Source organism: Haloarcula sp. CBA1127 (assembly GCF_001485575.1).
Taxonomy (GTDB): domain Archaea; phylum Halobacteriota; class Halobacteria; order Halobacteriales; family Haloarculaceae; genus Haloarcula.
In genome coordinates this window covers 115,343-173,013 of record NZ_BCNB01000001.1, presented here as the reverse complement: position 1 = coordinate 173,013, position 57,671 = coordinate 115,343, and the positions used below count along the sequence as shown (strand labels likewise).

Here is a 57,671-nt window from a genome sequence, read left to right as displayed (position 1 = left end):
GTCGTTCCGGACGATGCGTGGATCCGGGCGACGTCTTCATCGTCTACGGCGAACAGGCCGTCGGGGTACTCGTCGCGGAAATCCTCTTTCGTCGTCATCGGCAGTTTCGTGATGTCGTCGATACTTTGGATGTCTTCGGGCGAGACGCCCGCCTCGTCGAGCTTCTCCCGGTAAAACGGGACGTTCTCGTAGGCGTGCGAAACAATCCCCTGTAATCGGTCGGTTTGTAACGCACGCAGCTCTGCGCGGTCGGCCGTCTCCAGTTGCTTGTACACCATCGTCAATGATAGAGTTGAATGTTAATGATAAAATGGTTTGGGATTGGTCACTGCGGCGCCAGTTGCACACTTGGCCGGGGGCTGTGAGCAAACGATGCAAAGCTATTTTTCAGTACCCTCAGAGTTCCATGTATGCGGGACGCGTATCTCATCGGCGCAGGGCAAACGCCGTTTGGCTCGATGCCCGAAGAGAGCTACAGATCACTGTTTGACCACGCAGTCAGCGAAGCCTTCGACAGTGTCGACCACGGTATCGACACGGAAGCGATAGACGAAGCGGTTGTTGGCTCACTCGGCGTGGGCGGTCGACAGCTCGGTCTCTCGGGACCGGCAGCAACTGAACACGCCGGGCTGCACGGCGTCCCCAGCGTGCGCGTTGAAAACGCCTGTGCCGCGTCGGGCTATGCCGTCCGACAGGCCGTGCAGGCAGTCAAAAGCGGGATGGCCGACGTGGCGCTGGCTGGCGGCGTCGAAGTCATGACGGACATGAGCAGCGATGTGACGAAGTACTGGCTCGGCGTCTCCGGCGAAACAGAGTGGGAACGGCTGACCGGGACGACATTTTCTGGCGTTTACGCACAGATGGCAAGCGCGTATCTACGTGAGTACGAGGCCAGTGAGGAGCACCTCTCGATGGTCGCGGTCAAGAACCATCGGAACGGCGCAAAGAACTCGAAAGCGCATCTGGGCTTCGAGTGTTCCCTCGAAGACGCCGTCGACGCACCCGTTGTCGCGGACCCGCTGAACCTCTATCATTGCTGCCCGACCTCTGACGGTGCAGCGGTCGCGCTCATCGCGAGCGAGGAGGTCGTCGAAGAGTATACCGACGACCCGGTCCGGGTCGCCGGGGTCGGCGCGGCCAGCGACCGGGTCGGTCTCTTCCAGCGCGACAGCTACACTTCGATTTCTGCCTCGGAAATGGCCGCAGACACAGCCTATGACCGTGCCGGGGTTGGCCCTGACGACCTCGATTTCGCAGAGGTCCACGATTGCTTCACGATCGCCGAACTGCTTGCATACGAGGACCTCGGGTTCTGTAACCGCGGCGAGGCACCGCAATTGCTCGAAGCGGGAACGACCGACGCTGATGGAGCGATGCCGGTCAATCTCTCCGGCGGGCTGAAATCGAAGGGCCACCCCATCGGCGCAACCGGTGCCGGACAGCTTGTTGAGGCGTTCAAACAACTCACCGGCAGCGCCGCGGACCGGCAGCTGTCGGCCCCGAAATACGGGCTGACTCACAATGTGGGTGGGAGCGGCGGCAGCGCAGTTGTCCACATTCTTGAACGGGAGGCGGCACGATGACTGCCGCAGGGCTTGCGGCCATCGGCGCGTACGCACCTCGCCTGCGGATCGACGCCGCGGAGTTCGAAGCCGCCTGGGGTCGGTTCGATGCAGCGGGGGTCGACGAGAAGGCGGTCCCCGACGCCGACGAAGACGCAGTCACGATGGGTGTCGAAGCAGCACGCCGTGCGTTAGCTGCGGCCGACGCGTCCGGCGCGGCCGTTGCGCATCTGGTCTTCGCGACGACGACACCGCCGATGGCCGAAGAGGACCTTCCAGCGAGACTCTGCAGCATTCTCAACGTCCCGGACGATGCCAAAACGCAGACGATGACCGGCTCCACAGACGCCGGTGCCCAGGCACTGGACGCTACCATGGACGGTGGGCCGTCCGGGGACGATATCGGCCTCGTCATCATCAGTGACTGTCCGCGGGGCGACCCTGACAGCGGGGTTGAGCACGCCGCCGGTGCTGGGAGTGTCGCGCTCGTCGTCGACGATGACGGTCCCGGAACCGTCATTGAGCGAGCGTCACACACGGAGGCGTACCCCGGGACGCGTTTCAGAACGGGCGGGGACGACCGGACGACCGGTCTGGGCGTTACGCAGTATGACCGCGAGGCGTTCACGACCACGCTCGGCAGCGCGGCGGATAGGCTGGACGTGCCGATGGAGACAGTCGATGCGGCGGCGGTTCAGTCCCCGGACGGAAAGCTCCCGTATCGGGCAACAGGTGCGCTCGGGGTTGATGCAGAGACTATCGCCGCCGCGGACACAGTCAGTACGCTCGGGGACACCGGCGCGGCAAGCGCATTTCTTGGGGCGGCAACAGCGTTTGCAGACGACGCCGAACGCGTGCTGATCGCCGCGTACGGAAGCGGCGCGAGTGCGACGCTGTTCGTCGCCACTGGTCCCGTTCCGGTCAACACTGCGCTGGACGGTGCTGTCTCCCTGTCCTACGCCGAGTACCTCAGGCGGCGTGGTGAGATTACGCGCGGCGAACCCGAAGGTGGCGGAGCGTACGTCAGTGTCCCGTCCTGGCAGCGGACGATTCCGCAACGCCACCGACTCGTCGCCCGTCGGTGTTCCGCGTGTGGATCGTTGAACTTCCCGCCGACCGGGGCCTGTACGGACTGTCACGAGCGCACCAGTGATTTCGAGGCTGTCGACCTACCCGGGACAGGGACGGTCGAGGCAGTGACGACTATTGAACAGGGCGGTGCGCCACCGGAGTTCGTCGCCCAGCAGTCCAAAAGCGGCCAGTTCGATAGTGCTATCGTCGCACTCGATAGTCCATCGGGCGAGCAGACCGTGAGCGTCCCTGCACAGGTGCTTCAGGCGACGGACGAAGTCACGATAGGCACACCCGTCGTGCTGACGACGCGGCGCATCTACACGCAAGAGGGCGTCATCAGATACGGCTTCAAAGCACAGGTCGCCAGTCAGCGCCGGTAGCCACCAGTATCAGGGACGCTCGAACACAACTGCGACACCCTGACCGAAACCGACGCACATCGTCGCCAGTCCATGCGTCGCGTCCTGCCGTCGCATCTCGTGCAGTAACGTTGTCGTGATTCGTGCCCCCGAACAGCCAAGCGGATGGCCGAGCGCGATAGCCCCACCGTTGACGTTGAGCCGTTCGGCCGGAATCCCCAGTTCGCGCTTACAGTGGAGACTCTGTGCGGCAAAGGCTTCGTTGAGTTCCACGAGGTCGATATCGTCGATTGTCAGGCCGGCGTCGTCCAGTGCAGCACGCGTCGCCGGAATCGGCCCTCGCCCCATTACCAACGGATCGACACCGGCGACGGCCCGCGTCTCGATCCGGCCGAGGACATCGAGATCATGTTGGTCTGCATACGCCGCTGAGGTGACGAGCATCCCAGCAGCCCCGTCGGTCAGCGGTGACGCGTTCCCCGGCGTGACTGTCGCCGCCTCGTCGTCGCGGAACACCGTTGGGAGTTCGCTCAACTGTTCGACTGATGTGTCTTCCCGTGGTGTTTTGTCGGCCCCTATCGCTGCCTCGTCGGTGTTGACTGGCACGGTCTCTGCATCGAACCGCCCGCCGTCCATGGCAGCGACCGCCCGCTCGTGTGACCGCAGCGCGAACTCGTCCTGGGCGTTACGGCTGATATCGTGGTTTCGTGCGATGGTTTCGGCCGTCTGTCCCATCGGGAGCCTGTCGGGGTCGTACCGCTGTTCGATAGCGGGATGCAGCCAGTCGGAAAACGGGACAGTACTCATGTGTTCGACCCCGGCGACCGGGTACACCGCCCCGTCGCCCGCCTCGATGGCGCGAGCGGCGTCAACAAGCGTCGTCAGCGAAGAGCCACACAGGCGGGTCGTTGTCGCTCCGGGCACCGTCTCGGGGAACCCGCCAGCGAGTATCGACTGCCTGGCGAGGTTTCGGCCCTGCTCTGCCTCCTGGTTTGCACACCCGAGCCGGAAGTCGTCCCACTCGACGGCCGGGACACCGGTCCGGTCAACGAGTGCAGCGAGCACAGTGGAGACGAGGTCTTCGGGATGCGTCTCGGCCAGTGCGCCATCCTTCGGTACCTGTGGCGTTCGTACGGCATCGACAACAACGGCTTGCGAGTCGGAAGCAGTCATCCTCACCGACTCCTATCGTGGCCGCCGTATTAAATACAGGTCACACCGGGGGTGAGACGCAAGCAACGTTTTTATCCTTTGCTACTGTGCTGAGAAATGATGCACGTAGCTATCCTAGGCGCCGGTACCATGGGCCACGGTATCGCTCAAGTATCTGCAATGGCCGGTCACGACGTCTCTCTCCGTGATATCGATGCGGATATCGTCGATGACGGCCTGGCCGCCATCGAGTCAAATCTCCAAGAGGGTATCGCCCGGGAGAAAGTATCAGAATCCACGGCCGAGGCAACCCTGGACCGCCTGACTGGAACGACATCGCTAGAAGAGGCCGTGACTGGGGCAGACCTCGTTGTGGAAGCAGTCCCCGAAGAGATGGCGATTAAACACGAGACGCTCACCGCGGTCGAATCCCACGTCGACTCGGCAACGCTTATTGCTTCAAACACCTCCTCGCTGTCACTGACTGAGATTGCGAGCGTCCTCGACTATCCCGAGCGAGCTATCGGCCTTCACTTCTTCAACCCGGTGCACATTATGGCACTCGTCGAGATTGTCGTTGCGGAACAGACGAGTGCCGAGACGGTCGCGCGTGCCCGAGAGTTCGTGAACGGGATCGACAAGACACCGGTGGAGGTGGCCGATGCGCCGGGTTTTGCCTCCTCCCGTCTTGGCGTCTCGCTGGGCGTCGAAGCGATGCGGATGGTGCAGGAGGGCGTTGCAACACCACAGGACATCGACACCGCGATGGAACTCGGCTACAATCACCCGATGGGACCTATCGAACTCGGCGACGTCGTCGGTCTCGATGTCCGACTCGACATCCTCGAATACCTGCGTGCGGAACTCGGTGAACGGTTCCGTCCGCCACAGATTCTGAAACGGAAGGTCCGTGCGGGCAAACTTGGCAAGAAATCCGGTGAGGGGTTCTACGTCTGGGAGGACGGTGACATCGTCGGCACCAGCGGCGAGTGGGGGGACGCATGACGGACCTCGCTGACGCTGCGGCGGACTGTGAAACGGTCTCGGTGAGCGTCGGGGACCGCGTGGAAAATGTCGCTACCGTCGAGTTGCACCGCCCAGAGGCCCGAAACGCGCTCAACGCCCAGTTGCGGTCGGAGTTCAAACAGGTCTTCGACGCAATCCCGGACAGCGATGTTCGTGCTGTCGTGTTGACTGGCGCGGCAGACACCGGCGCATTCGTTGCGGGTGCGGACGTGACGGAACTCCGCGAGCGGGATATGCTAGAGCAACGGGAGGCGAGCAAGCGACCTCGCGTCTACGAGTACGTCGACGAGTGCCCGATGCCGGTCATCGCCCGTATCAACGGGCACGCCCTCGGCGGCGGCTGTGAGCTGATTCAGGCGGCTGATATCCGGATCGCCCATACGGATGCGAAATTCGGCCAGCCCGAAATCAACCTCGGCATCATGCCTGGCGGTGGCGGCACACAGCGACTGCCGCGTCTGGTGGGCGAGGGCCACGCAATGCGGCTGATCCTCACCGGCGAACTTATCGATGCGACGGAGGCCGCCGATATCGGCCTCGTTGACGAGGTCCACGATGACGATTCCTTCGATGAGCGGGTGTACGACATAGCGTCGTCGATTGCAGAAAAAAGCCCAGCGGCGCTCGAACTCGCGAAGAAAGCCGTCCGCGCCAGTTCCCGAATGGACCTCGAAGCCGGCATCGAGTACGAAGCCGAACTGTTCGCGCAACTGTTCGCCACTGGCGACAAGGACGAAGGGATCGACGCGTTCCTCGAAGACAGAGAGCCGGAGTGGACCAGCGAGTGAGCGCGCCCCGATCCCAGAACGAGGTACCCAGCTTGGCTGCTACCGCGCACAGAGAAGAACAGTCCAAAAACAGCCAGTTGCCCCGCTAGAACTACGCTGGTGGCCTCATGGATGGGCCATATTGATCCCGATTTCGTTGACAACGCCCAGTAGCAGCGTCGGCAGTTCGTCCCGGAGAATGGGGCCTTCAAGCCGACTTGCCGGGCCGGAGACACTGATCGCCCCGATGGCAACGTCGTTTTCGTCCGTAATGGGGGCCCCGACCGCGTGCAGTCCCTCCACAGATTCCTGAAAGTTGAACGCGTAGCCGCAGTCACGTATCGTTTCGATTTCCTCCCAGAGTTCGTCCCTGTCGGTGATCGTCTGTGGCGTCCGGCCGGGCAGGCCATGCCTGTCGATGGTCTCTGTGATCTGGCTATCCGGAAGGTACGCGAGTATGGCCTTCCCCGCGGCGTGCTGGTGGAGATAGTTCCGATGGCCGACCCGGGCGTACGTCTGCACCGAGTGTTTGCCCTGTGCGCCGTAGATGTGGACGCTCCGGCCGTGTTCTTCAACTGCACACCAGATCTTCTCCTCGGTCTCCTCCGCGAGTTCGTCGACTCTCGGCTTCGCCTCGTCGTAGAGCCGATATTTGTTTCGTGCCACTTCGCCGTAGTCCAGAAAGCGGATCCCGAGCTGATACTCGTTGCCGTCCTCGACGAGGAGACTGTTGGCCGCGAGCGTCTTCATGTACCTGTGCGTCGTACTCTTCGCACAGTCGAGGTGGGCTGTCATCTCCGACACTGTGGCCGTGTCGTTCTCCTTGAGATACTCCATGATCTCGATTGCTCTCTCGATCGTTCCGACCGGCCTGTTGACAGCGGGCGGGGTTGCCATACGTACACACATGACTAATCGGCTTACAAGTGTTTTGTTCGAGTAGCTTGAATCAGTAGCGGCCCTGTCAGATCGGTAAGTAAAAGCCACTCCGAGACGACACCGGGAACGCATGACAAAAATCGTCGACTTGCTCGTCCGGAGAGATGGCTACACCCACGAGGAGTTCGCTGACCGATGGCAAGGCGACCATTCGGACATGGCGAAGGATCTGCCGGGACTGCAACGCTACGTGACGTCTGTGCCGACAGACCCGGAGCGAGCAGCGTACGACGGCGTGCTTGAGTTGTATTTCGAGGATATGGATGCACTCAGTGAGGCGTTCGATTCCGACCTCGCCGAGCGTGTTCAGGCCGACGCGGATGAGTTTATCGACCTGGAGGCCGGCCCCCGACTTATTGTCGAGGAAACGGTCCAGCTCGACGAAAGAGACGACTGAGGCATTCAGGTTCTGCCGGATAGCTCGACCTGGAAACCCCGGTGGCGACCGGCGTTTTGTGTCACTCACATCCGCGGGGCGAGGGTAGATGTGCTATGCCGCAACGTTGTGCTCTCGACCCCGATGGTAATAGCGAGCCACCCTGTCCCAGCGAAGGCTGCCGGGTCTGTGACAACGTGATATCCGGATAGTCTCGATATATTGCGTTACTAATTGTGCCCCTCACCGGGGCACCCCTCACAGCTGCATAGTGTAAATAAAAAAGAAATAGTAAGGTTCTAATATTTCTGTTACACAGATAATGACACGCATGGCAACCGAAATCAGCGAACAGGTTGGTCACCCACTTGATCCGCTCACCCCGGATGAAATTGAACTGGCAGGTACCCTCCTATCCAGCACGAATGAGTTCACTGACGGAGCACGCATCGTCAAGATTGAGCTGGATGAGCCGTCGAAAGACGCTATCACTGCCTACGAAAAACGCGGGCAAGCGATCGAACGGCAGGCGTTCGCGGTCATTCGGGATAGCCCGGAACGGAAGACATACGAAGCAACTGTGTCACTCGAAGACGAGGCAGTCAGCTCGGTCAGGCATATTGAGGGAGCACAGCCCTCCATCGCTATCGAGGAATTCATCGAGTGTGAACAGACGGTGAAAGCAAACAAGGAGTGGCAGACCGCTCTCAGAAACCGCGGTGTCGAGAACACCGGGCGAGCGATGGTCGACCCGTGGTCGGTCGGGTACGATTTCATTCCCGAGCACATTGACCGTGACCGCCGGCTCGCACATGGCCTGACGTACGTACGGCCGAGTGCGGAAGATGGGGATGAGGGCTATGCCAAGCCGGTGACTGGTCTGCACGTCTACGTCGACCTGGACGAGATGTCCGTCGTTGAGGTCGTAGACAATGGGCCTCCAGACGAGGCGCACCCGCTGCCACCCGAGGAGATGGAATATCGTGCAGCGGATGTCGATCTCCGGGAAGACCTGAAACCGTACGACGTTGTGCAGCCAGACGGGCCGTCGTTCGATGTTTCTGGTCACAGCGTCGAGTGGCAAAACTGGGAGTTCCGCGTCGGGTGGACTCAGCGCGAGGGGCTTGTCTTGCACAACATCGGGTACAACGATGACGGGGAGTTCCGCAAAATCCTGCACCGCGCATCACTTGCCGAAATGTCGGTTCCATACGGGACACCAGACCAGAACGACCGGTTCAAGAACGCCATGGACGCCGGCGAGTACAACATCGGTCGGATGGCGAAGTCCTTGGAGAAACGGTGTGACTGCCTGGGCTATATGCATTACTTCGATGCGGTGCTGAACACGATGGACGGTGAGGCCAACGTTCTTCCGAACGCTATCTGTATGCACGAAGAAGACTACGGCCTGCTGTGGGAACGGTCCGACTGGCGCACCGAGAGCGCCGAATCCCGCCGTAACCGTCGCCTTGTCGTCTCGTTCATCGCCGCTGTTGGTAACTACGACTACGGTTTCTACTGGTATTTCTATCAGGACGGCTCCGTGCAGGTGCAGGTCCGCCTGACTGGCATCGATAACGTCTCTGCAGCACCGAAAAACAAGGACGTAAAAGGCTATTCCGAGCTGGTCGCACCCCAACTGAAAGCCCCGATACATCAGCACTTTTTCAACTTCCGACTGGACTTCGACCTCGATGGGACCGGGAACAACGTCTACGAAGTCGAGAACCAGACAGTCCCGACTGGTCCGCAGGGCTTCAGTCCACACGCGGACCCATCGGCGGAAACACCCAATCCGGGTGGTAACGCCTTCTATGCGGCGGAGCGCCAACTGGAGAGTGAACAGGAGGCACAGCGACTCATTAACCCACTTGAGGGGCGCTACTGGAAGGTCACGAACCCAGGCGAAACAAATCGCCTGGGCAACGAGGTCGGCTACCGTATCGAGCCCCACGAGAACGTCAAAGCCGCCCAGCAAGACGACAGTAGCGTCATGCGGCGCTCTGGCTTCGTCAAGAACCACCTCTGGGTTACCCCGCATGATGAGAACGAGATGTTCCCGGCTGGTGACTATCCGAATCAGGCCGAGGGTCCCGAAGGGCTTCCAGTCTGGACGGAAGCGGACCGCGACCTCACCGATGAAGACCTCGTCGTCTGGTACACGCTTGGGAAAAACCACGTTACACGACCGGAGGACTGGCCAGTGTTGCCGGTGCAGATGGCAAATCTCAAGCTAACTCCTGACAACTTCTTCGACCAGTCGGAAGCCCTTGACGTGCCGCCTGAGCACGTTATTAACGAGGGCCACACTGTCCCCTCACGCGACGAGTTCGACGACGAGACGCCGGAAAGCATGGGCGACACTGCCGACGACGACTAATACCCCGCTTCCTGATTTTACCGACCGACGCGTTTTCCCAGAGCGAACCGCTGCAGAGATCACCCGTCAAGTCGGCTGCCATCGACGTAGAGCTTCTCGGCAGGCGGCCGCTCAGCGTCGTAGCTATCGTGATACTCAAACAATTGAAAGAGCGCCCCGGTCGGGTTCGATGGTGGCACAAACGCCTCTGTCCAATCCTGATACTCGCGGTACTCAACGACGCTGTACCCGTTGCGCTCCAGTACCGCTTTCACTGCGTCGACAGCAGCCACTTCGAGCGTGACGTGATGTAGTCCCGGACCGTGGGCCTCGAGATACGACGTGAGGAACGTGTCCGGTGCCTCCGGTGCGATGAGTTCCAGCCGTGACGCGTCCCGATCGAAATCGTACTGTGCCCAACGAAACCGCCCCTCGACGGATTCTTCGATGAGTTTCCGACAGCCGAGTGCGAACAGGAACGGTTCGGCGTCGCCGATGTCCTCGACAGCGATTCCGATGTGGTCGACACGGATCGGCGTCTCCTGCGACATGGCGAGGACTGCGTCAGGCTCCCAATTATATGCTTGGGTCGGACAGTAAGTGTCGATCTCAGTGGGAGGATGCCTTGCCTCCCTGCTTTAATACATCCCTGAACCACCGGTACCGGACCTGAACAGACACACTCGGCTCCGCCCGAAATGTTCCCAAATATTTATTAAATATCCAGACTGTCAACTACGGGATGCCAGCACAGCACCAGCAGTCGTGGCAGCACCTCTCGCGACGATCGCTTCTGAAGACAGGCGCAGCGGTTACCGGCATGACCGGTATCGGAGCCGTGGAGACGGAGTTAGCGTACGCACAGGAAGATGACGCGACGGTCACGATACGACGAGATGACTACGGCGTCCCACACATCTACGCCCGTGACGCTGACAGCCGCGCGCCGGTGTTCTACGGGTTCGGATACGCAACCGCGGCAGACCGACTCTATCAGTTAGAACTGTACCGGCGGTACTACCATGGGACTGTCGCGGCGGTCCTCGGTGCAGGCGATGAGGATACTGACTGGGTCCAGTTCGATATCGAGGCGCGACGCAACACCGCCGGCGAGCCGTCACTTGACGAGCAGGCCGCTGAACAGTTGACCGCGGACCAGCGAGCGGTCCTGCAGGCGTTTACCGACGGTATCAACCGGTATATTACTGAGGTCCACGAGAGCGAGGAACTGGAATTCCATCAGGCGTTTCAGGAACACGGGTTCGAGCCTGAGGAATTTACCACGACGGACGCCGCCGGGATGTTCGTCGCCAGTATGGCGTATTTCAGCGGCTTCCAGCTTGAGACGCTCAGTGCGACTGTTCTCGGCGCACTCACGCAGGAAACCGGGAGCGAACAGCGTGCCATGGCGCTGTTCGAGGACCTGCAGTGGGGTGACGACCCTGGCTGCCCGACCTCGACGGTCCAGCCATCGGATGCCTACGCCCCTCCCTATACTGACGTGGGCGCAGGGCCGACACCCAACGTGGCCGGGGGACAGCAGACAGACAGGGTGACACGCGGGACCAGCGGCCCCTCTGCGACACCGAGTAACATGGTTACCGGTGGGGACTACACGCCGCCATCTGATGCCGAAGGGATGCACGACGGAGAGATAGAGCGGATGCGAACGCTTGCGTCCGGACTCGACAGTCTTGGCCTCCCGATCAAGTACGGCAGTAACGCTCTCGCTGTCCAGGGTGATATCACGGCCAGTGGCGATGCGCTACTGATGGGCGGGCCACAGATGGGGTTCAACACGCCCTCGATAATGTACGAGGCGAGCCTCCACGGTCCGGATTTCGACGTCGCCGGTGTCACCGTTACGGGGTATCCGTTCATCATGTTCGGACACAACCGCAACGGGGCACTGACTTCGACTGCCGGGATCGACAACTGCATCCAGATGTTCACGGAGTCGATCACGACCAACTCGTCCGGTCCGGACACGTACACCTTCCAAGGCGAGGAGTACGAGGTCGAAACAGCCGAGCAGACGATCACTGTCGCCGACAGCGAGGACGTGACGTACACTGAGCGGTTCACACGCCACGGTGTCGTGACCCAGTGGGACCCCGACAACGGGGAAGCACTGGCGCAGACGAAGTCATACGCCGGCCGGCACATGAACTGCTGGCGGGCCTTCTACGAGTGTCAGTTCGCGACAGACGCCGAGGAGTTCCGGGAGTCAGCACAGCGCTGTGACTATGCCCTGAACTTCATGTGGGCCGACAAGGACGGTGACATCGCGTATGTGCATCTGGGTCGGTACCCGGACAGCGAAGCAGTCGACTGGGATACTCGGTTGCCAGCCGATGGAACGGAATACGAGCTCACGTCGGCGGACTACCTGCGCGCGGCTGACGGTGACGTGCCCTATGCGATCAACCCCGACCCGGGATACTCGGCACAGTGGAACAACAAACCCGCGCCTGCGTGGAACAACGGCGATCTGAGCTATTCGTGGTCGACTGACCACCGCGTGCAACGGATCATCAATCTGGTCGAACAGCGGCTGGCACAGGAGGGAACAGTCGATTACGACTTCCTGAAGACTGTCATCTACGACATCTCTTTCACCGACCTGCGTTCGATTCGGTACAAAGACCATTTGCTTGACGCGCTTGCGGATGCAGATCTCTCCGATACCGAACAGCAAGCACGCGACGAACTGGCCTCGTGGGACCACTTCGCACAGGCCGACGGCGAAGACAACGAAGGCCGCCACTCTGCTGGCTACACCATCTGGGATGCGACGTTCCCGCACATTCTGGCGGAGGTTTTCAGCGAGACATTCGGGAGTGCATACGGCCCGGCATCGTACTTCCTCGGCTACGACTACGGTCGCGGGACCCTGATGCGGGTCCTCAACCCAACGGAGACAGCACTGTCAACACAGGCCGAGTACGCCGATGGAGATATCACGGACGCGCTGGTCAGCGCGTTCCGGACCGCCGTGAGCGAACTCGCCGAGCAATACGACGGTGACCCGGCGACCTGGCGGCGTGAGGCGGCCCTGCACGAGTTCGATAACCTCGCGCTGTTCGGGATGCCCATCGGCGTTACGTCCGCAGGGAACACGGCGCTGATGAACCGCGGGACCGAGAACCACGTCGTCCGGCTCAGCGACGACCCGCAGGCAGAGAACATCCTCCCGCCCGGCAACGACGGCTACGTCGCTCCGGACGGCACTACCAGCGAACACTACGACGACCAGCTGGCGATGTTCGAGAATTTCGAGTACAAGCAGCTGTTGTTCGCCGACGCAGATATCGAGTCCGCAACGACTGAAACCCGTGAGTTGACGAGGCCAGCAAGCCCGGCTGACGGTGCCACCGGTGACACGCCGACGAGTGCGGGCACTGCGACAGACGAGAGTACTGTGGCAAGCGGCGCGACAACGACCGACGAAACAGGGAGCACGGACACAGCGACGGAGGCGAACACCGGGACGGACGCCAGTGGTCCCGGCTTTACAGCACTGACTGGTGCGACCGCCGTACTCGGGACTGCGCTGGCGTGGTTATACAGACAGAACGACAGCACCAGCTAGTCACGGCAGCGGCGGGAAGCGGGAGCGACAGAACGCGATAGCGTGCTACTGAACGCAGCGAACATCGTGAGACGCGCCGACAGGGGGCAAGGCTTTAATACGATTTGCTTAACAATAGATAATGAACCTATGTCGAGCGAAGGTACCTCACCAGACAGTACTGTGGGAATCGACCGGTCACGGAGACAGTTCATCGCCGCCGCCGGGGCAGCCGGCGCGCTTGGCCTCGCCGGGTGTCAAGGCGGGTCAACAGGCGGCGAGTCGGCAGTGACTGTCGCGAGTCTGAACCCAATGACTGGCCCGTTCAGTTCTCTCGGGCCGGGCCAGCGCACCGGGGCCGAACTCGCTGTAACGGAAATAAACAACAACGACGACTACGACTTCGAGTTCGAGCTAGTGACGGGCGATACAGAAACCGAGGCTGGCGCTGCACAGTCCGAGGCTCAGCGTGTCGTTCAGGAAGAGGGGGCAGAGTTCGTGTTCGGTGCGATTTCCAGCTCTGTTGCGCTCGGGCTGAACGACTTTGCCGCGCAATCTGAGCATATCTACTTCCCCGGCGGTGCAGCGGTTCCAATCACTGGGTCTGCCTGCAACGAATGGGTGTTCCGTTTTGAAACGAACACTGCACAGATTGCCGAGGCGATATCCTCGTATTCAGTCAACAATCTGGGGAACAACGTCTGGTTCCACTACGCGGACTACGCGTACGGCGACTCGGTGTACAACCGCACGAGCAGGCGTATGGAAAGTGCCAGCGACGACTACACCGAAGTCGGGACATCAACGTCGGAGCTGGGTGCAAGCAACTACGGCTCTTTCATCACGCAGATCAGCAACTCCGACGCTGACGTGGTCGTGCTGGGGATGACCGGTGGTGATCTGGTGAACTTCACCAATCAGGCCGCGGACCAGGGCCTCACCGACCAGATTGCTGTTGTTGGACCGACCCAGACGTTCCAGAGCGTCCGTGCCGGGACTGGGTCGAACAGCGTTGGCACCTTTGGCGGCGCCCGGTACGACCCCTCGCTCGAGACGGGAGACAATCAGGCGTTCGTTGAGGCCTACTCCAGTGAGAACGACAGAGACCCCGGCAACTTCGCCCGCGTCGGCTACGACTCGATGCGGCTGATGGCCAAGGGAATGCACGAGGCTGGGAGCACCGAACCGGGAGATGTCCGAGACGCCCTCGAAGGTGGCACGTTCACAACAGTACTGGGGGACATTACGCTTCGGGAGAGCGACCATCAGGCCACGAATCCGACGTGGATGGCTGAAATCGTCGAAGGCGATGGTGGCTCAGCGGATGTCGAACTCCTTGAGCAGGTCCCGGGTTCGGAGACGCTGCCACCAGCCAGTGACCTCGGCTGTGAGATGTAGGTAGCACAATGGTTGCTGCCGACTTCATCGAACAACTGCTGAATGGCCTCACCCTGGGGATGGTGTATGTCCTGCTAGCCGCCGGACTGTCAGTCATCTTCGGCGTCATGGACGTGATCAACTTCTCCCATGGCGAACTGTTCGCACTCGGTGCGTACTTTTCTCTGAGCATCATTGCGCCGTTCGGTGCGGGGACTGGGTTCTGGATCGCGATAGTGGTTGCACCGGTCGTCGTTGGTCTCATCGGTGCCGCTATCGAGCGAACGACTGTCCGGCCGCTGTATGGCCGCGACCCGCTGTATCATATTCTCCTGACGTTCGGACTTGTGCTCGTCATCAATGACGCGATCCGTCTTATCTGGGGGACACAGCAACGGCAGCTAGCTGTCCCGGAGTATCTGAGCCAACCAGTATCCATACTGGGCGTCCAAGTGTCTGTGTATAATTATTTCATGATCGTCTTCGCAGCGTTGCTCGCGGTAGTGGTGTGGTACCTGCTGAACCGGACAAAGTACGGAATGATCATCCGTGCCGGGTCGCAGGACCGCGAGATGGTTCGGAACGTCGGCATTGACATCGACCAGTACTACACGCTGGTCTTTGGCGTCGGTGCAGCGCTCGCCGCCGTCGCCGGGATTGTCCTTGGCGGCTACCAGAACGTGAACACCGGGATGGGGAACAGCGTCATTATTCCGGCATTCGTTGTCGTCGTCCTCGGTGGCCTCGGTAGCTTCAGGGGGGCCGTCTTCGGTGGGTTACTCGTCGGTGTCGTCCAGACGCTGATGCGGGCCTACAATGGGACTATCCTGGCCACGTTCGGTGATACGACGCTGAGCGTCCCCAATCTCGAAGGCCTGACCGTGTACCTGCTTATGATTGCGGTGTTGCTCGTGAAACCGCAGGGATTGTTCGGAACGCGGGGTGAAGAGTCAGACGGCGAAGGCGAAATTCTCGTCGGCGGGTACGGCGGGGTACTGGCAGACAGCACACGGGTACGGCTCGGCGGCATCGCCGTTGTCGCGCTCGCGCTTGCCCCGATCGCGATTCTGTTCATGGGGGATCAGTACTACCTCGTCGTCCTCAACGAGATCCTCATCTGGGCTATCTTCGCACTGAGTCTCGATATCGTGATGGGCTATGCCGGCCTGGTCCCGCTGGGCCACACGATGTTCTACGGCGTCGGCGCATACACCGCTGCGCTCGTCATGTTGCACTACTCGCAGTCGGTTTTTGTCGTGTTACTCGGAGCGATTCTCATTTGTGCCGCCCTGGCCTGGATCGTCGGCAGCCTCTCGATTCGGGTCTCCGGCGTGTACTTCGCCATGATCACGCTGGCGTTCGCGGAGCTGCTCTACAGCGCTGTGTTCAAGTTCGACTTTACCGGCGGGAGCGACGGCCTGCTCGGCTTCGAGGCGTTCCTCGGACTCGGTACTGTTGGGGCGTCGCTCTCGAACATCGAGTTCGGGCTCCTCGGCTACGAACTCGGACAGCAGTTCGTGTTCTACTATCTCGCCCTGCTCATCGCCGTGCTGTCGTTCCTGTTCGCCCGGCGCATGATGAACGCGCCCTTTGGCAGTGTTCTGCAGTCGATTCGGGAAAGCGAAGAGCGAGCGGAGTTTATCGGGTACGACGTCAACAGATACAAGCGCCGGGCGTTTGTCATCAGCGGCGGCATGGCTGGACTGGCCGGCGGCCTCCTCGCCGTCAGTCCGTCGACTGTCATCATTTCACCGGACCAGACACTCAACTGGATCCACTCAGGGGAGGTCATCGTCATTGCGCTGTTCGGTGGGATGGGCACACTGTACGGTCCCATGATCGGCTCCGGTGTCTTCTTCGGCGCCGAAGAATTCCTTTCGTCGTACACCAACCAGTGGCGGCTTATTATCGGGACGATGTTCATCCTGTTCGTGCTGTTCGTCCCACGTGGTATCGTATCGATTCCGTCCCTCGTCGCACAGCGACTGGAGACGGCCAACAACACGGATGGGTCCGTAGATATGGATGAGCCGGAAGTGAGAAGCGATGACTGAGACTGTACTCGAAACGGACGGACTGACGAAGCGATTCGGTAAGCTCACCGCCGTTGACGACGTGTCGCTGTCGGTTGCGGATGGTGAGTTCAGGAGCGTTATCGGGCCAAACGGGGCCGGGAAGACAACGACGTTTAATCTCATCACTGGCGCACTATCGCCGTCAGAAGGTGTCGTTCGGTTCAAAGGTGAGGATATCACAAACGTCGCGCCACACGAACGGGTCGGCCGCGGACTGGGGCGGTCGTTCCAGATTACGAATGTTTTCGGCGGCCTCACCGTCCGAGAAAACGTGCGTCTGGCAGCCCAGTCCGTCCACAGTGACGAGATCAACTCCGGCGAGGCACTGTTCCGTGATAAGAACGGCTTCGACGAGATTACGAAGCAAACTGGGACGGTACTGGAGCAGATCGGCCTTCGAGACCGGGCTGACGAGCACGCAGAGGCACTGGCATACGGCGACCAGCGTCGCCTCGAACTGGGTCTCGTACTGGCGACAGACCCCGATCTCATCATGCTTGACGAACCAACCGCCGGCATGAGTAGCGAGGAAACACAGGCCACAATGAACCTTATCGATGACGTCCTCTCAGACCGGTCGCTGATGCTCATCGAACACGATATCGACCTCGTGATGCGTGTCTCGGACCGGATTACCGTCCTTACTCGGGGCGAAGAACTCGCAAGCGGGACACCTGAAGAGATCGCAAACAACGAGGACGTCCGCGATGCGTACCTCGGTGGTGTTCGAGAATGACTGACCCGCTACTCTCTCTCGAAGATGTCCGGGCCGGGTACGGGATGACCGAGGTGCTCCAGGGCGTCTCGATGGATGTCGAACGCGGAAGCGTTGTGTCGCTGGTCGGGCGAAACGGGGTCGGCAAGACGACGACGCTCCGGTCGATTGTTGGGAATATCACCCCGACTGGTGGGTCAATAAGGTTCAAGGGCGAGGACATCACGACACTCAACTCCGAGGCGACGATCCGGAGCGGCATCGGATTCGTTCCCGAAGAGCGACGGATATTCCCCGAGCTGACCGTCCGAGAGAACCTCAGAATGGGTGAAATCGGTGCTGAGTCGCCTGACGGGCCGTCAGTCGACGACGTACTGGATATGTTCGAGAACCTCGCGGAGCGAGAACACAAGGACGGGTCGGTCCTTTCCGGTGGCGAACAGCAGATGCTTGCGGTCGGCCGTGCCCTGACTGCCGACCCGGATCTGTTGTTACTTGACGAACCGACGGAAGGGCTCGCACCCTATGTCGTCCGGCAGATAGAGGACCTTATCCTCGAACTGAACGATCAGGGTATCACAGTGCTGGTTGTCGAGCAAAACATCCCGGTCGCACTGGAGGTCTCGCAGTATACGTACATCCTCGAAAAGGGCGAGATCGTCCACGAGGGGACTGCGGCGGAGATTCAGGACAACGAGGACGTACTCGACAGACACCTCGGCGTCGGTGTCACTGACTGACTATGGCGACAATCGGCAGACATCGACCAGATCCCGGTCACTGGGCCGTATAGCGCAACGCCCCGTTCGAGACGGGGGCTTACGACCATAATTCGAGCCCATGCGCCGAGCGGTAGCGACCACTAGAGTGTCAATATATAACATGGCGCGTTCTATTCTATTGAATCGGCTCCTATCGTGCTACAGCGTTATTCCGAAGGGATTTGAACAGTCTCACAGGTGTCTTACCAGATCAATAGTGTTCGAGTCAGTAGAACTACTGGTAGGAGAGATTCACCTGTAGCTCGCCGGAGATTCCACGGATGAGGTCGGTCAGTTCGTTTTCGATGCGTTCCGAGTCCAGCCGGTTCGCCGGTCCCGAGACGCTGATGGCACCGTACGTGTTGCCGGCGTTGTCTACCAGCGGGGCACCGACGCCGGCTACGCCTTCGAGGAACTGGTTGATGCCGTAGGCGACGCCGCGGTCTTGAATCTCGTCGAGTTCTGCTTCGAGTTCCTGCTGATCCCGACCGTCGGGGAGAGGGTATTCGTAGCTTTCGAGGATTGTCTCCCGCCGGTGTTTCGGCAACACTGAGAGGATTGCCATGCCACCAGCGAGCCTGTACAGTTCGGTGTACTGGCCAATCTGTGAATTTGTCTGAATCGCCCGACTGCCAAGCGCTTTGGCCAAGAAGACCGCCTTTCCGTTCTCTTCGACGATCCACCACGCTTTTTCATCAGTTTCGTCGGCTATCTCGTTCAGTTTCGGTGCGACCTCTTGGTACATTTCCTGTCGCTCGCGGACTTTCATCCCGATATCCAGAAACCGCAAGCTCAGCCGATACGCCTTGTTCTGGTCCTGAACGACGTAGCCTCGGCTCTGGAGTGTCGAGAGATGAACGTGGACCGTGCTCTTGGGCATCTCCACCCGCTCTGCCAGCTCAGTGACGCCGAGTGCCTGTTCCGTTTTCAGTGCTTCAATAATGTCCAGCACCCTCCCGGCGGACTCTATCGGGCCTTGTCCTGTCATACGCGTATATTCGGCTACCTGTTTATAAAATTATTCAACAAGATTGAATTCTGTGTCCGGGGACTGTGCTATTAGGTGGCTTCCCAGTGGCGTGGCGGCGACTGCACCATGATATACCTACCCAAAACTCGGCAATCCAGTAACCCTCCTAAATTCCGTTCGTTCCGTTTACGTACCTACTGATCACTGTATTGCCACTGAGAAACGGAGTAAGACGGCGTCGTACCGGTGTCCTAGTTCCGTCCGATGCAGATGTCGGCCGCTGGCACTTTTCCTGCACACCACTCTGTTCAATCAGCTTGAACTCGGCCTCAGCATACGAAATACAAATGAGAACATAACGAGGACAGCAGCGTTACCGGGACTAGTCCTGTCACAGTCTCCCGGTCCGTTTCGATTCGCCCTGTTCGTGCTCAGTACTCTCCTTGCACAACCACAATCACTTCTCGTATCGCCTCGATACTGGTCTTCACCCCAACGCCGATACTATCACCTACAACCGGAAACTCTCAGACTGAGCCTAGTATGGATAACGGATGTACGCCTGTTATCTTGCTGCGCATCTCTGCGGTACGCGCGCTCCAGATCCGTAGTGTAACCATCCGGCCTACAGTGAGGATTGTTCACAGGTGTTGAATCTCAGTCAGGGTTGCATCTGTCTCGCCGCTACTTTCGACCGTCTACTGAGAAGTGTAGATAAGCCGACCACTCCGATAATATCTGTACGCCTGTTATCTGAAGGAAACGTAGATGTCGTATTACGAAACGCAGCGCCGTTACGGTCCTGACGCCTCACAACGACAACAGTTCATGTAGCAAGTGACTGCGCCTCGCTAGCTACTTCTGGTGGGTGCGCGAATAAATTTCATATTACGAAACGAATTCCCATACTCGCTCGCAGAGATGGAATATTGAATACTGAAAACACGCATCAGATCATCTCGTCAGCCCTGCTCTCAGAGCTGGCAAAACGGGTCGGCTCCGTGCTGCTTCTCCCAGTGGCTCGTTGGGTATCTCTCGGTCGTCGCTACCACTGGGAATCCTTTTCGGATATTCTCACGCCATGTACTACCGAGCGTTACAGAATAAGAAAAATCAGGCTGCAACCGGACTTTCTTCGTCGATTTCCGTTTCACTGTTCTTGATCGCAGTGCCGGAGTCCGCATCAAAGAGATGGATGACCTCCTCTGGGAACCGCAATCCGACCGTGGTGCCATTCCCGAGGTTTGACCCATTCTCGACGGTGACCGTGTACTGCTGCCCGTCGATAGTCACGTACACGTGAAACAGGTCCCCAAGTGGTTCGACGACGTCGACGGTCGCGGTAACTGTCTGCTCCGGGCCTGTCGCGGTGCTGAGCTGAATATCTTCGGGCCGGACACCGAGGATGACTTCCTCGCGCCCGTCGAGCTGGGCGGCGGTTTCAGCGGACAGCCCGTAGGTAAACTCCTGATGCACTAGCGACCCGTCCTCGACAGCGGCAGGAATGAAGTTCATCGAGGGAGACCCGATGAACCCGGCGACAAACCGATTGGCTGGACGGTGATAACACTCCAGCGGCGTTCCAACCTGCTGTAACACGCCGTCGTCCAGAATAGCAATACGGTCGCCCATTGTCATTGCCTCCGTCTGGTCGTGGGTAACGTAAATCGTTGTCACGTCGAGTTCGTTCTGGAGGCTCTTTAGTTCGGTCCGCATTTTGGTCCGGAGTTTGGCATCCAGATTACTCAGTGGCTCGTCCATCAAGAACACTGCCGGGTCTCGGACGATTGCTCTCCCGAGCGCCACCCGCTGTTGCTGGCCACCGGATAGCTCCTTTGGCGGATCATCAAGCAGGTCCTCGATGCCCATCATCTCGGCTGTCTCGGTTACACGCTGTTCAATCGTCTCTGTATCCAGATCCGTCGTCATCTTCAACCCGAACGACATGTTCTCCTCTGCGGTCATATGTGGATAGAGCGCGTAGTTCTGAAAGACCATCGCGATATCGCGGTCACGGGGCTCGGTGCCGATAACAGATTCGTCTCCGATCAGAATATCGCCCTCAGTTACCGTCTCAAGCCCGGCGACCATCCGCAAGGTTGTCGATTTTCCACAGCCGGATGGGCCGACCAGTACCAGAAACTCGCCGTCGTTTAGCGACATATTCACCGTATCGACAGCGACAACCTCGTCGCTCCCGTCGGAGAACGTCTTGACAAGGTTATCGAGCTCTAACTGTGCCATGCGATACCTGTTATTGTTCTACAGAGATATATAATAGTTTGTGTTCTTCGATTATAGATGGGAACCTTTCATATACCTGGAGCGGGTTTGAGTTCCTATACGGGACTAGCGGTAGTGAAAAGAGCACAACTATGGTTCCATTCACAACAGAGTCAGAGTCGGTGTATCGTCAGTTGGGTGTCACGCCGGTCGTCAATGCAGCGGGTACAAAAACGCGGATTGGCGGCAGCCTCATTCGGGAGGAAGCCGCGGACGCCATGCGCGCTGCTGCCGACGAATTCGTTCAGCTGAGTGACCTAGAGGCAAAGGCTTCCGAACAGATCGCTGAAATCGCCGGGTCGGAAGCCGGATACGTTTCGCCGGGTGCTGAGGCCGGCCTGTTGTTGGCCGCGGCTGCCGCGATAGCGGGGGACGACCCGAAGACCATGTCGGAGTTACCCCATCCGACAGACGCACCAAACGACATCGTGATGCCCCGGACTCACCGGACGGGGTACGACCACGCATTGCGGGCAGCTGGCGCAAACATCGTCGATGTCGGGACAAACGATTATCACCTCGGGACCGGCGCAACAAACGTTGAGCCCTGGGAAATCGAAAGCGCTATCGACGAAAACACTGCTGGGGTTGCGTACGTCCAGAAAACGTACACACAGCCCGAACTCTCGACTGTCTCGGAGATTGCACATCGACACGATGTGCCCGTCATTGTCGACGCTGCCGCCGAGGTGCCGCCCATTGAGAACCTCTCTCGTTTCGTCGAGCAAGGTGCAGATCTGGTGGTGTTCAGTGGTGGCAAAGGAATCCGTGGCCCGCAGACGACGGGTCTCATCGCCGGCAAACGTCAGTATATCCGTTCAATCGCTGTGCAGCATCAGGATATGCACGTCGACCGTCGAGTCTGGAACCCACCCAGCTCGCTTATCGATACGGAACGGTTCGATGGGGTTCCCAGACAGGGAATCGGACGGTCGCTCAAGGTCGGGAAAGAGGAACTTGTCGGCCTCATTCGCGCGCTGGAACTATTCATTGAGGAAGACCAGGAAGCGCTTGTCGCCGAGTGGGAGACGCTCGCCCAGAACATGGCGAGCCAGCTTGAGGCAGCCGGCATGGAGACCACAGTTGTCGCTGGCGGTGAGCAGAGTGTGGCACCTCACGTTATTGTGGATCTCTCTAGCTCCCAATCCGCCCCCTCGGCAGCTACGCTGGTGTCAGAGCTGCAGCGCGAGGACCCGCGCGTGTATGTCGGCGAGGACCGCATCGACAAGGGAGAGATTGTTCTCAACCCAATGTGCCTTGACGAAGACGATGCTGCGTACGTCGTCGACCGCCTGCTCACGCATCTGTGACAAAGAAAAGTATAAATAATAACTTACAAAATCATAGCATAGCATGGATGTCCTCGTAGTAGTTGCCCACCCAGACGACGCAGATGTCTTCTGTGGCGGTACGATAGCAAAGCACGCTGAACGTGGTGATGAAGTTAGTATCGTACATATGACCCGGGGCGAATACGGCGGGCTACAAACGGACTCACAGGAAGCGGTCGGGCGAGTGCGCGAACAGGAGGCCCGCGACTCGGGAGCCGTGTTAGGCGCGTCAGAAGTCGCTTTTCTCGAGTTCAAAGACGGGCGGATCACTTACTCCCTAGAAAACCGTGTCGAGATGGTGGATGTAATCCGGGAGTACGACCCGGACATCATCCTCACGCACTACAAAGACGATTTGCATCCAGACCACCGGGCGACCTCACGGTTAGTTACAGACGCGTACTACATGGCGTCGCTCCCCCTCGTTGAGACGGATTTCGAACCCTGTGACCCGGACAACATCTACTACTTCGGCAAGCCGACATCGGAGTTTACCCCATCCATGTTCATCGATATCGATGGGTATCTGGAACAAAAGGTCACAGCCATTGAGAAACACGAGTCACAGGTGGAGTTCCTCGTCGAGCACGGCGGCATCGATGCCGAGTTCGACAACCTCATCGACGGACTTCGCGCCGAGAATCTCGTATTCGGCAAACAGGCTGGTGCCCGCAGCGCAGAGGGGTTCGTCCCGCTCCACGAGTCTGCACAGGAATTCCTCGGATAGCGTCTCGGACATCTTACGAGCGCCGTCCTTGAATATCACTCATTCTGGAATCGTGACCGGGAGCGTCCCTGTTGGGTCGATTGTCCCTGCCAGTGTTTCCGCCGCTGCCTGAATCGCACCCGGCGAGTAGTCGTACGTCGTCAAAAACGTCGCCGCGTCTGGACAGACAGCGAGGTCGTATGGGTTCCGTACAGCAAGGACAGCCAACTGGTCGTGGTTCGCAACGAGCGTCTGGAGTGTCTCTGCCTGTGCCTCGTTCGACAGGGCATCGTAACTGACGGCCACAATCTGCTCGTTTGCTGGCGTTATATCGACGGTCTCACCGCCAGCCATGGTATGCGTCGTAATTTCAAACCCGACCTCTCTGAGCGCAGCAGCGACCGCCTCTGGGTCGTATCGCTCGTCCTCGGCGGGCGACCCTCGTGTCCCGGTAAAGCTGACCACGTGCAAGTGACGTGACGTATCGAACGGGAGTGTCTCGCTGTCATCCTTGACGAGTGTTATCCCGCAGTTTGCGATCTCAGTTGCAAGCTGTTTCGACGCAGTCGCACAGCGATCCCACTCCGGCGTTTCGGCAGTCTCGGATGTACCCAGCCGTTGCTCTTTATAATGCTGGATGCGATGCAGCGACCGGTCGATTCGCTCCTCGGTAAGCCGTCCCGTCCGGACGGCAGTAAGCACGGCCTCAATCGCTGCGCGCTGTTGCTCAAGCGTGTGTGAAACAGTGACGATATCACAGCCGGCCTCTATTGCACGGACAGCCCCTTCGGCGGTGCCGACGCCTTCAGCAATCGCATCCATCTCGAGACAGTCCGTGACGAGTAACCCATCAAACCCGAATTGATCCCGAAGAAGTGCTGTCTGGACTGCTGAAGATATCGTCGCTGGTAGTTCCGCGTCGCCTGTTATCGCCGGAAAGGCAACGTGTGTGGTCATGATCGCGTCGATACCGCTCTGTATCGCCGCTTCAAACGGTGCGAACTCCACGCGCTCCAGTCGGGAACGCTCGTGGTCGACCACCGGCAGGTCGAGATGTGAATCGACTGCCGTATCGCCATGACCGGGGAAATGCTTCCCACAGGCCGCGACATCCACGGACTGGAGGCCCTGCGCCATGGCTGCGCCCAGTGCGCCCACACGCTCTGGGTCTTCTCCGAAGGACCGGACACCTATCACGGGGTTCTCTGGGTTGTTATTGACATCGAGGACCGGCGCGAGATTCAGATTGATCCCGAGACTCCGTAGCTCCCGTCCGACGGTCGCACCTGCTCTCCGGGCCATCGCGTCGTCATCACAGGCCCCAATGAGCATCTGACTCGGCAGTTGCGTGCCCCAGCTGAGGCGTGAGACGACGCCTCCCTCTTGATCGGTGGCGACGAACAGTGGGAGGCCAGCGCCGACCGCTGTGGCTTCTGACTGCAACTCCGCTGAGAGCGCTGTCACCTGTGATGGAGATGCGATATTTCTGGTGAAGTAAATGATGTTGCCGAGGTTGTACTCACGAATCAGTTCTCGTATCCCATCAGTCGGTTCGGAGCCATCAAAGCCAGCCATGAATAACTGGCCGACCTTCTGTTCCAATGGCATACTCGCTACTGTCTGCGTCGACATATAACAACATCCGAGGTGCTGGGGATATAAAACTACGTTTGCGATCGTGAGCTGTCACAAAACTGGAGCCGAAGATTACTGCTTGACACTCCCGGAAGTTAGTCCGGAAACGATCTGCCGCTGGAACACGACGAAGATTGCGAGCAGTGGGACGGCGGCGAGTGTCGAAGCAGCCATCATCTGGCCCCACATCGTCTGGTCCTGCTGCTGGAAGTTCTGAATTCCGATGGAGAACGGCGTCACGTTATCAGTCGCCAGAACTGACGCGAACAGCACCTCGTTGAATGCGAGCAAGAACACGAACATCCCAGTCGCGGCCAGGCCCGGTGCTGCAAGCGGCATCACGACGCGGAACAGGGCCTGTGTCCGCGTACAGCCATCGATTCGCGCGGCTTCCTCCAGCGCGGTCGGAATCGTGTCGAAGTACCCACGAAGCATCCAGATGGTGAATGGAACGGTAAACGTCGTATAGAGGAATATCATCCCGTGGTACGTGTCTTTCATCGGAATGTTTGCGGACTGGTCCATGATGATGAACAACAGAAACATCGGGATGAGGATGAGTACGCCGGGGATCATCTGCGTTGCAAGTGCCCCCATCTCGAACTTCTCCTTGCCGGGGAACTCGTATCGCGACAACGAGTAGGCAGCTAGTCCACCAATAAGCAGCGAGAGGACGGTGGTCACACTCGAAATGACCAGGCTGTTAATGTAGTAGTCGACAAGTGGGAACCGCTGGAACATCAGGAAGTAGTTCTGGATATATGGGTCCGCAGGGATTATATCGAGCCCGAGCTGCAACACTTCATCCCGGGTTTTGAACGATGTTGTGAACATCATCCAGACGGGGAATATCGCGAATATGAGAATGAGGATGAGCACGGACCGCCAAAGCAGCTGGTATATGAGCTCTTTCCCATCCGCAGTTAGCCGCATTTCGTCGGGCACCGTCGTCTTTTCTGACCCGACAGCAGCCATGAGCGAACTGAGCATCTTACATAGCACCTCCGTCGTAGCTAGAGGCCACAACGCGTTTGTAATAGACGTATGCGATGGTCATCGAGAACAGGAACAACATTGCGCTGAGTGCGGACCCGATCCCGTACGCACTCTGTTTGAAGCCAAAGGAGTAAATGAGCAACATCAGGACGTTCCCCGATTCGCTGGGTGACCCACCCAGCAAAATATACGGGACGGGGAAATTGATGAAGGTCCAGAGGATCAATAGCAGTAGAATGACGGCAGAGACGGGCTTCAACTGTGGCAGTGTCACGTACCGCAGTTTCCCCCATCTGCCGGCTCCATCGATCTCGGCAGCCTCGTACAACTGCTCAGGAATCGACTGCAATCCAGCGTACAACATGATTGCTGCGTACGGGAAGTTCCGCCAGACGTTCGCGATGATTATCGCATACAGCGAGTTTGGGCCCAGAAGCCAGAACAGGGACCCCTCGATGAGTCCGGCCTGACGGAGTACCGCGTTGATGACTCCAGTATCGCTCCGGAACATCATCCGCCAGGTGAGCAGCGTGACGACAACCGGTGTCACATACGGAATCAGAATCACGGTTCGCGCGACGAGCTTGCCCCGGAACTGCTTATCGAGGGTGAGCGCGGTGACGAGCCCGAGACCGTACGTCCCTATCACCGACCCGACCGTATACAGAATGGTGACTTTGAGCGAGTTCCAGAACTGTGCGCCATAGATCGTATCCTTCTGGAAGACCTTCGCGAAGTGGTCAAGCCCGACGAACGTCTCCGGGCGGAACCAGTCAGTATATCTGAGCGACGGGAACTCGTAGAAGCTCATCACGAAACCGAGAATGACCGGAATCCCGTGGACGAGAAGCATCATCGCTAGGGCCGGAGCAATGAGCTTGAGTCCGAATCGCTGGCTTGCAGGTAACGAGCTAACGTACGGGATATGGACTGCCGGAAGTCGACGTCTGACGCGCTGGTACGCGGACAGGAGCATACACAATCGATTATTATGCTATGTATTTAACCGTTCTGCACGACACTTGGGTACTACCGAACCGAGAAAGTGCACGTAAATATGCAACTGGACAAGTGGCGTAACGCACTGAAATGACCGTCTCGGGGCTTAGCCCTGGAGCGCGTTCTCTGCCTGCATCGCAGCCTGCTGGAGTGCCGCCTCGGTATCGCCTTCGGACCAAGAGTTGGTGGCTGCCTTCGTGAGCACTTTCGTGACGGCCCCTTTGATCGCTCCAGAGACATCACCCCAGCCCACGACCTGCGGCGCTGTCTTGGCGTTTGTGTTGTTCAGAACGTCTTCACTGAAGGACTGATACAGCTCACCCTGGAAGGCGTCTTGCTCGAAGCTACTCTTGATCGTCGGCAAGAAGCCAGAGCCCTTCGCGAGTTCTGCGTTGACTTCTGGCTGCATCAGGTATTCGATGAACGTCGCGGCTGCGCCCTTCTTCTTCGTCCAGGGATGGATGCCCATGAGGTTCACTCCGAAGAAGGTCGACGACTCTCCCCGGGGACCGGCCGGCGGCTTGCCGACGCCGAGTTCGGCGTCAATATCGTTTGCAACCCTGAGCCCCTGCCACGTCGAAGCTATCCGTTTGCTGCTGAACGCGTTGTTCCGTGCAACGCCGTTCCACTCGACTGAGGCCTGTGGGGACGCCTTGTGCGTCGTGGACAGATCCTTGTAGAAATTCAACGCCTCCACCGCCGCGTCACTGTCGAATGTCGGCTTGGACCCGTCAATCACGCTCCCGCCGTTTTGCCAGATAAGCATCATATAGTACTGGACGACGGCCCAGTTGTTCGCCCCAGGAATGCCGAACAGGTATCTCGTGTTGTAGCCTTCCTGTTCCCACTTTTCAGCCTGCTTGTTGTACTTCGACGCATCATTCGCGAGTTCGTCCCAGGTCGACGGGGGGCCATCAATACCGGCTTCCTCGAACAGCGATTTATAATAAATGTGCCCGCGGGGGCCCCAGAACCAGGGGAACCCAGCCCGGACGCCATCGAATTTGCCTATCTGAAGCGGCGAATCGTAGATATTGTCTGTCGGCATTGAGACGCCGGCTTCTTCGAGGTCCATCCAGCCGTCGGAATTGACCTGTTGTGGCATCCACGTTGACGCTATCTCTTCGACGTCCGGACCGGTCCGGGTGGAGATACTGTTGTTTTGCTTCTTCCGAGCGACGCCCCAGCCCATCGTCTCGAAATCCACCTTGACACCGTGTTCTTTCTTCAGTATGGGATTGTGCTTCTCGTAGAACGTCTCTATGTGGTCATTGACGAAATGACGGACTGTAAGAGTCGTTATACTGTTCGATTGGTTCCCGGTGCTCGCGCCGGAATCGCCATCCCCACTATCTCCGGGAGTACTCTCTGAACTGTCACTGCCGCCACAGCCTGCGAGTAGCGTGACCGTTGCCGCGCCGGCGCTTTTGATGAAGCGACGTCGCTTGCCACTCCGCAAACTACTGTCTGACATATGCTATCACCAACGACCTATGTGGTATATATAATTAATTGTTTAGGTCATTCTTCGAAACGGTGCGATTCTATGGACTATCACAAATACCTATCGTATGGTTTTATAGTCCACTGCCATCAATCGGTAATCTAAGTGATCGCAGAGAGACTCCGATCAGTCGGATGGTTGCTGGCTGACCGGAGCCTCTGCTGGCGTTGTCGTTGAAACAACTGACCACAGTGCTGTCCCATGAACATCAAACCATGACTACACACGCAGTCTACGACGAGATCCGTTCCGGTATCGACCGACTGAATGACTTCAAAATGAGCACGCGCGACCTTTCCGAGCCACGTAAGCGTATTGCGGACGCTGACAGAGTCCACTTCATCGGCTGTGGGTCTTCCTACTGGACGGGTGTGATCGGCCAGTATGTGTCTTTCCAGCGCGGTATCGACGCAACGGCGTACGCCGCGTCAGAATACCTGTTCGCCGGTCCGCCGATTACTGAGGAAACGGTTGTCGTCGCCTACTCCCAGTCCGGCGAGACGTCTGAAACCGTTACAGCCGCTCGACGAGCAAAGGAGAAGGGTGCATTCGTTATTGGCATCACAAACACCGATGATTCGTCGCTCGGGACAGTAGCGGACGAGGTCCTCGTCACGCCAGCGGGGACCGAGAAAGCAGTTCTCGCTACCAAAACAGTCGATGCCGCGTTGGTTCTGACGCTCTCGTTGCTCGAAAGCAAATACAGTGAGCGCACGTCGAGCGAGCTGCAACGTATGTGCCGGAACGTCGTCGAACAGGACTTTCAGACAGCCGTCGCTGTCCTCGCGGAGGCCAAGACACTCTACACTCTCGGACAGGGGATCGAATATGGGCTTGCAGGCGAGGCGGCGACGAAGTTCGGAGAGGGTGCACTGTTGCATACGACGGCACTCCCGACACCGGAAATCAGCCACGGACCCATCGCAAACGCTGCCGGTGAGCCGGCACTCGTCATTGCTACCCAAGAATCGGAGGCATCGTTGACCAGCGAGGTCGTTTCAAAGCTACGCGACGCCGGAGTGACCACAATTGTCCTGCGGCGGCCGACGAACGACTACGGTGGAGACATCGCAATCGAACTCCCCGCTCAATCACCAGACCACCCGATTGTCCCGTTGAAAATCTTGCAATCGCTCACGTATAAGACGGCCGTAAAAAAGGGGTACAATCCAGACGATCCGCCAGAACTCTCGAAACATGTCGAGTGGAGTGCACTGGGGTAGCGAGTCAGACCGGCGGTTTAGGCGAATAACGCATCTCAATTGTCAATGAGAGGCCAGCGGTGACGGAAGTCAGGGAACGCAGCTGAATTAAGCTTTGATCGATGCAGTAGTTGGAGGCTGTCGTTATATCATGAAGGTTAATCACAGTCCCGCTGTGAGACAGTAGTATGCAAATCACCGGATACGAACTGTTCGAAATCCCTCCCCGCTGGGTCTTCCTGAAACTAGAAACCAGCACTGGGCTTCTGGGCTGGGGTGAGCCTGTTATCGAAGGCAGAGCGAAAACAGTTCGAGCGGCAGTCGAGGAGATGCTGGATCAGTACCTCATCGGCAAGGACCCGTTTAGAATTGAGGATCATTGGCAAGCGCTGTATCGTGGCGGGTTTTATCGCGGCGGACCGATCCTGATGTCTGCCATTGCTGGCATCAATCAGGCACTCTGGGATATCAAGGGGAAACACTTCGGCGCACCTGTGTACGAACTGCTGGGTGGGAAAAGCCGCGATAAGGTTAGAGTGTATAAGTGGATCGGCGGTGACCGGCCGGAGGATGTCGCTGCAGAAGCGACGCGGTTGGCCGAGGCTGGCTACACCGCACTCAAAATGGATGCGACGAATCAGACCCGGTTCATCGAGACAAGAGCGTCGCTCGACGAGATCACAGAACGAATTCAGCACGTTCGAGCAGCGGTCGACGACCGAGTGGATATCGGGATCGATTTCAGAGGCCGAGTATCAAAATCGATGGCCAAGACCCTTGCTAACCGCCTCGAATCCGTCGAGCCGATGTTCATTGAAGAGCCAGTGCTTCCCGAAAACATCGAACACCTTCCGAACATCGCAGCCCAGACCCACGCACCTATCGCAGCAGGTGAGCGACTGTACTCGAGATGGGATTACAAGGATCTCCTCAAAACAGGGGCGATTGACGTGATTCAGCCCGATGTCTCTCACGCCGGCGGTATTTCAGAGATGGTCAAACTGGCTAACATGGCGGAGTCACACGACGTCGCCATTGCACCGAACTGCCCACTGGGCCCAATTGCGCTGGCTGCGTCGATCCAGGTCGATACGGTCGTTCCGAACCTGTTAGTCCAAGACCAGGGGTTCGACGTCCACTCTGAGACGACCAGTCCCGCACACGATCTGCTCAATTCGAACCCGTTTGCGTTCGACGACGGCTACCTGAAGACGCTGGACGGCCCGGGACTGGGCATCGACGTCGCGCTAGACGTGGTTCGGGAGAAGGCAGAAGCCGATCTTGACTGGCACAACCCGATATGGCGGCACGAGGACGGCAGCGTCGCCGACTGGTAACGATCGTTTCATAATAATAAAAACTTAAGCTATAGACGGGAGTAGTAATCTTATGCCCGATAAAACTGAGACAGCAACACTTTCGGCACCGATGAAGACGTTCGCAATCGTCGACGTGCTCAGAGACGCCGACGGGCCGCTTGGCGTCTCAGAGGTGGCCGAGCAACTCGGGTACACTCGGAGTACGACATACAAACACCTGAATACGCTGTTGCAGTCAGGCTACGTTACAAAGAGTACAGGGGACTATCAGCTGACGTTACAGTTTGCCGATATCGGCGAACACGTTAAATCTCAGGCACCCATCTACCACGACACGAAGCCCCAGATAGACCAGATATCAGCGACGACCGGCGAGTCTGCCGGACTAGTTATCAAGTGCGAAAAGCAGATTGCCGACGTCTATCATACCGGCGCTGACGACTCTCCGAGACACGTAAACTCCCCGTGTTTTCACTGCAGCGCTCCGGGAAAGGCAATCCTCGCAGCGACCGACCCAGAAGAGGTCGATGCTATTTTAGACCACGCCGGTCTGCCTGCAATGACCGAAAATACGATTACGGATCGCCAGACGCTCACTGCCGAACTCGACAATATCCGGGACCGGGGTATCGCGTTCGAGCGTCGCGAGCAGTATCCGGACGTAAACTGCGTCGCGGTTCCGATTCAGGACCAGTCCACAACCGCAGCCGTGTACGTGGCGGGACACGCTGAACGGCTGAGCGGGAAGCGGTTACAGGAGGATGTCCCCGGGATGATCCTGAGCGCCGTCAGGCAACTCAATGCGGAGCAGATCTGAGCTGATAGTTAGTCACTTCTGTTCACGGAGGCACTCTCAAGATAGCCTGGAATCGGCAATACTCGGTACAGTCTGAAATCAGCAACGCTCAGTACAGCCCCAGCAACGCCAGTCCTATCTGACTGACTGCAGTTTCAGCAATGCCATACACATCTCAACAAAAACTTTCATCCGAGATAGAGTATTTCTTTTAGCGAAACTATTTGAAAGCGGACCGCGAATCGCATAACAGCCGTACACTTATTATCCAGATTCAACCACCTGGACCCAGCCTCTCCCAAATATGCACATATCGTACTGTAGCGGTGCTTTCCGGGCCCCTCTTTTATCCGCTAGCCATTTTCACCGCTGTCGTTCAGTATGTCCCCGAGATCCCCACAGCTTTTCATAATGAGAAACAATTTCGCTGAGGTCCCTCTGTCTATTGGTCGAAACATTCAACTGTTGATGGATGGTGCGTTTCACTCACGGGGATACCTACAACAATGGATGCAATCGCTGTCAAGCGGGGGAAGACTCGGCCAGAACGCATCGACATCGAGCGCCCGGAACCGGACGAGGGAGAGGTGCTCGTGCGGACTCTCCGTGTTGGCATCGACGGAACGGACTTTGAGGTGCTATCGGGTTCACACGGCGAGTTTCCTGAGGGCAGCGACTACCAGATACTGGGGCACGAGGCCGTCGGCGTCGTCGAGTCATCGAACGGGACCGCGCTGAACGAAGGAGAGATTGTCGTCCCGACAGTCCGACGGCCCGCAAACACGTCGAGTCGATTCTTTGAGAACAACGAGCCCGATATGGCTCCACCAGGTGAGTATGTCGAACGGGGGATTGCGGGGGCGCACGGCTACATGGCCGAGTACTTCACTACACCCGCATCGTTTCTCGTTCCGATCCCGGAATCGCTGGCGGACGTCGGCTTTCTGGTCGAACCGATCAGCAATGCCGAAAAGGCACTCGAGCTGGCACAGCGTTCCAGGTCGACCTTCGAGTGGCAGAATTCTGCCGGACTCGTCCTCGGAAACGGACCGCTAGGACTGCTCACATTGGCGATGCTTGCGGACCGGTGTGACCGAACGTACTGTCTCGGCCGTCGTGAACGGCCGGACCCGACCATCGACATTATCGAGGAACTGGGAGCTACGTACATCAACTCTCAACAGACAGCTGTGGATGAAATCCCCGCAGTCCACGAGCCGATGGATCTAGTGTTCGAGGCGACGGGGCACGCAAAACACGCGTTTTCGACGGTCGAGGCACTCGGTGCGAACGGAGTCGGAGTCCTCCTCGGCATCCCGGAGGACTGGGAATTCACTGTCAATGGCGGGTCTCTCCACAGGCAGTTGGTACTTCAGAACAAAGCGCTGCTCGGGAGCGTGAATTCGAATGTCCGGCATTACAAACGCGCTCGTGACACACTTGCAGAATATCCGGACTGGTTCCTTGCGTCTATCATGACGACCCAGTGCTCTGTGTCGGAGTTTGCGGATGCATTCGAGGAGTCGCCGGATACTATCAAATCGTACATTGAGTTTAGCGCCTAGATAGTGGTATGCCGATTATATGTGCATATCTGTCCCAGAGAGTTTCATTTCCCCGGTATATGAGTATTAATAATAATTTTAATTGTCTTTTAGATAGGTATGGCCTATCCGTGGTGTTTTGAGGATATTTGCACCAACAAGGATTGTCATATGAGGATACTTTCCGCGCTTTTAGATGCAAATCTCCGCTAAGCAAGTTGAAATAAACGGACAAAATCAAAACGGTTTCCATACACGGTATCTGGATGCTGCTCCCCCTCAGAGCACGCTCGAAACAGTCGAAATCTCGTTACTGAAGGCACGGCTATACCCTCGTCCGTCTCCGAGAGTTCTTTCGAGGACTGACAATGTTGTTTCACCTCGTTGCCGCACGGATAGTGGATACGCCGCGCTGTGCTGCTCTGTCATCTCAAAATGTGAGCGAGGGAAACCAGTGCTTAAGATCTCCGCCCAACGCCGAACTCCAAGCTATCAGCCATCACCGAGGGGTTCTGGACCACGTAGCCACGACCGGTGACCTGCGAGGGACTATTCCGCCTGTCGACACCTTGGCAGGGACTGCTATCGCTCGCGCCAGTGACTACGTCTGGGAGTACTCATCAACCCATTCCTGCAACGTGATACCCATCGTTGACTGCGTAATCGCGTTCGAGGACGCGGAGTTTGCGCTCTTGACGAGCTCGGCTTCCAGTGTTCGCGTTGGAATCTCGCCGATAAAGTGCGGAATCGCTCGCTGGACCGCCAGCGGACAGCCCACCTCGTGAGCAAGCGCATAGCCCGACAGAGAGTGTGGGATCTCTTCGGTTGCGTATCTGGGGTCCGGGTCGAGCAGCTTCTCGTCCTCGACAAAGTCAACGTACTCATAACACTTTCCGACATCGTGGAGTAATGTCGCCGCGACGATGACGTCGATATCGGGGTCGGCCCCGTGGAACTCCTGCTGTTCGATAGCGGATTCCCGCGCAATTTTGGTGACACCGCGGACGTGCCTGACGTTGGTTACCTCGTGGATATTCCACGCATAGGGAATGTCCATAATGTCGCGCCAGCCGCCTCGGTCGAGCGCGAGTGTCCACGCTTCGATGACTTTGCTACGAAGGTCGTCCGATGAGATGTAATCGAGTTCCGGGAACGCCTGCGTGACCTGCTCCTCGTAATCGGGCATACTACCCCTCGTCCTTGACGAGCTGTTCCTGTCCGATAAACCGGGGCCGCTCGTCGATAGCCAGGAAGTTATTCACGTCTTCGCGGGCCGCTTTCGCCTTGCCTCTGTCCGGTGCGTAGTCCCGTGAGCCTTCACTGCCGAGCGCGTCGTATAGCTTCTCAATGTCGTCGAAGTAGAGTTCGGCGACACCGTCGAACTCGGCGTTTTCGGGGTCTGTTGGGATGACCGTGTTGTACTTGACGACGCCCTCGATTTCGCGGGCAATCGGTGTGTGGTTGGTCTGCCAGTAGTCGATGAACTCCTCGTGGGTCATGTCGTCCTGTCGGACGAGAAATGCCGAGTGCTTGTAGAGGCCGTCAGTGTCGCCATCGACCTCGTCTTTCTGCACGATCTCTTCGCCGATAATACGCGGCCGCTCCTCGACAGCAAGGAAATTATTCACGTCTTCGCGGGCCTTTGCGGCGATCTCCTTGGTAGGGTCATAGTCCCGGGAGCCGGGACTGCCCAGCGCCTCGTGCAGGTCGTCAAGCGTCTCGAAGTACAGCTCCGCCAGCCCGTCAAATTCGGCGTGTGCTGGTTCTGTTGGCAGGACTTGCTGGTAGCGAACCACGCCCTCGATGTCCTTTGCAATCGGCGTGTGATTGGTCTGCCAGTAGTCAACGAACTCCTCGTGAGACATATCGTCCTGTCTGACTAACAGGGCTACGTGCTTGTACATCATCAGCACATTTCTGACCTATGAGTATAAAAGCTAACGTTGTTTCCTGTCAGAGTTTTTAGGCCAGTAAAGATTAATGTATGCATGACGCCGAAGATTGAACCGATATGGAGGCAGTCAACCCGGCTACGGGCGAGCGGCTGGACGTGTACGACCCTGACGATGACGAGGCAGTCGAACGGAAACTGGACCGTGCCACGTCGACGTTCGAGGACTGGCGCGATGTCCCGTTGCGCGAGCGCGAGCAATTGCTTGTAAACGCCGGTGAGGTCCTCCGGGAGAACAAACAGCGGTACGCTGAGCTGATGACCCGGGAAATGGGCAAACCAGTCACACAAGCCGTCGCTGAAGTCGAAAAGTGTGCCTGGGCGTGTGACCACTACGCTGAATACGCACACAAGTATCTCTCCGAGGAACACCACCCCAGTCCACCGGGGACAGAAGTAAAGACAGTCCATGACCCGCTCGGACCGGTGCTTGCAGTGATGCCCTGGAACTATCCCTTCTGGCAGGTCATTCGCTTTGCTGCGCCCTATCTCACTGCCGGCAACGTTGGCCTCCTCAAACACGCCTCGAACGTTCCCGGGTGTGCGCTCGCACTGGAAGAAGTGTTTGCTGAAGCCGGCTATCCTGACGGCGCGTTCCAGACGTTGATGGTTGGCTCCAGCAACGTTGACGGCATTCTTGCAGACGACCGTGTCCGTGCGGCAACGCTGACCGGAAGTGGTCCCGCCGGCCGTGCTGTCGCCGAAACTGCCGGCAAACATCTCAAAAAGACTGTGTTGGAACTCGGTGGGTCTGACCCGTTCATTGTCCTCGACGACGCAGACCTCGATGCGGCCCTCGAAACTGGGGTGCAAGCACGGACACTGAACGGCGGCCAGTCGTGTATCGCCGCCAAGCGCTTTATTGTTCACACAGACGTCTACGATGAGTACGTTGATCGACTCGTCGCTGCCTTCGAAGACCTCACTGTCGGCGACCCGATGTCCGACGAAACTGATGTCGGTCCACAGGCCGACCCTGACCTCATGGCCGAACTCCACGAGCAAGTACAGGCCAGCGTCGACGCCGGTGCAACGCTGTTGACCGGGGGCGAGCCGCTTGACCGGACCGGCGCGTTCTACCCACCGACAGTACTGACTGATGTCCCTTCAGGATGCCCTGCTGACACAGAGGAGACGTTCGGACCAGTGGCGACCGTCTACGAGGTCGCTGATTCGGAGGAAGCGATCGCAGTCGCAAACGACACCCGGTTTGGCCTTGGTGCAAGCCTCTGGACAGCGGACCGAGACCGCGGCCAGCGGCTGGCACGAGATATTTCCGCGGGCTGTGTCTACATCAACGAAATGACCAAATCCGACCCGCGAGTCCCGTTCGGCGGCATCAAGGACGCCGGCTACGGTCGTGAACTCTCGGAGATGGGAATCAAAGAGTTTGTCAACAAAAAGACGGTCTGGGTCGAATAATCGCCGCGGTTGATACTGGCGGTACCTCTATTGCTGGCGTGCCCGGTTTTCACGTGCTGGCAGCAGCGTACGGTCGGTAGCGATCCGTGTGGCAAGACAAAGCTTCTTGTTTCAAGGGGCGTTATGAAGGTGCATGGAGTTAGCTATCCTAGGCGGTACTGGTGACATCGGTGAGGGACTCGCGATGCGGTTTGCCGCCGATACGGACCATGCGATTACGATCGGCTCGCGGGACGCTGCAAAAGCCGGCGAGCGAGCCAGAGCGTACGAAGAACGATTGTCCGAGCACGGTGTCGAGACTGAAATCGACGGCACGGATAATAGTAGCGCCACGGCCAGTGCGGACGTGGTTATTCTGGCCATTCCACCACATCACGTCGGCGATACAATTGAAGCACTCGCAGAAGATGACGTGCTCTCGGACCAACTGCTCATTAGCCCCGCCGTCGGAATGAGCGGCGATGGGGATGGACTTCACTACCGGCCACCGTCGACGGGGAGCGTTACCGAGTTTGTCGCGGAGCGAGCCCCCGAGTCTGTTCCAGTGGCTGGGGCGTTCCACAACCTTGCAGCGGACCGGCTGGCGGATCTAGAGGCCACGCTCGATGTAGATACGCTGGTGGTCGCGGACGACCCGGCGGTCAGTGAACGAGTTGTGACGTTAACTGCTGCCCTCACCGGCGTCCGACCGATCCCTGCTGGGCCGCTTTCGAACGCCGCGGAAGTCGAGAGTCTGACGCCACTGCTTATCAACATCGCTCGATACAACGAGGATATGCACGATGTCGGTGTGAGCTTCAGTTAGACTGGGTTGCGCTTCTGCTCTCCACCGCGATTCACGTAGTGTCGTCGTGAGGCTGATTGTGTGCTCGTCATTGCCTGTATCTGCAGACAGCCGCAACCAGATCAGGACTCATCTCATCGCGCGTTGTCGATTTCGTCGATCGCATCGGGGTTCTCGATACTCGAAAGATCCCCCAGTTCTGCGCCCTCGTAGACATTCTGAATGATGCGCCGCACAATTTTCCCGGACTGGGTCTCCGGAAATTCATCGACGAAGCGGACTTCACGCGGACGGAACGGCTTGCCAAGCGCTGTCCCGACCTGCGCGCGCAATGTCTCGCGAAGGTCCTCTGACTCCTCGTACCCTTCGTTGAGGATGACGTACGTGACGACCGCGGTCCCCTTCGTTTCGTCGTCCGCTCCGATCGCAACAGCGGCGTTGACCGCATCGTGTTCGATAAGTGCGCTCTCGACTTCGGCCGGGCCGACCTTCCGGCCGGCGACGTTGAGGACATCGTCCGACCGACCGTGTAAGAACCAGAAACCGTCCTCGTCTTTCTGCGCCCAGTCGCCGTGGTCCCACATATCCCCGAACCGCGACCAGTACTCCTCGAGGTACCGTTCGTCACCACTCCACAGCGACTTTGTCATCGACGGCGCTGATGATTGACAGACCAGGTACCCCTTCTCGTTGGCTTCGGCAACGGATTCCCCCTGTGCATCGACAACGTCGATGTCCATGCCGAGCGCCGGGCCACCGAGCGTCCCTGGCTTCAGCGAATGGAGCGGCGTCGGCTGGAGGAAACAGCCGAATATCTCCGTCCCACCAGAGATGTTCATAATCGGTGTCGTACCGCCGCCGACGTTCTCCAGAAACCACTCCCAGGAGTCCGGGTCCCACGGCTCGCCGGTCGAACCCAGCAGGCGCAGCGTCGAGAGGTCGTGGCCCTCCAGCCACTCGTCGCCGTGCTTCTGTAGCGCACGGATCGCTGTCGGCGAAATCCCGAACACCGACAGATTGTGGGTGTCGATCATTTCCCAGAACCGGCCCGGGTCAGGATAGTCTGGTGCCCCTTCATAGATGAAGACGGTGCCACCGTGGGCGTGATTGCCGATCAGCGTCCACGGCCCCATCATCCAGCCGATATCGGAGACCCAGAAAAACCGGTCTGCGGGCTTGTGGTCGAACGAAAAGAAGATTTCTTTCGCCGGTTGGACGAGCCCGCCAGCGTGTGTGTGGACGATGCCCTTCGGTTTGCCTGTTGTCCCGGATGAGTACAGCAGCATCGACTCGTGGTCGGCGGGGAGCGACTGGGTCTTGTACTCGTCAGATTGGGACCCGACTGCGTCTGCCCACCATTCGTCACGGTCTGAGTCCCACGAGCGGCCAGACTCCGTAGAACCAAGCCGATTATAGACAATGGTGTGTTCGACGTGGCCGGCCGCTTCGATAGCCTCGTCCGCGGCCGACTTTAGGTCGATCTCGCTGCCCCGGCGGTAGAAGCCATCACCGGTGAACAGGACTGAACACTCGGCGTCTTCGATGCGGGTTGCTGTCGCGTCGACCCCAAAGCCGGAGAAGATGGGGACGGCAATCGCACCGACTTTGAAACAGCCATACAGCAATGGAACGATTTCCGGTACCATCGGCATATACAGTCCGACGGTGTCACCGGTTCCGATACCGCGCTCTTCCAGTGCATTGGCGACGCGATTGGCCTGTTGGTGGAGCTCGTGATACGTGATCTCACGAACTGTCCCGTCCTCACCCTCCCAGATTGTCGCGACTGTATTTCGGTTCGCAGCGTCGGGGGCTGCATGACGGTCGACGACGTTGTGGGCGATGTTGAGTTCCCCGCCGACGTACCAGTCCGTGAACTGCGGGCCGTCTGTGTCATCGCGGACCTGCTCGTACTCCTCGTAAAACTCCAGGTCGAGATAATCGACTATCTCATCCCAGAACCAGTCCAGTCCGGATGCCGGTTCACCGTCGATATCGGTGACCGTCCGCCTGTGGAGTTCCTCGAAGTCCTCGATGCCGTGCTTTTGCATGAACGCGTAGACGTTGCTCTCGGTCACGAACGTCTCGCTCGGTTCGTACCGTACCTCGTCGAGTGCTGTGAGTGAATCTGCCATTGGGATTAGTGGGTGTGACGATGTCCAGAAGCTGTTCAGTTGCTGCAGTCGAGCTACCCTGTCTTGTAGACGCCGCGTGCATCCGCGACCTGTGTACCGTCTTCGGCGTACACTTCGACACTGACGACGCCAACATCACCACCGTGGCGAACCACGTCCGCTTCCGCTCGAAGGTCCCCTGTCCCGGCTTCGAGGTAATCGATTCGCATATCGATGGTCGGCACCGGCTGGTCGACGAGAGACACGAGAGCGGCCCCACCAACGGTATCAGCGAGCGTGAACGTAACGCCGCCGTGGGCCATTATCTGCTCTTCGTTCCACGACAGTTCTTCGCGCATTTCGATATGGCCTTCGGCGTGCCCGTTATCGACAGTGGTCATCTCGATATCGAGCAGGTCGGCAAACGGCATGTTCTCGAAGAATGCTTCGATGTCCATACTCATCAATTCGGTTCTTCACCTGGGGAAATAAGTATTGGTGTTCACAGGGACCCGGAGCACACGGTCGACACGCAGGGAGTCACTGGCGCTCGTGGTGTCTCAGCCTCTCCGGGTCAGACGGTATCTGACGGCCACCAGTTACCCGCATGGCTGCCAGCCCTAGCTGACCTGCGGCTGCACCTCTTCTCCGAGGCGTCGGATACACTCGGCCATCTCCTGCGTTCCGGTTCCGGGGTGGTACGTCCGGAAGATGAAGTGAATGTCGTCGCCCAGTGCCTCGCGGTACGATTCAAGTTCCTCCGTGACCTGGTCGGGTGTCCCGAAGATAGCCTGTTCTTTGAGTTCCTGCGTGCGTTCCTCGTCGAGTTCTGCAACCGTCTCGCCGGAGAATATCTCCTCGTACCGGCGCTGGATGTAGAGGTAGCCGTCTCGCATCTGCGCCCATGCGTCCTCGCGGGAGTCACCGACGAACCCGTGCTGGAGAACGTACACCTGAAAGTCGCCCTCGATATCCTCGTCGTCACGGACGCTTCGGATGTCTTCGACGCGCTTCCGGACGCCATCGACTGACAGCGACGACGGGGCACACCATGCGTCAGCGGTCCGGGCGGCCCGCCGGACAGCAGGTCGCGACGCCCCACCAAGCATGAGAGGAACGTCGTGTGCAGGTTTCGGTGTCACAGTGACGTCCGACGAGATGTCGTGGAATTCCGGCTCGTAGTCAAGCGGTCCGTCAGACCAAGCACCGCGAAGCGTATCGACCGTATCGGCTAGCCGTTCAGCCCGTTCGTCGTCGGGAATCCCGAAGGCGTCAAACTCTGAGACGTTGGACCCGATTGCCATCCCGAGCGTCGTTCGGCCACCGGCAATCTGGTCCACGGTTGCGATATCCTCAGCGAGCCGGATTGAATCATACAGCGGTGCGAGCGCGATACAGGACCCGATTTCGATGTTGTCAGTGACTGCAGCTAACGCCCCGAGTGCCGGTGTGACGCCCGACAGATAGTCGTCGTCAAGGAAGTGATGCTCTGAGACCCAGGCGCTATCGAGACCCGCGTTGTCGATAACTTCCCCCAGTTCGAGCATTTCGTCGTAAATCTCGCTGGTTTCGCGGTCATCGTCCGGGCGCTGCTGACAGGTAAACAGGCCTGTTCCCAGTTGCATAAATTTCCGTTACGGCGCGACCGACTTAACGGTAGTGGCACGCCAGCGACCAGACAATGCGTGAAATCGGCCAAGATGCCTGCCAGTCAGTAGTCTATCCGCGTAATCTCCGACACGGGCCATTCGCTGAGGATCTCAACGCCGTTCTTGCGGACAACGACCATCTCTTCGACGCGGACGCCCTGGCGCTCTGCGGGTTGCATCGTCTCGACAGCCATCGTCATACCCTCCTCGATTTCGATCGGGTGATCCGGTGAGAGTCCGCGCCAGATGAGCGGCGTTTCGTAGAGCTGCAGCCCCAGCCCATGCGCCCAGTGGTTGGTTGTCATCTGCCAGAACTCGTCGGCGTCGTACCAGTCCATATGCTCGCCGTCTCTGTCGGGGAAGCCCTTGCAGATCTCGTCGGTCGTGGCCCCCGGCTCGATCCGTTCGAGGACGTCATAGAGGTCGTCACGAGCTTTTTCGTAGGCATCTTTCTGCGCCTGTGTCGGCTCACCCATGCTGAACGTCCGGTAGTAACAGGAGCGATAGCCCAGATAGCCGATGTTGTAGAAATCCGCGTAGACGAGGTCGTTCGGCCGAATCATTCGATCGGTCGTGTTCGCCTGATGCTTCGGCCAGGTGTTTGGGCCGGAAGTCACGTAGCCACCCTGGGCCATTGCGCCGTGCCCCCAGAGCTCGCCGACTGCATCGCCCCACACTTCAGACTCGCGCTTGCCTGGCTTGGCACTCTCCGTAATCTTCTGAAAGCCTGCCTCACAGATGGCAGCGACCTGTCGCAGACACTCTATCTCGTCACGGGTTTTGGTCTTCCGCGCGTCGAGCATGATATCAGTCGCCGCGCTGGTGTCGACATCGACGCCGCGGTCTTCGAACTTCTCAATAAGCGTCCCGTTCCCCACGTCGATGCCCATCGGCTCCCGGTCGACACCGTACTCCTCCATGGCCGTGTACACCGTCTCCGCCATCTTGTCCTTGAGCCAGTCGCGTGCAGAAGCGCTGCCTGACGCCCGAGGAACATTGCCGAGTCCTGGACAGGCATACCGGATGTCGTCGAGCCAGGGACAGTTGAACCGCTGGTTTGATGCGTGATCCGCAGTGTCCCAGTGGACCACGTCGCCGTCTTCCGTCAGGAGCGTGTAGTGGTCTGCCCCACTCCCGCCGGTCATGGCCAGCCCAGTGACATACCGGACATTCGGGTCATTGATCAGCAACATCGACCCCAGTTCGGAGTCCTGCAATCGGTCGAGGGCTCGGTCTTTGCGCTCGCGTCGCATCCGCTTGACGTCGATCCGTTCTTCCCAGTCGACGGCCATGGTGCCACGCGTTCCTTCCATGAAGTCGCGCTCGTACATCACCTATGCGTACAGGCAGGTCCCTAATCAAACACTGGGTTCACTCTGGCCGAGACGAGACAGACGCGACTCTCACCGTACGCACGTCACACAGCGACGGCGGACCCGATGTATCAGAGCGAGTCGAGCCCGTTCTCTTCCCGGAGCGTGTTGATGTAGGACCGGAACCCGGATTCGAGGTCGTACTCGACCTCGTAGCCGAGGTCCTCCTGTGCGGCGGTCATATCGAGGTTCTGGGTCCAGGGGAGTTCGCCCTCATCAGAGACCGCAAGGTCGGCATCCGGGACGATTTCTCGGACAGCGTTGGCGGCTTCACGGATTGTCGCGAGGACGCCGCGGACGTTGTAGATGCGCTGGCTGAGGTCGTCTTCGTCGACAAACGTTGCCTTCCGGAACGCCTGTGCGATATCGCGTGCGTGTTGCCAGTCGATCACCTGGTCGCCGTATTCGACGCTAAACGGTTCGCCGAGTGCTGGTTTCTCGATGATGTTTGCGAGAAACGCCGACCCACCGGTTTCGCGGTAGGGGCCGTACGCCACAGTTGGACGGAGTCCAACGTGGTCGACCCCGTAATCCTCGTGATAGACACGGGCCTGATGTTCGTTGTACTCCTTGGTCGCGCCGTAGAGCGTATCAGGATAGACCAGTTCGTCCTCGTCGACATACTCGGCGGCGTAGTTGTGTGGCGGCGCGTACACCGCCGCGCTGGAGGCCCAGGTGACGCGCTCGATCTGGTCGTCGAGAGTGCGTGCGGCCTCAAAGACGTTGTTCGTCCCCTTGATATTGACATCGAGGCCAGCCCGCGGGTTGTCCCGTGCTGTGTTCGTCAGCAGTGCCGCAAGGTGAACGATATGGGTCGTCCCCGTCTCCTTGACAGCACGAATCACGTCCGTCGCCTCGGAGACATCACCGCGCCGGATGGTCACATCGTCGGCGACACCCAACTTCGAGAGGATGTGGTCGTCCGTCGAGAGGTCGTAGGCAACGACGTCGTGCCCGTGTTCGATGAGATCCTCGACGACATACGAGCCGAGGAAGCCGGTTCCGCCAGTGACGAGTACTGTCGTATCTGTCATTGGTATATCAATGTGTGTTGCGTAGTTGATTTATATTCTTTGCTAAACCGTGTCTGGGACCTCATTCGTGGAGCCCGCCGACTTCTTTGTAGAACGACGACTGGAGGGACTCGACCATCTCTTCGTCACGGTCGATGCGAACGTCGATAACGAAGGGGACATCGGCGCTGGTTCCTTCTTCAAGTGCCGCCGCGAGTTCAGCAGGCGTCACTGCCCGCGTCGCTTCAGCGCCGAACGCCTCGGCTGCTTTCACGAAGTCGGTGTCGTGGAACTCGACGCCAGCGATGTCGCCCTCCTCGTGTTGCATCTGACGAACCATCCCCAGGCTGGTGTCGTTGAGGACGACGAACGTGGGCGCGACGCCGTTCTCGACGGCTGTCTCCACGCTAGTCATCGTCATCGTGAAGCCACCATCGCCGGCGACAGCGATGATATCTTTCTCCGTCGTGATAGCGGCTGACACCGCGGCCGGTGTTGCCCACCCCATCGCGCCGACGCCACCACTCCCGTAGTAGGTCCCGGTGCCCGGTGTCTGAAGGTAGTTCAGCAACCAGAACCGGTTGTTCCCGGAGTCGGCGGTTACAATCGTTTCCGCATCAACGACAGCCTCGATTTCTTTGACTGCACGCTGTGGCTTGATCGGCGACGCATCCGACTCGCATTTGGGAGCATAGAATGACTCCTGCGCTGCGGCCGCACGGTCACGTGCCCAGTCGTTGCCAGCGCTCTCGGGGAGCTTCGCCGCCAGGTCATCGAGACTGTGTGCCGCATCACCGATGAGTGCCACATCTGCGGGGTAGACCCAGCCGGCGTTGCGTGTGTCGATATCTGCGTGGATGATGGTCTGTTCGTCAGGCCGGATGAACTCCGGGGACTGCCAGTTCGTGTCCATTGGGTTCATGCGACAGCCCACGACTATGAGTACGTCCGCTTCACTGACAACCTGATTTGCACCCTCGTGACCGAAGGAGCCAATAACACCCGCAGCCAGCTCGTGGGTTTCGGGGAACGTCGACTTGCCCAGATAGGAGGTCGTGACGACGGCATCAGTCGCCTCCGCGACAGTTTCGAGCTGGTCGTAGGCGTCGGCGGCGTGAACGCCGTTGCCGGCGATGATAACCGGCCGGTCAGCCTTGCTCAGCGCTGTAATCGCTGTCTTGACATCCTCGCGGGCCGGTCGCGATTCCCAGTTTTGTACCTGATCGTGGCCGTCCCAGACCGGCGGGATCGGATCTTCGGGCATCTCCTCGGTGACGGCGTCGCCGTCGAGGATGATTGCCGTTGGCCCCGGCCGGCCAGCAGTCGCGTGTTTGAACGCGAGCTGGAGGCTTCGTACTGTCTCCGTTGGTGAGCGCGGGAACCAGTTTTCCTTGGTGTAAGCATCGAGCGCAGACGGAAGGTCCAATCCCCCGTAGTCACCGCGAGCCTGCTGGTACGGCGCGAGCGTGGAATAGTCGCCACGCTCGCTGGCCTCGGTAATAACGACCATCGGTGACGAAGCGAGCTTGCCCTCCATCTGGCCGATTGCGCCGAGGCTGCCGATCCAGGGGCCTTGCCCCGCGAGGACTCCGGGGTTGCCGGTGAGTCGCCCGTGCATTTCGGCCATGACGCTGGCTTCACGCTCATCGCGTGGTCGGACCATCTCGACGTCAGCATCCGGGACGTGGTCAAGGATCTCGATGGCACGACCACCGGGATATCCGAAAACGTACTCGACGCCTTGTTCGTCCAGTTCTTCGACAAGGCGCTTTCCTGTTTCAGTCATGGGTAGTGAATTTGGGTGTCATTATCGATTGTCGCGTTACGTCCCACTGTGGGTAACTCCCAAGATATAGAGTTTGGGGTGCAACGTTGCAGCAGTCACGATTGAATAAGCGGATACTCGGAGCCCTGTGAACCCAACTGTCTTGCTGTGGCGTTCAAGTAAGTCGATTATGCTACAGTGCCTGTTTCCACTCTCTTCAATCGCTCTACTGTCCGTGTTCTGTGGTGTTCCACACGAAAAGCGTTCTAATAGTTGGGACAAAATATATTCCAGAACTGCAGCTATAATTCTATGGTAGTATTACTACAATATTTTGTCTATATGCCCATTATAGACACTCTGGACGCCTTCTCGTCTTCTGGGCGGTAAGGCTACATTTCGCAAGTTCGGATACAGTCGATGATGGATTACATCGTTACTGCTGTAACAGATATCGGTCGTGGGGCTGAGATAGTGTTACAATCATATGACTGTAACAGCAGCTGTGCCTACAGAACAACTTTGTGAAATAACCACAGTTTTCTAGCATATACCGTTACGAATAGGGTCTATCTGTGGTAGAACTCTCTATTCTTCAACGTTGCAATTACAGTGAGGGTTTCGGGGGAGTCAATGACAGGTGGCATTCCGCGATCGAACTACGCAGGAACGGTCCGAGTGGGCGCCGCCAGTCTACCGTTCTAATAATTCGAACCACCTAACTCTACAATTAGTTTATATATTAGCGGGGTCTAAGCGGCCGCCTGCCTGGGCGGAGGTGACAACGGAACTCCGGATCTGAGGCTGTCTCCCGGTTCAAGAATCGTCCGCCTCACACTCGGTGTCGGCGGTCCAGCACTGGCGATCGATGTGACGCTCGAATGGGCATCCGCATCTCGGATAGCTGTGCCTATGAGGGGCAAGAGTGCGCTGTAGGGACCAGCGGGCACGGACGACGCCCTGTCACTGGCGCCGTTCGTATGGTTCGAACGAGTGGCGGCACGGACGCAACTGTGGGGAAAATACAGGCAGTTCAGATGCGAGTCTTCTGAACATCGGTGTGGTCGGTGTCCAATAGGGCTCGCCCGCGGTCAGCGACAGTAGAGTACGGTAAGCGCAGCAGCCGGAGTGTTTTCTGCATCCAACTCAGGTCCTCTCCGGATTTGCTTCGTCTCTGCGTGGAACCGCTACGGTTCATAATAACGTTTATCACGAAAGATTGTGTCATGGGGAGTGTTGCGATGCACGATACAGTCAGCCGTCGAACTGTCATGAAGAGCATTGGTGCCGCAGGCGCTGTCGGACTTGCAGGCTGTTCGACAGACGGTGGTAGTAGTGGTAACACCATCAGCATGGGCATCCTAATGGGGGTAACGGGTGGGTTGTCCGAAGTGGGCCCCGCAATTCGGGATGCAGCAGAACTAGCTGTAAAGGAGGTCCGAGACGCGGACAACGGGTTCTCAGTCGATACGCAGTTTGAGAATACTGAGACCAAGCCGAGTCGGGGCGTGAGCGGTGCAGAAGCACTCGTGAACGGTGGCTATCCGATGATTTGTGGGGGACTAGCGTCATCAGTGACACTGCAGGTCGCAGAGAACGTCGCAATTCCGAATCAGGCGGTGATGTGCTCACCATCGGCGACATCGCCTGATGTCTCCTCACTGGAAGATAACGACTTCGTGTACCGGACGCCACCGACGGACAAGTTGCAGGGATCACTGCTGGCACAGATAGCGGCCGAACGGCTTGAGAAGGAGAGCGCAGCTATCCTCTTTCTCAACAATGCGTACGGGAACGGCCTGTCAAGTGGATTCACGAAGACGTTTGAGGAGGAGTACGGTGGTGAGGTCCTGGACCAGGTCTCATACTCGGCGGGTCGCTCTTCCTACACGTCACAGTTGCGGAACACGCTTGACGGTGACCCAGGGACGCTCGTGATCATCGGCTACCCCGAGAGCGGGAACAAAATCTTCCGGAACTTCTACGAGAACTTCGATCGAGCGGACATGGATATTTTGGTCCCGGACGGACTCAGGGCCGATGACTTGCCCGGGAACGTGGGCCACGACATGACAAACGTCCGCGGGACCAATCCATCGTCGGCCGGGCCGGGAATCGAGTACTTCAGATCTGCGTACGAAGACGAGTATGGTTCTGCACCGGGGCCGTTCAATCAGCAGTCGTTCGATGCTGCGGCAGTCCTCATGCTGGCACGCGCGGCGGCCGGTGAAGATGACGGGACTGCAATCCGGGATCAGATGCGGGCGGTTACAGACTCCGGTGGCGAAGCAGTCGGACCTGAAAACCTGGGCGAAGGCGTTTCGCTGGCCGCCGACGGAAACGAAATCAACTATCAGGGCGTCTCGGGCCCAGTCGAGTTCGACGACAATGGTGACCTGGCCAGCGCCGTGTACAATTACTTCAGGTACACAGAGAACGGCACGGAGAATATCGAGCAGGTGGAAGTGTAACGAGAACACTGCGGGCTTCCCCACTCTGGATTACGATTACCCTGCAGATACGGCAAACTGGGTGGCTTTTGTGCCATAGCCGTCACTCAGGGAGAGGCTATTCGTCATACTCTCTAGCAGAGCTGGTGTCATAGTCACTCTCGCACAACCCAAAGACTATAATCAAATACTGTTATACTTATGAACTGATGTCTCAGTACGCAGCACGCGTCGAAGAGATGGATATCAGTGGCATCCGAGAAGTCTTCGAAGCGGCAGGCGAAGACGCAATAAATCTAGGTCTCGGTCAGCCTGATTTCCCAACTCCAGAACACGCTCGGGAGGCAGCGATGAGTGCGATTCAGGATGGGATGGGTGATTCATATACGTCCAACAAGGGGATTCCAGAACTCAGAGAGGCCATCAGTGACCGCTATGCAACTGATAACGGTCAGGACATACCGCCCGAAAACATCATCGCCACTGCCGGCGCAAGCGAGGCGATTCACGTCGCAATCGAAGCCCACGTCCAGCCTGGTGACGAAGTGCTCTGCCCCGACCCCGGGTTTCTGGCCTATGAACAACTGGTGCTACTCGCCGGCGGCGAGCCAAAGCGGGTCGAACTCAGAGACGACCTGACCCTCGACCCCGCTGCTGTCGAGAACGCCATCACTGATAACACGTCGCTGTTTATCGTTAACAGTCCTGCAAACCCAACCGGTGCAGTGCAATCGAAGCGAGACATGGCAGAGTTCGCGCGGATAGCGGATGAACACGAAGTCATTTGCCTCTCCGATGAGGTCTACGAGAAGATCGTCTTCGATGGTGAACACCATTCTCCGGCGGAATTCGCCAGCTCCGATAGGGTAATTCAGGCCAGTGCGTGCTCGAAAACGTACTCGATGACAGGGTGGCGGCTCGGCTGGGTGGCGGCCAGTTCGGAGCGAATCGAACGGATGCTCCGGGTGCACCAGTACGTGCAGGCGTGTGCCAGCGCCCCCTCACAGTACGCTGCCGAAGCGGCGCTTACTGGTCCACAGGAACCGGTGAGAGAGATGGTATCGGCCTTCGAAGAGCGTCGAGACGTCCTTCTCGATGGGTTAGCGGATATCGGCCTTGACACGCCAGTGCCGAAGGGAGCGTTCTATGCGATGCCCCACGTTCCGGACGGCTGGACCCAGAAGATGCTGGACAACGACGTTATCGTGGTTCCCGGCGAAGCGTTTGGGCCGAGTGGCAAGGGGCAGGCGCGCATTTCGTATGCCACGAGCACGGCTGAACTGAAAGAGGCGCTGGAAGTGATGCGAACGGTCACGAACTCTCTGTAGCGCACCAGCAGGGACTCGCGACTGACTGTTTCGTCCGGCAAGCGGTTTCATATTCGGCATCCGATGAGCGGTGTCATATTTCTCGTCGCGGGCGTATGCGTACGCAATAGTCCACCGAATCCTGCTATCGACACCTGCGACTGCAAAGCCTATCTGATCTATCTGTCACGTCTAGTAGTGTCAACCGGTACCGTGTGTAACACTAGCATGAAATTGGCGCATATCTTCGGTTCCCTGGGATTCTATGACGATTTTACATCAAGATTTTTAACACTGGGTACAGAGCACCAAAGTATGGCGGCACGAGACTACTACAGCCGTGGACAGAATCTGGTATACAACCGCCCAGTACTCGTTATCTTCGCAGTTATCGGCGTGTTTCTCGTATTCGACATCTTTCGACAGGTAGGCACTGGAACAGTTGCCATCACAGACCTCATGAGTTATCTCTGGAACGGACTGGTGCTGGGAATGTCGCTTGGACTGGCCGGTGTCGGCCTCTCGATGACATACAGTATCCTCAATTTTGCGAACTTTGCCCACGGTGACTTGATTACGAGCGGTGCGTTCGCCGGCTGGGCGACGGCGTTTCTGATTGCCGGACTCGGAGAGTTCTCTGTCGAATCGCTCATTCTTATCGGCGGCCCAATCGCAGTCGGCTCGAATGACCTCGGAATAAACGTCGTCAATACCCCACTGGCGCTTCTGGCTGGCTTACTCGTCGCCGCGGTCCTGACAGCCGCCCTCTCGCTTTTGCTGGATCGAATCGTGTTCAGACCGATGCGCAGTGCCGACGGCGTGACGCTGATGATCGCCAGCGTCGGCGTCGCACTGTTCCTTCGTAACCTCCTCACCTTTTCGTTCCTGACCGACAGTCGTGGGCTGACAGGCGGCAACGTCCCTCAATTTACTGTCGCGGGCGTCACGTTCGGCGGACACCAGATTACGCTGGTCGTCGTCGCCGCACTCCTGATGCTCGGCACTCACATTCTCCTTCAGTACACGAAAATCGGCACGGCGATGCGTGCAATGGCTGCGAACAAAGACCTCGCAAAAGTCACGGGCATCCCAACGGAGCGCGTCGTCAAACTCACGTGGATTATCGGCGGCGGGCTTACCGGGTGTGCAGGCTTTCTTATCGCACTACAGCAGGGGACGCTTACAGTGACAATGGGGTGGGACCTGCTGTTACTGGTGTTCGCAGCGGTCATCCTCGGCGGTGTCGGTTCGATCTACGGCGCCATGGTCGGCGGCGTCATTCTCGGCATCGCGAGCCGACTCGCGCTCGTCTGGATTCCAGCCAGCTTCCTGCTGGTTGCGGCGTTCGTCATCATGATCGTCATGCTGCTCGTGCGTCCATCGGGGCTGTTCAGTGGGAGGACGACGGCATGAGTACGGGCTCCATTCAGGCGCGGGCTGAGGGCTGGCTTGGCAACAACGACGTGCGCTTGCTCATCGCTCTGGCACTCGCTATCGGGGGATTGTACGCGCTTTTCAGTGTCGTGCTTGGATTCCAACTGAATGGTACAGTCAACACGCTTCGTCGTGTCGCGTTCCTCTCAGCGATCTATGCCATGTTAGCGCTCGCACTGAACCTCCAGTGGGGATACGCGGGCCTGTTCAATCTCGGAGCGGCCGGGTTCATGGCCATCGGTGTGTACACAATGGGGATACTGACCGCGCCAGTGACGGCCAGTCCGCCCGGCTTCGGGCTGCCGCTCCCGGTCGCGATTGTGGGTGCTATCCTCGTGACTGGGGTCATCGGCGGCCTCGCAGCGTTGCCTGCGATCCGACTTCGCGCCGATTATCTTGCGATTGTCACTGTCGCGTTCTCGGAAATCGTCCGCCTCACACTCCGTGCGCCGGAGTTTGCGAACACTCGCATCGCCGGCGTTGCATTCGGAACGGGCGGTGCGACGGGGCTGTCGTTGCCATCGAACCCGATCCGGATTCTATTTTATACGGATCCGGCCGCAACAGCCCCAGCGCCAAATGCTCTAGGTGCGGCGATATTCAGTGCCGTGGAACCGCTGGGAATCGAGGAGACGCTGGTCATCGGCTGGGCGTACGTCGTTGTGTTATGTCTCTGTCTCGGCCTCCTGTACTGGCTGATGATCCGCATCGGGAAGTCACCCTTCGGACGGGTGCTCAAGAGTATTCGCGAGGACCAGCAGGTCACGCAGGCGCTGGGAAAAGACACGCGCCTGTTCAAGATCAAGACGTTCGCGCTCGGCTGTGCGCTTATGGGCCTGATTGCTATCTTCTGGCGTCTCTCCGGGGGCTATGCATCGCCACGGATGTTCAAGCCGATACAGACGTTCTACATCTTCATTGCGCTGTTTATCGGCGGAACTGGCTCGCCAACGGGGAGTATCGTTGGCGGTGCTCTGTTCGCGAGCCTGCTCTTCGAGGGCCCCTCGTTCATCCGTCGGGTGGTGGCGGAGTACCTCCAGCTCAGCAACGCTCCCGATACGCTTGTCAGTGCCCTCGCCGAGTTAGGAACCCTCGATGTCACGCCGCTGCTGGCGTACTCCGTGCAGGACGTGAGCATTTCGGCTCTCAGACTCATGCTGCTCGGTATCGTTCTGGTGTATCTCATGCAACGGCACCCGGATGGGCTGCTTGGCCATCGAAAAGCAATCGCATCGAGCGTTGAACTCTCACAGCAGGCGACTCGCGAGGACGATAATGAGTAAGAACGGACACTCAGCACGGAGCGATCAGACCCAGAACGGACAGCAAGAGCAGATACTCAAAGTGGAAAACCTGCGGAAGACATTTGGTGGTATTACCGCTGTCGCTGACGTCTCTTTCCACGTCGAAAAGGGGTCGATCACTGGTCTGATCGGTCCGAACGGTGCCGGCAAGTCGACGACATTCGACCTGATTACCGGTGTGCAACGTCCAGACGGGGGCGCAGTCGAGTTCAATGACACGGAAATAACGGGGTATCGGTCAGATCAGGTCGCAAATCAGGGCCTCGTTCGGACCTTCCAGATAGCACGAGAGCTATCAGAGATGACCGTGCTTGAAAACCTGATGCTAGCACCACAGAACCAGGCCGGCGAAGCAGTTTGGCGAGCGGTCCTCCCGCGAGCCAGGGCACAGGTCGTCGAACAGGAAAAAGAACTTCGAGAACAGGCCTGGGAGATGCTCGAACTGTTTGAGATTGAGCACGTCGCGCACGAATCTGCCGGAAATCTCTCAGGTGGCCAGCGGAAGCTGCTGGAGATGGCGCGCGTGCTCATGACTGATCCCGAGATGGTGCTGCTGGATGAACCGCTTGCGGGAGTCAACCCAACACTCGAGGAGAAACTCATTGACCGGCTGCATACGCTCAAAGAGCAGGGTTACACCTTCCTCTTCGTCGAACACGACATGGACGTTATCATGAACAACTGCGATACGGTCATCGTGATGCATCAGGGGAGTGTTCTTACAGAGGGGCAACCAGACGCAGTGAAAAACAACGAAAAAGTGCTTGACGCATATCTCGGGGAAGAGGTGAAAATATGAGTCTGCTGTCAGTACAGCAACTTGACGCCGGGTACGGTGACCTGCAAATTCTCACAGATGTCGACATGGAAGTTGGACAGGGTGAGTACATCACCATCGTCGGCCCGAACGGTGCGGGCAAGTCCACGGTAATGAAATCAGTGTTCGGACTGACGACGTACATGGGGGGTGAAATCATATTCGGCGACAGGGATATCGCCGGCGAACAACCGGAAGATATCATCTCATATGGGCTGAGCTTCGTTCCTCAAAGCAACAACGTGTTCGAGCCACTGACCGTCACGGAGAACCTCAAGATGGGTGCATACACGCTGGATCAGTTCCCGGAGGACCGGCTCCAGGCCGTTTACGACCGGTTCCCGATACTGGAAACGCGGTCAGGACAGAAGGCGGGCACCCTCTCAGGAGGGCAGCAGCAGATGCTGGCGATGGGACGTGCGCTCATGCTCGACCCTGATCTGTTACTGCTTGACGAGCCCAGTGCAGGCCTCGCACCGGACCTCGTCGACGAGATGTTTGACCGCATCGACGAGATCAACGACGCCGGAACCGCCGTCCTCCTCGTCGAGCAAAACGCCAAAGAGGCATTGCGGCGGTGCGACCGTGGCTACGTCCTTGTGCAGGGACAGAATCGACACGAAGACAGTGGTGAAGCACTTCTCAACGACCAGCAGGTTCGCGAGGACTTCCTCGGCGGGTAACTCCTGTGCCCACCACTGGCTGGTGACTACGCTTTGCAACGGGCATACCATCTACGTGTGATACTGTACAGGCCGTTGAGCCCGTGACGGTGACCATAGTCAGCGAACATCTTTCCACACTGCAGCCCGACTCCAGCGAAGTTACTGATAGTTAAATACATATAGTTCTTAATAGCTACTCGTAATATCTTTCCGCCGGCAGAAATGTCTGAAAGTCGACTGTCTCGACATCTTTTCAAAACATATAATATAGATATAGTAACAAAACAACTGTCACTTACTGCTGCACTCACGCCACTTTGGGCCAGTGGCTGCCACCGTTACCACAGGCTAGCTACTGTGGCGTGTGAACGGGTGTCGCACAAACAATAAGTATCTACCATGTTAGTTTCGATATATGCATCCGGGCTTGAACCCTATCGCCTGCCCTGCAGGTCAGCTGTCCCGGCAGTTAATGGATTGGGCACTGCCCTCTTCCACAGCTACATTCTTTACATTTTCGACATTTAAACTGGCGTAGACTGCCAGCGCACAGTTCGTCCCTGTGCCTGGTGGAAAACGCCAGCCTTGAACACGCTCGGGGAGCCGTACTCAGCGGCTGTTCGGGTTATCAGGGTCTGTTGAGGGAGTGTCTGTCAAATACAAAAAACATCATCGAAAACAATGAACATGAAAAACGAAGCAGGAAGCAAGGACGTGCCAGCGACCGTCAGAGAAGACTCGGATCTAGTCCAGGTACTGGATGCTGAAGGCAACGTCTTACCACAGGCGTCTGTTCCGGATATCTCAGACAGGCGGTTACTTGAGTTGTACGAGACAATCAAGCTCGCTCGTCACTTCGACCAGCGGGCGATCAGCTTCCAGCGACAGGGGCGGCTGGCGACGTACGCACCAATGACCGGGCAAGAGGGGTCACAGGTCGCCACGAGCCTGGCACTTGCCGAGCAAGACTGGTTGTTCCCGACCTACAGAGAGCACGCGGCGAAGTACGCCCATGGAATGGACCTGACGTCCCTTTTCGAGCCACTGAGAGGCTATCGAGAGGGATACGCGATCCCGGACGACGTCAACGTGATGCCGGAGTATATTCCGATTGCAACGCAGGTTCCACAGGCCATGGGGATGGCGTGGGGACACAAGCTACAGGGCAAGACCGACACGGCTGTCCTGTGTCACCTCGGTGACGGTGCGACCTCCGAAGGAGACTTCCACGAAGGACTGAACTTCGCCGGGGTGTTCGACGTCCCTGCTGTATTCGTTTGCAACAACAATCAATGGGCGATTTCGGTCCCCCGCGAGCGACAGACCGCGAGCGAAACTATCGCTGAAAAGGCACAGGCATATGGTATCGACGGCGTTCGAGTCGACGGGCTGGACCCGCTGGCGGTCTACAAAGTCGCCAGTGAGGCGCTGGAAAAAGCCCGGAATCCGGGCCCCGGGGAGCTACGCCCAACCCTTATTGAATCCGTCCAGTATCGCTTCGGTGCGCACACGACCGCGGATGACCCGTCTGTTTACAGAGACGAATCGGAGGAGGAGGTCTGGCGGGACCGCGACCCGGTGGACCGCATCGAAACGTATCTGTACAACGAGGGCATCCTCGACTCCGACCTCGAGAGTGAGATCCAAGACCGAATCGAACAGGAAGTCAGCGAGGCGATAGAAACGGCGGAGCAGACGGAGACGAGTCCGGACAATATCGTCGAGCACGTGTACGAGGACGTTCCAGCGCGACTCGAAGAACAGCGGGACGAATTGAACCGGCTGCGCGAAAAGTATGACGACGGCGCGTTCTCGGAGGTGCTGGAATGAGTTCGACAGCCAGCACGCAGACGGGCCAGAAAGCACAGAGCCTCACGCTCGTGGAGGCGATACAGGACGGATTGTACACAGAAATGTCACAGGACGATACCGTCGTCGTTCTGGGCGAAGACGTCGGGAAGAACGGCGGTGTTTTCAGAGCAACCGACCAGCTGTACGAAGAGTTCGGCGAAGACCGCGTCATCGACACGCCACTGGCCGAAGCCGGAATCATCGGGGCTTCGATTGGTCTCGCACAGACCGGCATGAAGCCTGTTCCCGAGATGCAGTTCATGGGCTTCATGTATCCTGCCTTCGACCAGATTGTCAGTCACGCTGCCCGCCTCCGGAGCCGCAGTCAGGGGCAGTATTCAGTGCCGATGGTGATACGGGCTCCATACGGTGGTGGCATCCGGGCCCCAGAACACCACTCCGAGTCAAAGGAAGCGTTCTTCGTGCACGAGCCCGGCCTCAAGGTCGTCTCGCCGAGCACGCCCTACGATGCGAAGGGACTTCTGGCGGCGTCCATCCATGACCCGGATCCAGTCATCTTCCTTGAGCCGAAGCTGATCTACCGTGCCTTCCGTGAAGATGTCCCGACGAAACCGTATGAAGTGTCGCTGAATGAGGCCGCTGTCCGGCGTGAAGGGAGCGATATCTCAGTCTACACGTGGGGCGCGATGACTCGGCCGGCACTGATCGCTGCGGAGAACCTTAGCCAGTCACATGGCATCGATGTCGAAGTCATCGACCTGCGAACCCTGTCACCTCTCGATATAGAGACGATCACTGAATCGTTCAAAAAGACCGGGAGAGCCGCGATTGTCCACGAAGCACCGAAGACTGGCGGATTAGGGGCGGAAATCGCAACGACGATTCAGGAAGAAGCACTCGTGCATCAGGAAGCGCCAATTAAACGAATCGCTGGCTTCGATGCTCCCATGCCGCTCCATTCGCTGGAGGATTACTACCTGCCACAGGCGGTCCGTATTCAGGACGGCATCCGCGAAACAGTCGATTTCTAACATGGTACGCGAATTCGAACTCCCCGATGTCGGTGAAGGCGTCGCCGAGGGAGAACTGCTTCGATGGCAGGTCGAGCCGGGCGACTCAGTTTCGGAAGACCAGCCAGTAGCGGAAGTCGAGACCGACAAAGCCGTCGTTGACGTCCCGTCCCCCGTCGACGGTGTTGTCGAAGAACTCCGTGCCGCGGAAGGAGAGATAGTCCCAGTCGGTGATGTGATTATCGTCTTCCGGGTCGAGGGTGAAGACGAACCGGACGGAACTGAAACAGCGCCGACAGACGACACCACTGCGGACAGCGGGCACCAAACCGACGAGGAAGCACCAACACAGCCAGCCGAAGACGCGCAGTCAGAACCAGCGGTGACACAGCGCGTCCAGGTCGCCGCTCCGCCGTCTGTACGGCGTCTGGCCCGCGAACTGGGCGTCGATATCTCCAGCATTGCGGACTCGTCTCTGGGACGCATAACCGAGTCGGATGTTCGCGCGCACGCGAACACGGACTCTCACTCCTCAAGTCAGGAGCAGTCAAACCAGCAGACCGCTGCTGCAGAGCGACAAAAACAGCAGGCAACTTCGACGCAGTCTGTCAGCTCAGTTCAGGCGAGAGAAACGGCAGACAGGGAGACAACGGTGGCCGTCCCGAAAACCAGACACGTCGCAGCGAAGGAAGGGATCGATCTCGATACTGTCCCCACTGATGAGCGAAAAGACGGAGAACCCTTTGTCACGCTCGAAACGGTCCAAGAGTATGCCGAGGCACAACAGCAGGCACAGAAAACGGATCGAGAAGCGGTAGCTGAGAGGGCAGCGGCAGACGAGCCAGCGCGCCCTGAGTCTCGGAAGCCGTACAAAGGAATCAGGCAGACGATTGGCTCGGCGATGACGTCGTCGAAATATACGGCCCCACACGTCACTCATCAGGACGAGGTCGATGTTACTGCGCTGGTCGACGCTCGTTCGACGCTCAGACAGGAGGCCGAGGAGCACGATATCCGACTGACGTACATGCCGTTCGTGATGAAAGCGTGTGCCGCGGCTCTGCAAGAGAACCCACAGGTGAATATCTCCCTCGACGAAGCAAACGAAGAAATCGTCGAAAAGCAGTATTACAACATCGGTGTCGCAACGGCAACTGATGACGGACTGCTGGTTCCCGTTGTCGAGGATGTCGATGCGAAAGGCCTGCTCGAAGTCGCATCGGAGACCAACGAAAAAACCCAGAGAGCGAGGGAACGGAGTCTTTCGCCCGAGGAAATGCGTGGCGGGACGTTCACTATCTCGAACATCGGCGGGATCGGCGGGGAGTACGGAACACCGATCATCAATCAGCCGGAAAGCGCCATCCTGGCACTGGGAGAGATCAAAAAGAAGCCACGGG

46 protein-coding genes (2 of these 46 running past the window's edge) are annotated in these 57,671 nt (G+C 58.3%); 28 read left to right on the top strand and 18 right to left on the bottom strand.

The annotated features are described in order from the left end of the window. A protein-coding gene (gene paaK / locus AV059_RS00755; protein WP_058991446.1) for a phenylacetate--CoA ligase PaaK crosses the window boundary here: on the bottom strand, positions 1 to 278 show its 5' portion. The gene continues 1,012 nt to the left of window position 1, outside the view; the window shows 278 of its 1,290 coding nt (coding positions 1–278); the start codon lies at positions 276 to 278; its stop codon lies off the left edge, out of view. 132 nt (positions 279 to 410) lie between these two features. Between paaK and AV059_RS00750 the strand changes: the two genes are divergently transcribed. Both AV059_RS00750 and AV059_RS00745 read left to right on the top strand, forming a co-directional pair. Beyond that, positions 411 to 1,583, top strand: a complete 1,173-nt coding sequence (locus AV059_RS00750) for a thiolase domain-containing protein (RefSeq protein WP_058991445.1) — start codon at positions 411 to 413, stop codon at positions 1,581 to 1,583. After that, a complete protein-coding gene (locus tag AV059_RS00745) occupies positions 1,580 to 3,016 on the top strand; it encodes a zinc ribbon domain-containing protein (protein ID WP_058991444.1) in 1,437 nt (478 codons plus the stop codon). Before AV059_RS00750 ends, AV059_RS00745 begins: the two co-directional genes overlap by 4 nt. A gap of 9 nt (positions 3,017 to 3,025) precedes the next feature. Here AV059_RS00745 and AV059_RS00740 read toward each other — a convergent pair whose 3' ends face one another. After that, positions 3,026 to 4,168, bottom strand: coding sequence for a thiolase family protein (locus AV059_RS00740; protein ID WP_058991443.1), 1,143 nt, complete (start codon positions 4,166 to 4,168; stop codon positions 3,026 to 3,028). A 99-nt stretch (positions 4,169 to 4,267) separates the two neighbouring features. Here AV059_RS00740 and AV059_RS00735 point away from each other — a divergent pair, with 99 nt between their 5' ends. Together AV059_RS00735 and AV059_RS00730 are read left to right on the top strand one after the other, a co-directional pair. Further along, positions 4,268 to 5,152 (top strand): 3-hydroxyacyl-CoA dehydrogenase family protein, encoded by an 885-nt coding sequence (locus AV059_RS00735; RefSeq protein ID WP_058991442.1) that lies wholly within the window; start codon positions 4,268 to 4,270, stop codon positions 5,150 to 5,152. Further along, complete coding sequence (locus AV059_RS00730) at positions 5,149 to 5,961, top strand: enoyl-CoA hydratase/isomerase family protein (RefSeq protein WP_058991441.1); 813 nt, start codon at positions 5,149 to 5,151, stop codon at positions 5,959 to 5,961. The genes AV059_RS00735 and AV059_RS00730 overlap by 4 nt, the downstream gene beginning before the upstream one ends. Before the next feature lie 105 nt (positions 5,962 to 6,066). Here the strand turns inward: AV059_RS00730 and AV059_RS00725 are convergent, their stop codons facing one another. Then, positions 6,067 to 6,837, bottom strand: a complete 771-nt coding sequence (locus AV059_RS00725; protein WP_058991440.1) for an IclR family transcriptional regulator — start codon at positions 6,835 to 6,837, stop codon at positions 6,067 to 6,069. 112 nt (positions 6,838 to 6,949) lie between these two features. On the opposite strand from AV059_RS00725, the gene AV059_RS00720 reads away from it, so the two are divergent. Together AV059_RS00720 and AV059_RS00715 are read left to right on the top strand one after the other, a co-directional pair. Then, on the top strand, positions 6,950 to 7,276 hold the full coding sequence (locus AV059_RS00720; RefSeq protein WP_058991439.1) for an EthD domain-containing protein: 327 nt from the start codon (positions 6,950 to 6,952) through the stop codon (positions 7,274 to 7,276). Between the two features lie 310 nt (positions 7,277 to 7,586). After that, complete coding sequence (locus AV059_RS00715; protein WP_058991438.1) at positions 7,587 to 9,638, top strand: primary-amine oxidase; 2,052 nt, start codon at positions 7,587 to 7,589, stop codon at positions 9,636 to 9,638. A gap of 59 nt (positions 9,639 to 9,697) precedes the next feature. On the opposite strand, the gene AV059_RS00710 is transcribed toward AV059_RS00715, so the two are convergent. Further along, positions 9,698 to 10,168 (bottom strand): VOC family protein, encoded by a 471-nt coding sequence (locus AV059_RS00710; protein ID WP_058991437.1) that lies wholly within the window; start codon positions 10,166 to 10,168, stop codon positions 9,698 to 9,700. Between the two features lie 191 nt (positions 10,169 to 10,359). Between AV059_RS00710 and AV059_RS00705 the strand changes: the two genes are divergently transcribed. The 5 genes from AV059_RS00705 (at position 10,360) to AV059_RS00685 (ending at position 18,095) form a co-directional block, all read left to right on the top strand. Continuing rightward, the gene (locus tag AV059_RS00705) at positions 10,360 to 13,209 is read left to right on the top strand and encodes a penicillin acylase family protein (RefSeq protein WP_058991436.1); all 2,850 of its coding nucleotides are present in this window, start codon (positions 10,360 to 10,362) and stop codon (positions 13,207 to 13,209) included. 129 nt (positions 13,210 to 13,338) lie between these two features. Further along, positions 13,339 to 14,586, top strand: a complete 1,248-nt coding sequence (locus AV059_RS00700) for an ABC transporter substrate-binding protein (protein WP_058991435.1) — start codon at positions 13,339 to 13,341, stop codon at positions 14,584 to 14,586. An 8-nt stretch (positions 14,587 to 14,594) separates the two neighbouring features. Continuing rightward, positions 14,595 to 16,619, top strand: coding sequence for an ABC transporter permease (locus AV059_RS00695; RefSeq protein WP_058991434.1), 2,025 nt, complete (start codon positions 14,595 to 14,597; stop codon positions 16,617 to 16,619). Next, a complete protein-coding gene (locus tag AV059_RS00690) occupies positions 16,612 to 17,376 on the top strand; it encodes an ABC transporter ATP-binding protein (protein ID WP_058991433.1) in 765 nt (254 codons plus the stop codon). The genes AV059_RS00695 and AV059_RS00690 overlap by 8 nt, the downstream gene beginning before the upstream one ends. After that, positions 17,373 to 18,095, top strand: coding sequence for an ABC transporter ATP-binding protein (locus tag AV059_RS00685; RefSeq protein WP_058991432.1), 723 nt, complete (start codon positions 17,373 to 17,375; stop codon positions 18,093 to 18,095). Before AV059_RS00690 ends, AV059_RS00685 begins: the two co-directional genes overlap by 4 nt. A 256-nt stretch (positions 18,096 to 18,351) precedes the next feature. On the opposite strand, the gene AV059_RS00680 is transcribed toward AV059_RS00685, so the two are convergent. Together AV059_RS00680 and AV059_RS00675 are read right to left on the bottom strand one after the other, a co-directional pair. Continuing rightward, a complete protein-coding gene (locus AV059_RS00680; protein ID WP_058991431.1) occupies positions 18,352 to 19,104 on the bottom strand; it encodes an IclR family transcriptional regulator in 753 nt (250 codons plus the stop codon). A 1,095-nt stretch (positions 19,105 to 20,199) separates the two neighbouring features. Beyond that, a complete protein-coding gene (locus AV059_RS00675) occupies positions 20,200 to 21,330 on the bottom strand; it encodes an ABC transporter ATP-binding protein (RefSeq protein WP_058991430.1) in 1,131 nt (376 codons plus the stop codon). Between the two features lie 131 nt (positions 21,331 to 21,461). Here AV059_RS00675 and AV059_RS00670 point away from each other — a divergent pair, with 131 nt between their 5' ends. Both AV059_RS00670 and AV059_RS00665 read left to right on the top strand, forming a co-directional pair. Continuing rightward, complete coding sequence (locus tag AV059_RS00670; RefSeq protein WP_058991429.1) at positions 21,462 to 22,679, top strand: aminotransferase class V-fold PLP-dependent enzyme; 1,218 nt, start codon at positions 21,462 to 21,464, stop codon at positions 22,677 to 22,679. Positions 22,680 to 22,782: 103 nt separating this feature from the next. Continuing rightward, positions 22,783 to 23,427, top strand: coding sequence for a PIG-L deacetylase family protein (locus AV059_RS00665; RefSeq protein ID WP_228841682.1), 645 nt, complete (start codon positions 22,783 to 22,785; stop codon positions 23,425 to 23,427). A 39-nt stretch (positions 23,428 to 23,466) separates the two neighbouring features. On the opposite strand, the gene nagZ is transcribed toward AV059_RS00665, so the two are convergent. From nagZ to AV059_RS00645, 4 genes are all read right to left on the bottom strand, one after another. Further along, a complete protein-coding gene (gene nagZ, locus AV059_RS00660; RefSeq protein WP_058991427.1) occupies positions 23,467 to 25,038 on the bottom strand; it encodes a beta-N-acetylhexosaminidase in 1,572 nt (523 codons plus the stop codon). A gap of 75 nt (positions 25,039 to 25,113) precedes the next feature. Then, positions 25,114 to 26,031 (bottom strand): carbohydrate ABC transporter permease, encoded by a 918-nt coding sequence (locus AV059_RS00655; protein WP_058991426.1) that lies wholly within the window; start codon positions 26,029 to 26,031, stop codon positions 25,114 to 25,116. Position 26,032: 1 nt separating this feature from the next. Then, a complete protein-coding gene (locus AV059_RS00650) occupies positions 26,033 to 26,893 on the bottom strand; it encodes a carbohydrate ABC transporter permease (protein ID WP_058991514.1) in 861 nt (286 codons plus the stop codon). A gap of 249 nt (positions 26,894 to 27,142) precedes the next feature. Then, positions 27,143 to 28,510, bottom strand: a complete 1,368-nt coding sequence (locus AV059_RS00645) for an ABC transporter substrate-binding protein (RefSeq protein ID WP_058991425.1) — start codon at positions 28,508 to 28,510, stop codon at positions 27,143 to 27,145. Positions 28,511 to 28,755: 245 nt separating this feature from the next. Between AV059_RS00645 and AV059_RS00640 the strand changes: the two genes are divergently transcribed. From AV059_RS00640 to AV059_RS00625, 4 genes are all read left to right on the top strand, one after another. Beyond that, on the top strand, positions 28,756 to 29,763 hold the full coding sequence (locus tag AV059_RS00640) for an SIS domain-containing protein (RefSeq protein WP_058991424.1): 1,008 nt from the start codon (positions 28,756 to 28,758) through the stop codon (positions 29,761 to 29,763). Positions 29,764 to 29,930: 167 nt separating this feature from the next. Continuing rightward, the gene (gene dgoD, locus AV059_RS00635; RefSeq protein ID WP_058991423.1) at positions 29,931 to 31,079 is read left to right on the top strand and encodes a galactonate dehydratase; all 1,149 of its coding nucleotides are present in this window, start codon (positions 29,931 to 29,933) and stop codon (positions 31,077 to 31,079) included. A gap of 52 nt (positions 31,080 to 31,131) precedes the next feature. After that, on the top strand, positions 31,132 to 31,878 hold the full coding sequence (locus tag AV059_RS00630; protein ID WP_058991422.1) for an IclR family transcriptional regulator: 747 nt from the start codon (positions 31,132 to 31,134) through the stop codon (positions 31,876 to 31,878). Between the two features lie 485 nt (positions 31,879 to 32,363). Further along, a complete protein-coding gene (locus AV059_RS00625) occupies positions 32,364 to 33,422 on the top strand; it encodes a glucose 1-dehydrogenase (RefSeq protein ID WP_058991421.1) in 1,059 nt (352 codons plus the stop codon). Between the two features lie 580 nt (positions 33,423 to 34,002). Here AV059_RS00625 and AV059_RS00620 read toward each other — a convergent pair. Together AV059_RS00620 and AV059_RS00615 are read right to left on the bottom strand one after the other, a co-directional pair. After that, positions 34,003 to 34,587, bottom strand: a complete 585-nt coding sequence (locus AV059_RS00620; protein WP_004966566.1) for an HD domain-containing protein — start codon at positions 34,585 to 34,587, stop codon at positions 34,003 to 34,005. 1 nt (position 34,588) lies between these two features. Beyond that, a complete protein-coding gene (locus AV059_RS00615; RefSeq protein ID WP_195156595.1) occupies positions 34,589 to 35,308 on the bottom strand; it encodes an EthD family reductase in 720 nt (239 codons plus the stop codon). A 104-nt stretch (positions 35,309 to 35,412) separates the two neighbouring features. On the opposite strand from AV059_RS00615, the gene AV059_RS00610 reads away from it, so the two are divergent. Both AV059_RS00610 and npdG read left to right on the top strand, forming a co-directional pair. Continuing rightward, a complete protein-coding gene (locus AV059_RS00610) occupies positions 35,413 to 36,774 on the top strand; it encodes an NAD-dependent succinate-semialdehyde dehydrogenase (protein WP_058991420.1) in 1,362 nt (453 codons plus the stop codon). 133 nt (positions 36,775 to 36,907) lie between these two features. Further along, positions 36,908 to 37,579, top strand: coding sequence for an NADPH-dependent F420 reductase (npdG, locus tag AV059_RS00605; protein ID WP_058991419.1), 672 nt, complete (start codon positions 36,908 to 36,910; stop codon positions 37,577 to 37,579). Between the two features lie 113 nt (positions 37,580 to 37,692). On the opposite strand, the gene AV059_RS00600 is transcribed toward npdG, so the two are convergent. From AV059_RS00600 to AV059_RS00575, 6 genes are all read right to left on the bottom strand, one after another. Next, positions 37,693 to 39,693 (bottom strand): AMP-binding protein, encoded by a 2,001-nt coding sequence (locus tag AV059_RS00600; RefSeq protein ID WP_058991418.1) that lies wholly within the window; start codon positions 39,691 to 39,693, stop codon positions 37,693 to 37,695. Between the two features lie 53 nt (positions 39,694 to 39,746). Further along, positions 39,747 to 40,130: a PaaI family thioesterase gene (locus AV059_RS00595; protein WP_058991417.1), complete on the bottom strand. Its 384-nt coding sequence runs from the start codon at positions 40,128 to 40,130 to the stop codon at positions 39,747 to 39,749. Between the two features lie 162 nt (positions 40,131 to 40,292). Then, on the bottom strand, positions 40,293 to 41,297 hold the full coding sequence (locus tag AV059_RS00590) for an LLM class flavin-dependent oxidoreductase (RefSeq protein ID WP_058991416.1): 1,005 nt from the start codon (positions 41,295 to 41,297) through the stop codon (positions 40,293 to 40,295). Positions 41,298 to 41,383: 86 nt separating this feature from the next. Next, positions 41,384 to 42,652, bottom strand: a complete 1,269-nt coding sequence (locus AV059_RS00585; protein ID WP_058991415.1) for a Xaa-Pro peptidase family protein — start codon at positions 42,650 to 42,652, stop codon at positions 41,384 to 41,386. Positions 42,653 to 42,765: 113 nt separating this feature from the next. Beyond that, complete coding sequence (locus tag AV059_RS00580) at positions 42,766 to 43,728, bottom strand: NAD(P)-dependent oxidoreductase (protein ID WP_058991414.1); 963 nt, start codon at positions 43,726 to 43,728, stop codon at positions 42,766 to 42,768. Between the two features lie 61 nt (positions 43,729 to 43,789). After that, positions 43,790 to 45,493 carry a thiamine pyrophosphate-binding protein gene (locus AV059_RS00575; RefSeq protein ID WP_058991413.1) on the bottom strand — a complete coding sequence of 568 codons (1,704 nt, stop codon included), beginning with the start codon at positions 45,491 to 45,493 and terminating at the stop codon, positions 43,790 to 43,792. A 1,250-nt stretch (positions 45,494 to 46,743) separates the two neighbouring features. On the opposite strand from AV059_RS00575, the gene AV059_RS00570 reads away from it, so the two are divergent. The 9 genes from AV059_RS00570 to AV059_RS00530 all read left to right on the top strand — a co-directional run. Beyond that, entirely contained in the window at positions 46,744 to 47,943 is a 1,200-nt protein-coding gene (locus AV059_RS00570; protein WP_058991511.1) for an ABC transporter substrate-binding protein, read from the top strand. A 188-nt stretch (positions 47,944 to 48,131) separates the two neighbouring features. Next, entirely contained in the window at positions 48,132 to 49,250 is a 1,119-nt protein-coding gene (locus tag AV059_RS00565; protein ID WP_058991412.1) for a pyridoxal phosphate-dependent aminotransferase, read from the top strand. A 294-nt stretch (positions 49,251 to 49,544) separates the two neighbouring features. Next, on the top strand, positions 49,545 to 50,642 hold the full coding sequence (locus AV059_RS00560) for a branched-chain amino acid ABC transporter permease (protein ID WP_058991411.1): 1,098 nt from the start codon (positions 49,545 to 49,547) through the stop codon (positions 50,640 to 50,642). Next, positions 50,639 to 51,946: a branched-chain amino acid ABC transporter permease gene (locus tag AV059_RS00555; RefSeq protein ID WP_058991410.1), complete on the top strand. Its 1,308-nt coding sequence runs from the start codon at positions 50,639 to 50,641 to the stop codon at positions 51,944 to 51,946. The genes AV059_RS00560 and AV059_RS00555 overlap by 4 nt, the downstream gene beginning before the upstream one ends. After that, positions 51,939 to 52,766 (top strand): ABC transporter ATP-binding protein, encoded by an 828-nt coding sequence (locus AV059_RS00550; protein ID WP_058991409.1) that lies wholly within the window; start codon positions 51,939 to 51,941, stop codon positions 52,764 to 52,766. Before AV059_RS00555 ends, AV059_RS00550 begins: the two co-directional genes overlap by 8 nt. Beyond that, entirely contained in the window at positions 52,763 to 53,467 is a 705-nt protein-coding gene (locus AV059_RS00545; protein ID WP_058991408.1) for an ABC transporter ATP-binding protein, read from the top strand. The genes AV059_RS00550 and AV059_RS00545 overlap by 4 nt, the downstream gene beginning before the upstream one ends. A 663-nt stretch (positions 53,468 to 54,130) precedes the next feature. Beyond that, positions 54,131 to 55,279, top strand: a complete 1,149-nt coding sequence (gene pdhA, locus AV059_RS00540; protein ID WP_058991407.1) for a pyruvate dehydrogenase (acetyl-transferring) E1 component subunit alpha — start codon at positions 54,131 to 54,133, stop codon at positions 55,277 to 55,279. Beyond that, a complete protein-coding gene (locus tag AV059_RS00535) occupies positions 55,276 to 56,292 on the top strand; it encodes an alpha-ketoacid dehydrogenase subunit beta (protein ID WP_058991406.1) in 1,017 nt (338 codons plus the stop codon). Before pdhA ends, AV059_RS00535 begins: the two co-directional genes overlap by 4 nt. 1 nt (position 56,293) lies before the next feature. Next, positions 56,294 to 57,671, top strand: partial view of a dihydrolipoamide acetyltransferase family protein gene (locus AV059_RS00530; protein ID WP_058991405.1) — the 5' portion only. 158 nt of this gene lie beyond the right edge of the window; 1,378 of the gene's 1,536 nt are visible here — the first part of the coding sequence; its start codon is at positions 56,294 to 56,296; its stop codon lies off the right edge, out of view.

Excerpts from the sequence above, each read along its gene's own strand:
- AV059_RS00750 (WP_058991445.1), top strand. The coding sequence starts at position 411 with ATGCGGGACGCGTATCTCATCGGCGCAGGGCAAACGCCGTTTGGCTCG.
- AV059_RS00745 (WP_058991444.1), top strand. The coding sequence starts at position 1,580 with ATGACTGCCGCAGGGCTTGCGGCCATCGGCGCGTACGCACCTCGCCTG.
- AV059_RS00740 (WP_058991443.1), bottom strand. The coding sequence starts at position 4,168 with ATGACTGCTTCCGACTCGCAAGCCGTTGTTGTCGATGCCGTACGAACG.
- AV059_RS00735 (WP_058991442.1), top strand. The coding sequence starts at position 4,268 with ATGCACGTAGCTATCCTAGGCGCCGGTACCATGGGCCACGGTATCGCT.
- AV059_RS00730 (WP_058991441.1), top strand. The coding sequence starts at position 5,149 with ATGACGGACCTCGCTGACGCTGCGGCGGACTGTGAAACGGTCTCGGTG.
- AV059_RS00725 (WP_058991440.1), bottom strand. The coding sequence starts at position 6,837 with ATGGCAACCCCGCCCGCTGTCAACAGGCCGGTCGGAACGATCGAGAGA.
- AV059_RS00720 (WP_058991439.1), top strand. The coding sequence starts at position 6,950 with ATGACAAAAATCGTCGACTTGCTCGTCCGGAGAGATGGCTACACCCAC.
- AV059_RS00715 (WP_058991438.1), top strand. The coding sequence starts at position 7,587 with ATGGCAACCGAAATCAGCGAACAGGTTGGTCACCCACTTGATCCGCTC.
- AV059_RS00710 (WP_058991437.1), bottom strand. The coding sequence starts at position 10,168 with ATGTCGCAGGAGACGCCGATCCGTGTCGACCACATCGGAATCGCTGTC.
- AV059_RS00705 (WP_058991436.1), top strand. The coding sequence starts at position 10,360 with ATGCCAGCACAGCACCAGCAGTCGTGGCAGCACCTCTCGCGACGATCG.
- AV059_RS00700 (WP_058991435.1), top strand. The coding sequence starts at position 13,339 with ATGTCGAGCGAAGGTACCTCACCAGACAGTACTGTGGGAATCGACCGG.
- AV059_RS00695 (WP_058991434.1), top strand. The coding sequence starts at position 14,595 with ATGGTTGCTGCCGACTTCATCGAACAACTGCTGAATGGCCTCACCCTG.
- AV059_RS00690 (WP_058991433.1), top strand. The coding sequence starts at position 16,612 with ATGACTGAGACTGTACTCGAAACGGACGGACTGACGAAGCGATTCGGT.
- AV059_RS00685 (WP_058991432.1), top strand. The coding sequence starts at position 17,373 with ATGACTGACCCGCTACTCTCTCTCGAAGATGTCCGGGCCGGGTACGGG.
- AV059_RS00680 (WP_058991431.1), bottom strand. The coding sequence starts at position 19,104 with ATGACAGGACAAGGCCCGATAGAGTCCGCCGGGAGGGTGCTGGACATT.
- AV059_RS00675 (WP_058991430.1), bottom strand. The coding sequence starts at position 21,330 with ATGGCACAGTTAGAGCTCGATAACCTTGTCAAGACGTTCTCCGACGGG.
- AV059_RS00670 (WP_058991429.1), top strand. The coding sequence starts at position 21,462 with ATGGTTCCATTCACAACAGAGTCAGAGTCGGTGTATCGTCAGTTGGGT.
- nagZ (WP_058991427.1), bottom strand. The coding sequence starts at position 25,038 with ATGTCGACGCAGACAGTAGCGAGTATGCCATTGGAACAGAAGGTCGGC.
- AV059_RS00655 (WP_058991426.1), bottom strand. The coding sequence starts at position 26,031 with ATGCTCAGTTCGCTCATGGCTGCTGTCGGGTCAGAAAAGACGACGGTG.
- AV059_RS00650 (WP_058991514.1), bottom strand. The coding sequence starts at position 26,893 with ATGATGCTTCTCGTCCACGGGATTCCGGTCATTCTCGGTTTCGTGATG.
- AV059_RS00645 (WP_058991425.1), bottom strand. The coding sequence starts at position 28,510 with ATGTCAGACAGTAGTTTGCGGAGTGGCAAGCGACGTCGCTTCATCAAA.
- AV059_RS00640 (WP_058991424.1), top strand. The coding sequence starts at position 28,756 with ATGACTACACACGCAGTCTACGACGAGATCCGTTCCGGTATCGACCGA.
- dgoD (WP_058991423.1), top strand. The coding sequence starts at position 29,931 with ATGCAAATCACCGGATACGAACTGTTCGAAATCCCTCCCCGCTGGGTC.
- AV059_RS00630 (WP_058991422.1), top strand. The coding sequence starts at position 31,132 with ATGCCCGATAAAACTGAGACAGCAACACTTTCGGCACCGATGAAGACG.
- AV059_RS00625 (WP_058991421.1), top strand. The coding sequence starts at position 32,364 with ATGGATGCAATCGCTGTCAAGCGGGGGAAGACTCGGCCAGAACGCATC.
- AV059_RS00620 (WP_004966566.1), bottom strand. The coding sequence starts at position 34,587 with ATGCCCGATTACGAGGAGCAGGTCACGCAGGCGTTCCCGGAACTCGAT.
- AV059_RS00615 (WP_195156595.1), bottom strand. The coding sequence starts at position 35,308 with ATGATGTACAAGCACGTAGCCCTGTTAGTCAGACAGGACGATATGTCT.
- AV059_RS00610 (WP_058991420.1), top strand. The coding sequence starts at position 35,413 with ATGGAGGCAGTCAACCCGGCTACGGGCGAGCGGCTGGACGTGTACGAC.
- npdG (WP_058991419.1), top strand. The coding sequence starts at position 36,908 with ATGGAGTTAGCTATCCTAGGCGGTACTGGTGACATCGGTGAGGGACTC.
- AV059_RS00600 (WP_058991418.1), bottom strand. The coding sequence starts at position 39,693 with ATGGCAGATTCACTCACAGCACTCGACGAGGTACGGTACGAACCGAGC.
- AV059_RS00595 (WP_058991417.1), bottom strand. The coding sequence starts at position 40,130 with ATGGACATCGAAGCATTCTTCGAGAACATGCCGTTTGCCGACCTGCTC.
- AV059_RS00590 (WP_058991416.1), bottom strand. The coding sequence starts at position 41,297 with ATGCAACTGGGAACAGGCCTGTTTACCTGTCAGCAGCGCCCGGACGAT.
- AV059_RS00585 (WP_058991415.1), bottom strand. The coding sequence starts at position 42,652 with ATGTACGAGCGCGACTTCATGGAAGGAACGCGTGGCACCATGGCCGTC.
- AV059_RS00580 (WP_058991414.1), bottom strand. The coding sequence starts at position 43,728 with ATGACAGATACGACAGTACTCGTCACTGGCGGAACCGGCTTCCTCGGC.
- AV059_RS00575 (WP_058991413.1), bottom strand. The coding sequence starts at position 45,493 with ATGACTGAAACAGGAAAGCGCCTTGTCGAAGAACTGGACGAACAAGGC.
- AV059_RS00570 (WP_058991511.1), top strand. The coding sequence starts at position 46,744 with ATGAAGAGCATTGGTGCCGCAGGCGCTGTCGGACTTGCAGGCTGTTCG.
- AV059_RS00565 (WP_058991412.1), top strand. The coding sequence starts at position 48,132 with ATGTCTCAGTACGCAGCACGCGTCGAAGAGATGGATATCAGTGGCATC.
- AV059_RS00560 (WP_058991411.1), top strand. The coding sequence starts at position 49,545 with ATGGCGGCACGAGACTACTACAGCCGTGGACAGAATCTGGTATACAAC.
- AV059_RS00555 (WP_058991410.1), top strand. The coding sequence starts at position 50,639 with ATGAGTACGGGCTCCATTCAGGCGCGGGCTGAGGGCTGGCTTGGCAAC.
- AV059_RS00550 (WP_058991409.1), top strand. The coding sequence starts at position 51,939 with ATGAGTAAGAACGGACACTCAGCACGGAGCGATCAGACCCAGAACGGA.
- AV059_RS00545 (WP_058991408.1), top strand. The coding sequence starts at position 52,763 with ATGAGTCTGCTGTCAGTACAGCAACTTGACGCCGGGTACGGTGACCTG.
- pdhA (WP_058991407.1), top strand. The coding sequence starts at position 54,131 with ATGAACATGAAAAACGAAGCAGGAAGCAAGGACGTGCCAGCGACCGTC.
- AV059_RS00535 (WP_058991406.1), top strand. The coding sequence starts at position 55,276 with ATGAGTTCGACAGCCAGCACGCAGACGGGCCAGAAAGCACAGAGCCTC.